Below are 56004 nucleotides of genomic sequence, written 5' to 3'. Positions count from 1 at the left end.
CGCCGTCCCCGGGGACAGGATCTCAGAGGCCCTGGGCAAGGTGACGGGCCTGGAGGGGAAGGTCGCCATCGACGCGACCAACGTCCTCCCCGAGCGGTACGGCGACTTCCCCTCGTACGCCGAGGAAGTGAAGTCCTTCACGAACGGCCCGGTCGCCAAGAGCTTCAACATGAACTTCGCCGCGCTGTACGACCGGGTGCGAGAACAGCGCGTGCGGCCGGGCAACTGGTACGTGGCGGACGACGAGGCCGCCTCCGTCACCGAGCAGCTGATCCGCGACGCCGGTTTCGACCCGGTGCGTGTCGGAGACCTCACCCGGGCCCGCGACTTCGAGAACGCGGTGTGGCTGCTGATGAGCGTCCAGCCGACGGGAGGCGTCGTCTACCGCTTCGCCGCCCCAGGAGAACTCTGAACACTCCCACCGCAGTTGAGGGTTCCTCCCCCGACCAGGGCTCCGCGTCGAACGGTGCGCACCTACTTCTGAGAGCCCGGCCGCCTGGCCGCGTTCTTCCCCGGTGCCACCCGCGTGCAGCTGCTCGACAGCCACCGTGCCGTGCGACCGGGCACCTCATTCGATGCCGACCCTGCCGGTCAGGACGCCACGGCCGCGCCCCCACCACCGACCAGGAATGCGGCATCTGGACGCGAGAGACGAGGCGAGGGGCCCTTCAGGATCGACCTCGCCAAGAAGGTTCCCGACACCTTCTTGGCGCGCTCGCGAGAAGCTGTCCGCCGGCCTCGCCACACGGACCACGGCGCACCCCGCCTCCTCGGGGCAGTCGCTATTCCAACCCGGCGCGCTCCGGCCGCCGACGCCACCCGGGCCGCCGCACGGCGCCCCCGGACCACCCCACGAAGGAGAGACCGACGATGTACGCGAAGGTGACCTGGCCCACACGGTACGACCCGAAGATCTCGGCCATCTACGCCCTCAACGACATCGACGTGAAAGCCCCGCCCGAGACGGTGTGGGGGCTGCTCACCGATGCCGAGAACTGGTCCGGCCATTTTCCTCCCGAGGACCAGGTCAAGATCCTCAGCCCTGGGACGGAGCTGGCCTTGGGGACGAGGTTCAGCAGGGTGACGGTCGGATTCCCCATGAGCCTGAAGGTGACCGAGCTCGAGCCGCACCGCCGGCTCTCGTGGGAGACGGTCGTCGATGGTGACACCACCGGTTCCAGTGCCTACCACGGCTGGGTCATCACCCCCACGGACGAGGGGTGCCACGTCCTGACCGAGGAGACGCAGCAAGGCCCGTTCTTCCTTGAGGAACTCGGGCGCAAGAACCCCGGGGCCCTCTACCGCTACCACCAGGACTGGGTCGAGCGCCTGGCCGAAGCCGCCGAGGCGCAGGCAGCACGTCCACCGCGCTCGGAGAGGTGAAGGCGCCGCGCACAGGGCGACCGACCGCCTCCGCCACACGGCCCGTCAGTGACGGCGCTCCTCCGTCTGCCTGACGGGCCTTGGAACCAGCCGGCATCGCCGTCGTTCAGTGCGCGAAGAGAGAGACGACGCGATGCTGGCGGAGCATCTCCTTCGATGTCGCGAGCCAGGTGCTCCCTTCACGCGGACTGTCCGGTGGGAACTCGGCTCCGACGATCAGCGCCACAGCAAGATCACCTCGTCAGCGGCCCGCGGTTGCGGGACAGCGCTCAACCGCGCCGGGCGTACGCCTCCAGACGGTCGTCGCGCGAAGTGAGGCAGCAACTCGCACACCGGACCGCCTCGGCGCTCGTGTAGAAGAGGCAGCAGGTGGAGCGCAGGTACACCAGCCGCTCGCGCCCGGTCACGGTCGTCACGCGCGCCATTTCGCCCAGCGCGCCGAGACCGCCGGGCGCCGCCTCGGCGAACCGCCGCCAGCGCTCGGCCAGCAGGTCGGTCTTGGCACCGTAGGCACAGAGCGCGGTGGCGCACCCGTGCGCGATCCCGCCGCGCAGTTGGCGCGCCCCTGCCCGGGTCCGCCGGTGCAGGGCTTCTGCCAGTGGCAACAGGTGCCCGTCGAGGACGGTGGCGTACAGCAGCCGCAGGGGGTCCGTTCCGGGAGCTGGGGCGAGCAACCGGGCTTCGCGTACCCGTACTCCGTCGATGCCGTGGGCGCCCGGGCGCAGCAGCACATTGCCGGAGCCGAGGTCGGGGACCTCGTCGTGCAGCGCCCAGTGCAGGAGGGCGGCAGCGGTGACCCGGCCCGCGTACACCGCCATCACGGTCAACGCGGTGGCGTGGGCGGTGCGGTGGCCGCCGCCGACGCGTTCGGCCTCCAGCAGCCGGGTCAGCTCCTCGCTCGACGGGTCCGCGAGACGGTCGGCCGCCAGCCACCGCCCGGCCTCGGCGGCGGGCGGCTCGCCCTCGGTGACCTGCCGGCGCGGCCCGGAGGGGAGCGGCGCCCAGCGGCGCGTACCGCCGCTCACGACAGCGGGTGGTAGAAGACGTGCGGGGCGCCGGTGACCGGATGCGCGCCGATCCGTGACCGTACGCCGTACACCTCGCCCAGCATGTCCTCGGTCAGGACGTCGGCCGGCGCCCCGGAGGCCACGAGCCGTCCCGCGCTCAGGACGAACAGCCGGTCGCAGTACGCGGCGGCCAGGTTGAGATCGTGCAGCACCAGCAGATTGGTGGTGCCGAGCGACCGTACGAGCGCGAGGATCTCCAGCTGGTAGCGGATGTCGAGGTGGTTCGTCGGCTCGTCCAGGGCCAGCAGTCCGGGATCCTGCACCAGGGCACGGGCGATCAGCGCCCGTTGGCGTTCCCCGCCCGACAGCTCGTCGAAGCGCCGCGCGGCGTACGGTCCCGCGCCGACCCGCCGCAGCGCGGCGTCGATCCGGTGGCGGTCGTCGGGGCCGTCCTGCTCCCAGAACCGCTTGTGCGGGCTGCGGCCCATCGCCGCCACCTCACGGACGGTGAGCCCGAAGGAGCCGGGACTGTCCTGCGGTACGACGGCGATCCGCCGGGCCCGCTGCTTCACCGCCAGTTCCGTCGCGTCCGTCCCATCCAGCAGGACCCGCCCGGACGCCGGGCGCAGCGCCCCGTGGACACAGCGCAGGAACGTCGTCTTCCCGCTGCCGTTGGGCCCCACCAGTCCGACCGTCTCACCCGGGCGGGCATCCAGGGTCACCCCCTCCAGCAAGGCGCGGCCGCCGGCCTCGTAGCCGATCGCCTGCGCCGTCAGGGCGGCCGGTGTCACGCTCATCCGGTGATCCCTTCCGTGCGGGAGGAGCGGCGCAGCAGCCACAGAAAGAACGGCCCACCGACCAGTGCCGTGACCACTCCGGCGGGGATCTCCTCGGGCGCGGCCACCGTGCGGGCCAGCAGGTCGGCCAGCAGCAGGAACACCGCCCCGCCCAGCGCCGTCACCGGCAGCAGCCTGCGGTGGCCGGCCCCGACCACGAGCCGGGCGGCGTGCGGGACCATCAGGCCGACGAAGCCGATCGCGCCGCTGAACGCCACCAGCACCCCGATGATCAGGGACACGAGCACGAAGACCCCGCCCCGGAACCGGCCCGGGTCCAGGCCCAGGCTGCGCGCCCCCTCCTCACCGGCCAGCAGCAGGTCCAGCGGCCGGGCCAGCGTGATCAGCAGCACCGCGCCGACGACCAGCACCGCGGCGGGCAGCGCCAGTTCGTCCCAGCGGGCGCCGCCGAGGCCGCCCAGTGTCCAGAACATGATCGCGCGCACGTGCTCGGCCTGCGCGGAGAGCACCAGCACCAGGCTGGTGAACGCGGACAGCACGTACTGGATCGCCACCCCGGCCAGGATCAGCCGCCCCGTCGTCATCGTCCCGCCGCGCCGGGCCATCGCGTACACCGCCACCAGCGCGGCCATCGAGCCGGCGAACGCGGCGATCGGCAGCGCCACCGTCCCGGCCGCCCCCGTGCCCAGACCCAGCACGATGACGAGCACCGCCCCGGCGGAGGCCCCCGAGGAGGCGCCCAGCAGGAACGGGTCGGCCAACGGGTTGCGCACCAGGGCCTGGAGCACCGCGCCGGACAGTGCCAGGCCCGCCCCGACGACGGCTCCGAGCAGCACCCGGGGCAGGCGCACGTCCCACACGATCGTCGCGTAGGCGCCGTCGCGCTCGCCGCCCAGCACCGTGTGCAGCACCTCGCCGGGCGGTACGCGTACCGGGCCGAGCGCCAGGCCCGCCACCGCCGAGGCGCACAACAGCACGGTGAGCACGCCGAGCACGACGGGGGTGGAGCGCAGCAGGTGCACGGCCGAGGGGCGCTGCCGGGTCTTCGGCCGGGGCCTCACGCGGCGTCGGGGTGCAGCTGCGCGGCCAGGTCCTCGACGGCGTCCGCGACGCGTACGCCGAGGACGGCCGAGGACAGCGGCAGCACCGCGAAGCGCTTGTTCCTGATCGCGGGGACGTCCCTCAGCGCCGGATCACTCAGCAGCTGCCTCTTCTTCGCCGCGACGGTGGTCCCGCCGTAGTCGTAGATCACGACGACCTCGGGCCTGCGCTTGATGACCTGTTCCCAGGACACGTCGCCGAAGGTCTTCTTGAGGTCGGCGAAGACGTTGGTGCCGCCGGCCAGTGAGACGATCTCGTTCCCGACGCCGTTGCCGCCTGCCGTGAACGCCGCGTTGTCCCCGGAGTCGTACACGAACACCGAGGGCCGCTTCGTCCCCTTCAGCTCCTTCTCTACGCCGGCGATCTTCTCCTTCTGCTCCGCGATCAGCTTCCGGCCGCGCTCGGGTACGCCGAAGGTGCGGGCGACCTGGGTGATCTCGGTGCTGAGCTGGTCGAGGCCGACCGGGCCCTTGGTGCAGTACTCGATGTCGAGGCGGGTGTTGACGCCCGACTTCTGGAGCCCGGCCCGGTCGCGTCCCTCCGCCTTGTCGAAGGCGCTGGCGTAACCGCCGTAGACGAAGTCCGGGTTCGCGCCGAGGAGGACCTCGCGGGACGGGTACTCCTTCGCGAGCACCTTGGTCTTCTCGTAGGCGGCGCGGTACCGGGGGAGGATCTCGTCGTCGAGGTAGGCGGTCCCGGCGATCCTGTCCTGGAGCCCGAGGGCGAGCAGGACCTCCGTGGCGTGCTGGTTCATCGTGACGGCGCGCTTCGGGGGCGCGTCGAACGTTGTTCTGGTCCCGCAGTTGTCGACCGTGTAGGGGAATCCGGCGGCGGATTTCGCGCCCTTGTCGGTGCCGGCCTCCTTCGCGGAGTCCGTCCCGCAGCCGGCGAGCGGCAGCAGGAGCAGCGGTATGAGCGCCAGCGCGGCGCGGGAGGTGCGGGGATCGCGGGGCATGACCGGGCCTCTCCAGGGGATGTCCTCGTCCCCGGGTCGTACGGAGAAGGCGGCGCGGCAAGTGTCTGACTTCCGGGCCGTGAGGCCCGGTCACAGTGGCGGGACCGTACCGGAATCGCACCGGCTTCCTTGACCACGCTGCCTGGGTTTCGCGCTCAGTGTGCCAGACGCCCCTCCGGGCGGTGCAGGCTGCCGTCGCCCCGGCAGGGCGTGGGTCCGGTCGGCGGGCGCCGGTGCCCGGCCGGCCCCACGGGAGGCGCCACTCCCCGGCTCGGCACCTCGATCGCGACGAGCCGGGAACGCGACTTCTCCCCCGGCGCCGGTCACGCGGGCACGCAGACCTCCTTGCCCTTCAGAGTGCCCTGTCCGACGACCTCGATCAGCGGGTAGACACAGCCGGCCGCGAGGTACGTCGGCCAGGTCTCGGTTCCCGTGCCGGTCCCCGGGACGAGCGGCCCGTGGACGGTGCGGCTGAAGTTGGCGCCGCCACCGGTGGTGTTCTGCCAGCCGAGCCGTACGTGCACGGAGGAGCCCGCACGCTTCCAGTAGCCGACGCCGATGACACCCCGGGTGCCGACCCGGCCGTTGACGTCGACGCAGAGATCGCCGTTGCCGAGATTGGTGCAGCGCTGGACGTAGGCCCGGGCGGAGACGGGCGCGGCACTGGCGGACGTCGTGCTCGCGACGAGCAGCATCGCGCCAAGTGCGCCTACGGGCCAGGACTTTGTGAGCATTCGCATAGTAATGCCCCCTTTCGCCGGCAGCGTATCCGGAGAGGAGCCGGAAACAGTGGAGCGACGGCACGGGGCTCCGGCCGGCCACGCCCCGCCCGGCGTCCGGGCGCTCCGCACCTCGACGGCGGCCTCAGGGCGCGCGGAGCCTCACTGTCCGGGAGGGCTCCGTCGGCCGGCGTCAGGGAGTCGGGGCCGTGTCTCCGAAGGTCTCCCGGCAGTGCGCGAGCAGTTCCCGCAGGGCGGGGCTCTTGGTGGGCGCGCTGACCAGGGCCAGCACCGCGGGAACGTCGGCGTCGGTGAGGGGCACGGACCGCAGCCCCGGCTCCGGGTCGAGCATCGACGCGGAGAGCACGGCGACCCCCAGCCCCCGCTCGGCGAGATGAACGACCGTCCCCGGTGCGCTCGCCTGGAGGGCCACGGTGGGGGTGAGCCCCCGGGCGGCCGACACCTGGTCCAGCACCGCCCGGACACCGGTGCCCCTGGGGAGGCAGATGACGGGGTACGCGCTCAGTTCGGCCAGGGTGACGCCGTCCTGTGCGGCCAGCGGATGTCCGGGCGGCACCGCGGCCACGATCGCCTCGCTGATCAACTGCCTGCTGTCCAGGTCCTGCGGCGCCCGGCCGGCCGCGCCGATCAGCGCGAGGTCCACGGTCCCCCCGCGGACGTACTCGACCAGTTTCGCGGAGTCGTCCTCGACCAGGCTGATCTCCACACCGGGGTGGGCCAGATGGAAGGACGACAGCGCCTCGAACAACGGGGTGACGGTGCACGCCGTCACCATGCCGACGACCAGCCGGCCGCTGATCAGCCCGTTCATCTCGTCCACGGCCTGCCGCAGGGCCTCCACGGCGGCCAGCACGGCACGCGCGTGGCCGGCGGTCACCTCGCCCGCCGCCGTCAGCCTGGCACCGCGGCCGGACCGGTCGACGAGGGTCGCGCCGAGGTCGTTCTCCAGCTGACGGATCTGGGCACTGATCCCGGGCTGGCTCACGTGCACACGCTCGGCCGCCCGCGTGAAGCTGGACTCCTCGGCCACGGCGAGAAAGTACTTCAACTGCCTGAACTCCATAACCTGTGATGATAGTTCTGATCAAAACCATTGATTGGACTGATGCCGCAGCAGGCCGGAACATGGGACCCGTGGGGCCCACGGAACTCATCCGCGGTCCTCAGTTCCCAGCCCTCAGGCCAGGATCCCCAGGAAAGGAACGTCGTGCCCGAGAACGAGAAGGCCTTCAAGCCGGAGGACCTCACCCGCCTCTTCGTGGAACGCGCCAACGCCGGTGACGCGGTCGGCCTCGCGGCCCTGTACGAGGAGGAGGCGGTGATGGCCTATCCCCCGGGCAGCACCACGGTGGGCCGGGAGGCCATTCACCGACTGTGGGAGCAGGTGCTCGCGAACGGGCCGCACTTCGAGGCGGAGGAGCCGCTTCCCACCCTGGTCTGCGGTGACATCGCCCTGACCGCCACGCCGCCGAAGGACGGTGCGGGCGCCCGCGCCCAGGTGGTCAGGAGGCAGGCGGACGGCAGTTGGCAGCGCCTCATCGACCAGCCGGAGTTCCGTCCCCCGGCGACGTGACGACGCCAGGAAATCGGCGCGGTTGACCCTCGACCTGGTGCAGGGGCCAGGGTGGTGCGTGTGGAGAGCGAGATGCGCAGCATTGGTGAGATGGCGCGGGACAGCGGGCTGGGGGTGAGCGCCCTGCGGTTCTACGACCGTGCCGGGGTCCTCGTGCCGGCCCGGGTGGACCCGGCGAGTGGCTATCGCTGGTACGCCCCCGGGCAGTTGGAGGAGGCCCGGCTGCTGGTCCGGCTGCGTCGGGCCGGGATGCCCGTGGCGGACATCCGTCTCGTACTGGCCGGCTGGGCGGGGAAGGACCCCGATCTGGTGCGGCGCCTGCTGACGGCACATCTGCGCCGTCTCGAAGCGGGGCTGCGCGAGGCCCGTGGCCAGTTCTCCGCACTCCTGGCACTACTCGACAACAGGGAGAACCCCATGACGTCCGTCCGCACTGCCGCTGTCCGGCTGTCGGTGTCAGCGACCGAACTGGCCGCCGCACTGGACGCGGTCCGCTTCGCGACCAGTACCGACCCCGAACTGCCCATGCTGGGAGGGGTCCTGTTCGACGTGGAGGGTGACGAACTGCGGCTCGTGGCCACCGACCGGTACCGGCTGGCCCTCGCCCGGACCGGTACGACAGGTCATGGCGGAGCACGTACCCAAGTGATCGTGCCGGGCCCGCTGGCCGACGCCGTACGCGCGCTGACCGGCTCGGAGGACAGCGTCGAGCTCACCGTGGACGGTGACCGGCTGACGCTGGAGGCCGGGGACCGCCAGGCGGCCGGCCGTTGCCTCGACCACGAGTTCCCGGACTACCGCCGGCTCGTCCAGGTGCCGGCCGGGCGCCGGGTCCTGGTCGAGGTGCCGGACTTCCGGGAGAGCTTGAGGAGCGGACCGGTCCGCACGAGTGAGGGGACCGAGCCGGCCGCTCTGAGCGTGCTGCGCGTCCTGGACGACGACACAGTGGTCCTCTGCGAGGAGGGCGACGAGGCCCCGGACGACGTGGCCCTCAACCGGGCGTTCCTCCTGGACGCGCTCGCCGCGGGGGCCCGGGAACGGCTGATCCTGGAGTTCGGTGCGCCGACGACGCCCGTCGCGGTCCGCCGCCCCGACGAGGAGGATGCCTTCTCGCTCCTGATGCCGGTACGGCTGGACTCCTGACCAGTCCGGTCGTACGCGGCCGGGGCCCCGGGCACCGTCCGGTGACCGCAGCGCCGGTTCGGCCACGGTGACCGCCCGAGGCACCACCACCGTGCCGACGGCGAAACGGGTTCGCCGCCGCACGGTGGTGGTGAGGTCTCACGCTGCCGCCGGACTCACCGGACTCAGCTGTAGACCCCGAACTCGTAGAGCGAGTAGCCCCAGGCGGTGCCCCGCTGGGTGAGGCTCAGCTTGACGTAGCGCGCGGTCGCGGCGACGTCGAGGCTGTCGACGTCACCGTTGCCCGAGGTGGTGGAGTACACCGGGCGCCAGTCGCTGCCGTTGTCCGAGACCTGGACCTCGTAGGACTTCGCGAACGCCGGGTCCCACACGAGCTGGAGCTGACGGAAGGACTTCCGCTCCCCCAGGTCCACCTGGATCGACTGCGGATCGCTCCAGTCGCTGGCCCACCGGGTGTCCAGTCTGCCGTCGGTGGCCATGGCCGCCGTGCAGGGGCAGCCGCTGCTGCCGGCCTGGGCCGAGGTGGCCGTGGTCGGCCGGTTCAGCGCCAGGTTGGTGCCGGTCACGGGCGGGGCGAGGACCTTCACGGACTTGGTCTCGATGCCCGCGTTTCCGTGGCCGTCCTCGGCCTGGATGTAGACCTTCCACACCCCGAGCCGCTCGGGCGCCGTCACCGAGAAGGTGCCGTTGCCGGTGGCCCGCCACTTGGCCTCCACCAGGGCCTTGTCGCCGGTGGCGTAGTTGCCGCTGAGGTAGATCTTGTAGGTGATCGCGTCGTTGTCGGGGTCACGGACATTGGCGGAGACGGTGAACTCCCGCCCTGCCGACGCCGCGTTCGCCCCTTGGACGGCCATGTTGCTGATGACCGGAGGGGTGTTGTCCCCCGCGGTGGAGCCGGCGTACGCCTTCTTCAGCGCGTAGTACGACAGCCGCTTCTTGCCGTCCGGTACCACGTTGAACCACACGCCGCCGAAGTCGTGCTCGGTGCCGTAGTGGAAGAAGGTCGCGCCCAGGGCCACGCCCTGGTGCCCGGTGACACAGTTCCAGGCCTTGGTGTAGCCGTCGGCCTTCTGGACGTCGGTGGGCTCGTCGGGTATGCCGTTGGCGTCGTTGGGGACCTCCCACTCCCCTGCCGGGCCGCCCTCCGTGATGATGTAGGGCTTGGTGTAGCCGCCGGCCTCCCAGGCGCCGCGCACCGAGCAGATGTCCCCGTAGGAGTTCATCGAGTACAGGTCGAGGTCGGGTGCGTTGCGCTTGTAGTAGGGCCAGGCGCCCGTCCAGGCGTCGGTGGAGGTGACCGGGTGGTCGGGGTCGATGGAGTGGATCTTCTTCGCCACGTCGTTGACGAAGGAGGTGTAGGCGTCGCGCTGCCGCTCGAGTTCGGCACCGCTGTAGCAGTTCTGCAGACCGAGCACCGACTCGTTGCCGACGTTCCACATCAGGACGCCCGGGTGCTTCTTGTAGGTGTCCACCCACTTGGCGAACTCGGTGAGGGAGGAGGACTTGTACGCGGTGTCCGTGACGTAGTTGACGCAGCCCCCGCTGCCGGGGCCACCGCCCGGCTGCAGCCAGAAGCCGCTGACCACCCGGATACCGTTGGCCGCCGCCTCGTCCAGCAGAGGCTTGCTGGAGCCGTCCGTGCCCCAGGTCCTGATGGTGTTGACGCCCATCGCCTTGAGGTCCGGCATGTAACGGGCGGCGTCCGAGACGGCCGGCCCCCAGGTCAGGCCCTTGACCTGGTACGGCTTTCCGTCCACGGTCAGCTGCCAGTTGCCCTGCGAGCCGGTGACGCGCACCGCTCCGCCGGTGGCCGGGGGCGTCCCGTCGGTCGTCCCGTACACCTGGAACTCCCACAGCGAGTAGCCGTAACCGCCGGCTCGCGCGGTGCCGTACATCCGGACGTACCGGCCCGAGCCGGACACCGCGAGTTCGTCGGTGCCGCCGTCGCCGTTGGTCACGCTCTTGAGGGTGCGCCAGTCCGTGCCGTTGTCGGACGCCTGGATCTCGTACGCCTTTCCGTAGGCGGACTCCCAGGTCAGTACGACCCGGCTCAGCTGCGAGGTCTTGCCGAGGTCGACCTGGATCCACTGCGGGTCGCGCCATTCGCTGGCCCAACGGGTGCCGGTCAGGTTGCCGTCCACCGCGGCGGAGGCCGGGAAGCCGTCGCCCTCGTGGGAGGAGGCGGTGGCTGTCTTGCCCTGGGAGAGCAGGGTCTCCGCAGCGCGTGCGGAGGTGGCGGTCAGCATCACGAGCGATGCCGCGACAAGAGCGAGAAGAGTGATCAGCAACGTGCCTGTCCGTGCCGGGACAGGCATGGCTGAACTGGGTCTGTGCACATTCTCTCCTGAGAGAAGAGGTGGGACTCACGGTCCCGCGACTGGACGAGAGAGCGCTCTCCCAGGAGAGTGACGTGTGCGCAACCCGCTGTCAACGCGCCGGACACAGGCAGTGTGTACGCCTGAGCCGACGCCGCCCCGGGCGCTTGCCCTCAGAGGTCCGCCAAGGCCGTGAGCAGGCCCTCGGCGACGGTGATCTCCTCGGTCAGCGGGTGGTCCTCCCTGATCAGGGGCAGCGTCGACTGAGCCAGTCGCAGCGCCTCGCGCACGGGGGCCGCGGGCAGCCGCGCGCCGCTCATCGTCAGGGCTCGTACCGCGCCGATCAGTTCGCAGGCGAGGACCGTGCGGTACGAGGCGATCGCGGCGGTCGTGGCGTGGGCCGCCTGGGTCGAGAAACTGGCGTGGTCCTCCAGCCCTCGCGAGATGACGGCCGTACCGAGGGTCACTGGCGCCGCCGCGTGCCGCATCTGGCTGAGGGCGTCGTGCGCCGTGTACTCCAGGATCATGATGCCGGAGCTGCCGGCCGGCCCGTCGGCCAGGAAGGGCGGCAGCCCGCTCAGGTCGGGCTCGACGAGATCGCTCAGGCGGGCCGTGGACAGTTCGGCCACGTGGTGGACGGCGGCCCGCAGGTGGTCGAGATCGAGGGCGAGGTGGGAGGTGGCGAAGTGGCCGTGGTGATACACCTCACCCGTCTCGACGTCGATGAAGGGGTTCTCCGCCGCCGCGTTGATGTCCACTTCGAGCGCCGTCTCCAGAGTGTCGGCCGCTTCCAGGGCGGGCCCCTGGACCTGGGGGAAGGCCCGGAGCCCGAAGGGATCCTGGAGACGGCGGCCGGGCGCGGGCGGCTCGTCGGCCCACAGCAGCCGGCGCATCTCGGAGGCGCAGCGCACCGAGCCGGGGTGCGGGCGTTGCGCGTGCACCCGGGCGGCGAACGCCTCGGGTGAACCGCCGAGCGCGCAGTACGACAGGGCGGTGACGACGTGGCTGGCGTGCAGCAGCGTCCGCAGATCGCTCCAGGCCAGGACGGAACGCGCGAGAGTGGCGGCGTTGCTGGAGATGAAGGCGAGGGCGTCTCCCGGGCTGATGGGAATGGGGGCGACCCGCCCCGAGCCCCAGGGTCGCTCGCCGGCGAGGGTCAGCGCGATCTCGGCGAGCTGCCCCAGGTCGCCGGTGCCGATCGAGCCACGCGTGTGCGTGACGGGTACGGCGCCCACCCGCAGCGCCGTGGCCAGGGCCGTCAGCAGACGCGGATGGACGCCACTGCCGGCCGCGGCGAGCTGGTTGAGACGGATGACGAGGGTGGCGCGCACGAGGTCCTCGTCGGAGATCTCGCCCGTGGTGCCCGCGTGGCTGCGCAGGAGGCGCAGTCCGTGCTGGTCGGCGGTGTGCGGGTCGACGACCTCGTGCCGGTTGGCCCCGACGCCGGTAGTGCGACCATAGACAGCGCGCTTCGTCTCGCTGTCGCGGGCCACCTCGTACGCGTGGCCGGCCCGCTCCAGCGCCTTGTGGTCGAGCTCCAGGCCGGCCGTGCGCCGGGCGACGCCCACCACCTCGGCGCACCGCAGTCGGGACCCCTCAATACGGAGACGGATGCTGTCGATCGTCACTCACCCCTTGACATGTTTCTATTCGTCAATGAACCTACATGAAACTTCTTATTCACGACGATGGCAAGGGAGCGCCCGGCAGGAGATACGAACACGCCCCGCCCACCTCGAAACGGACCGCGCCTGGGCGGTGCCGTCGCACGACGGCACTTCTGCACGGATAGGACCTTTTGCGTAACGATGCCTGAAAAACAACTAGCTCCTGCTCCGGCGACGGATTCGGGCCGTGTCTCCTTCGACGACGCACCGCTCAACCGGTTTCACCTCAAGATAACCGCGCTCACTTTCGGCGCTAACTTCTCCGACGGCTATCACCTGGGTGTCATCGGCATCGCGCTGACCCTCATTCAGCCCCAGATGAAATTCGGCTCCGTCTGGGAGGGGCTGATCGGCGCCTCCGCACTCATCGGTATCTTCCTGGGCAGCATCACGCTCGGCTGGCTCGCCGACCGTATCGGCCGGCAGCGCCTCTACATGCTCAACTTCGCGCTGATCACGGTGGCCTCGGTCGCACAGTTCTGGGTCGACGGGCCGGTCGAACTCTTCGTCCTGCGCATTCTGATAGGCATCGGGATCGGCGCCGACTACGCCATCGGCCCGACCCTCGTCGCGGAATTCTGCCCCCGCAGGCACCGCGGTTTCCTCCTGGCCTCACTGACGGCCATGTGGACGGTCGGCTACATCTGTTCCTACTTCTTCGGGAACTACCTCATCGACATGGGGGGAGACTCCTGGAGGTGGCTGCTGGCCACCAGTGCGCTGCCCGCCGTCGTGGTCCTGGTGATGCGGATGGGCACCCCCGAGTCGCCGCGCTGGCTGGTCGGCAAGGGGCGGGTCGAGGAGGCCCGCGCGGTGGTGCACAAGTACATCGGCCCGCACGTCGACTTCGAGTCGATCGTGGTCGACTCGGGCATCTCCGCGAAAGCCGCCTCCTCCTACAGCGGACTCTTCGCCCCCGAGCAGTGGCGGAAGACGGCCTTCGGCATTCTCTATTACAACTGCCAGGTCATCCCGTACTTCGCCATCTACACGTTCCTCCCCATCGTCATGGCCAAGTTCGGATTCGAGAACGGATTTCTCGGGGACGGGCTGCTCAACGTCTTCCTCTTCCTCGGGAGCATCGGCGGCCTCTGGTTCGTGGCCCGGTTCTCCCGGCGAGGATTCGTCATCGGCTCGTTCCTCGTGATGGCGGTGGCCCTCGGCCCGATGGGCGTATGGCCGGGAGCACCGAAGCTGCTGCTCTTCGTGCTGTTCCTGGTCTTCACCTTCACGATGTCGGCCTCCTCCAACCTCGACCAGGTCTATCCGCCCGAACTCTTCTCGACCTCACTGCGCAGTTCGGGGGTCGGTCTCCTCAACGGCCTGAGCCGGATCGGCTCGGCCGCGGGAACTTTCCTGCTCCCCATGAGCATCGACCACCTCGGTTTCTCCCCCTCCATGGCGATTCTCAGCGCCTTTCTCGTACTCGGCGCGGTGTTCTCCTTTATCTGGGCGCCCGAGACGTCCTCAGCGACCCTGGACTGAGAAACGGGACGGCGCCGCGCGGTTTTCGGTCCCTCGGGGGGACGACCTGTCGCGGCGCCGTTTCCTGTGCCCGGACACGGCCGCGGCGGCGGGGAGCGCGCCCTTCGCCTGGGCCGACGGACGGCAGCAGGCACGGCCTGCGGTCTGCCTCCGCCGCCGGGGTCTGGAGCGCTGCCGGGCGACACGGCGGGCCACGGGGAGGGGGTTATCCGCTGTACCACTCCTTCGCGAGGAGTTCGTAGGAGCGCACCCGGTCGGCGTGGTCGTGGGTGATGGTGGTGATGAGCAGTTCGTCCGCCCCGGTGGCCTGGGCGAGTTGTCGGAGCTGGTCGGTGACGGCGCGCGGGGTCCCGACGAACTGGGTGTCGACCCGGTCGGCGACGAGTGCCTGATCGGCCTCGGTCCACGGGTGGGCGCGGGCCTCCTCGGGGCTCGGGAAGGGGATCGCCCCCTCGGCGGTGCGGATGGAGCGCACCCAGGGCCCGTAGCCGGCGGCGAGCTCCCGGGCCCGGTCCTCGTGCTCGGCGACGACGACATCGGCCGAGACGCTGACGTGGGGTGCGGCCAGTTCCTCGGAGGGCGTGAAGGCGGCCCGGTAGCCCTCGACCGCGTCGAGTACGGTCGCGGGGCTGACGTGGTAGTTCGCGGCGAAGCGCAGTCCCAGCCGGCCGGCCACCTGGGCGCTGACGCCGCCGCTGGAGCCGAGTATCCACACCTGCAGCCCGGCGCCCTCGCCGGGTACGACGTGGGCCTCGACGCCCTCCGGTGAGCGGTAGGTGCCGTGCAGCAGGGCGAGGAGTTCGTCGATCTGTTCGCCGTACTCCTGCGGTCTGGCGCCGGGCTGGTGCAAGAGCTTCTGCTGCAGTGCGACGCGCGGGGAGCCGAGCAGGTGGGCGAAGGAGAATCGCTCGGGGATGCGCAGCCCGTTCGGGGCGCGGCCGTCGACGACCGGGGTGCGGGTCGGCGGCGGGTCGGCCTTGGCGGGCGGTGCGCCGCCGGAGCGGCCGAGGCCGAGGTCGAGTCGGCCGGGGTGCAGGGCGTCGAGGAGCCCGAACTCCTCCACGGTGGACAGGGCGGTGCGGTGGCCGAGCTGGACGGCCCCCGAGCCGAGCCGGATGCGCGTGGTGGCCTGGGCGGTCAGGGCGAGCAGCGGGGCCGGGGAGGTTCCGGCGACGCCGGGGTTGAGGTGGTGTTCGGCGAACCAGTACCGGGCGTATCCGAGGCTTTCGGCGTGCTGGGCCAGGTCGATCGAGTGGCGGATCGCCTGTGCGGGGGTTTCACCGGAGGATACGGGGACGAGGTCGAGGACCCCGAGGGGAAGGTTCGGCATGACGGTGCTCCTCAGTGCTCGGCGGCCTCGGGCAGGGCGAGACCGAGGTGGTCGCGCAGGGTGGTTCCGGTGTAGTCGTGACGGAAGACGCCGCGTTCCTGGAGCAGCGGGACGACGGAGTCGGCGAAGGCGTCGAGCCCGCCCGGGGTGAGGTGGGGGACGAGGATGAACCCGTCGGCGGCGTCACGTTGCACGAGGTCGTTGATGGTGGCGGCGACGGTGGCGGGCGAGCCAATGAAGGTCTGGCGCCCGGTGACGTCGATGACCAGTTCTCGGATGGACAGGTTCTTCGCCTCGGCGCGTGCGCGCCACTCCCGTGCGAGGGCCAGTGGATCGCGGTGGTGGCGCACACTGGCGCGTCCGCGTGCGACGGTGTGCTCGCCGGGGTCCGGGTCGATGTCGGGCAGTGGTCCGTCCGGGTCGTGGCCGGACAGGTCACGGTTCCACACGTGTTCCAGGTGGCGCAGCGCGGTATCGCCGCTGACCTGCTGGAGCCGCACCTCGTGGGCGAGTTCGCGGGCTTCGGCGTCGGTGTCGGCGAGCGCGAAGGTCGCGGCGGGCAGGATCAGGAGTTGTCCGGGACCGCGGCCGTGGCGGGCGAGGCGGCCCTTGACGTCGCGGTAGAACTGCTGGCCGTCCTCCAGCGTGCTGTGCCGGCTGAAGATCGCGTCGGCCTGGGCGGCGGCGAACTCGCGGCCCTCCTCGGAGTCGCCGGCCTGGAAGATCACCGGCCGTCCCTGGGGGCTGCGCGGCACGTTGAAGCGGCCCTCGATGTCGAACTGCTCGCCGTGGTGGGCGAAGGCACCGGCGCGCGCGTCGCGCAGGAAGGTTCCGGACTCCTGGTCGGCGACGATCTCCTGTCCCTTCCAGGAGTCGAAGAGTTCGTGCGCGGTGGACAGGAACTCCTCGGCGCGCGCGTACCGCTGGTCCTGCGGGAGGAAGCCGCCGCGCCGGAAGTTCTCCCCGGTGAAGGCGTCCCAGGAGGTGACGACGTTCCAGGCGGCGCGGCCCTCCGAGAGGTGGTCGAGGCTCGCGAACTGCCGGGCGACCTCGTAGGGCTCGTTGAAGGTCGAGTTGATGGTGCCGGTCAGCCCGAGGCGTTCGGTGACGGCGGCGAGGGCGGCGAGCACCGTGAAGGTGTCGGGTCTGCCCACCACGTCGAGTTCGTATATTTTCCCGCCCTGTTCGCGCAGTCGCAGTCCCTCGGCGAGGAACAGGAAGTCGAACTTGGCGCGTTCGGCGGTCTGCGCGAAGTGGGTGAAGGAGCGGAAGTCGATGTGACTGCCGGACCTCGGGTCGCTCCACACGGTGGTGTTGTTGACCCCGGGGAAGTGTGCCGCCAGGTGGATCTGCTTGAGCGGTGTGCTCATGGTGGGTTCCTCCGGGTCAGGTGGTGGCGTAGCGGTTGGCGGGGCGCGCGAGGCCCAGCAGTCCGCGCAGGGTGTCGGCGGTGTAGCTGTCGCGGAAGGCCCCGCGCCTGCGCAACTCCGGCACCAGGCCGCGGGTGATCCCGGTCAGGTCGTGGTCGAGGACGGCGGGGCGCAGCCGGTATCCGGTGAGCCCCGCTTCCTGCCAGTCCTGGAGGTGGTCGGCGAGTTCGGCGGGGGTGCCGGTGAAGATCTCGGCGTCGCTGCGGTAGGTCTGACCGGCGAGGGCGTCGAGGCGGGCGAGGCGTTCGGCGGCACGTCCTGGTTCCTCGTCGAGCAGGACCACCAACTCGCCGAACACGTGCAGGGGTTCGCCCTCCCGTCCGGCGGCCCGTTGCTCCTCGCGGATCTCGTGGACGACGGCCCGGGCGTCCTCGGCGCTGTGCGGGGTGACGTAGCCGAGGTCGGTGGCGCGGGCCACCAGCCGGTAGGGGATGGTCTGGTGGGCGAGTGCGGTGACCAGGGGCTGGCCCTGCGGGGGCCTGGGGGTGATGGAGGGGCCCTTGACGCTGAAGCGCGGTCCGCTGAAGTCGATGTAGTGGAGTCTGTCCCGGTCGATGAAGCGGCCGGTGGCGGCATCGCGGATCTCCGCGTCGTCCTCCCAGCTGTCCCACAGGCGGCGCACCACCTCCACGTAGTCGGCCGCCTCGTCGAAGAACTCCTCGACGAGCGCCTGCCCGGCCGGCTCGTTGAGCTCTTCGAGGGTGAGGCGCGGGATGGTGCGCCGGCCGAAGTGGGCGCTCTCGTAGGGGCGTGCGGAGATCTGGACGCGCAGTCCGGCGCGGCCGCCGCTGACGTGGTCGAGGGTCGCGACGGCTTTGGACAGGTGGAAGGGCTCGGTGTGGGTGACGACGGCGGTGGGGACGAGGCCGATGTGCCGGGTGAGGGGGGCGACGCGGGCCGCGACGAGTACCGCGTCCAGTCGTCCGCGGACCCGGTCGGTGCGGTCGTCGATCCGGTCGAGGTGGTCGGACTGGAGGGCGAGGGAGTCCTCGAAGGTCACGAAGTCGAGCAGGCCCGCCTCCGCCTCGCGCACCAGGTCGCCCCAGTAGCGGGCGGTGAGGAGGTCCCGCGGCCGGGCCCCGGGTTCGCGCCAGGCGGCGGGATGCCAGCCGGCTGCGTCGAGGGCGACGGCCAGGTGCAGGGGCGGTGTCTGGGACACGGAAGGGGCCTTTCTGGTGGGCGGGGCCGTGCTGGGCGGCGGCGGGCCTGCTCCGGGGCGGTGGTGGGTCAGGGGCGGTGGTGTCAGGGGCGGTGGTGTCAGAGGGCGGTGGTGTCCGGCGTACGCACGGCGAGGAAGGTCGTGCGCTTGCGGAGCGTGAAGCCGAGCGACTCGTACAGCCGGATGGCCGTGGTGTTGCTCGCGGCCGTGTGCAGGAAGGGGGTCTCCCCGCGTTCCCTGATCCCGGCGGCCACCGCGCGCACCAGCCGGGTGGCGAGTCCCCGCCCGCGGTGTGCGGGGTCGGTGCAGACGGCGCTGATCTCGGTCCAGCCCGGCGGGTGCAGACGCTCCCCCGCGAGCGCGACGAGGCGGCCCTCGTGCCGGATGCCCAGGTAGGTGCCGAGAGTGACGGTGCGCTGTTTGAAGGGGCCGGGCCGGGTGCGGGCGACGAGGTCGAGGATCTCGTCGGCGTCGGCCTGACCGAGCCGTACGGCCCGCGGGTCGGGTTCGGCGCGCAGCGAGGTGCCGACGAACTGGACTCCGGCGATCTGTTCGACGGCCTGCCATCCGGACGGCGGGTCGGTGCTCGCTCCGGTGACGACGGCCTCGGCGCCGGGGCCCAGGAGTCTCGCGAGGTCGGCCCAGGCGGTGGGGTCCGCGGGGTCGGCGAGCGCCGTGAACGGGGCGACGTCGCTCGGGTAGCGCGCGGCGCGGCCCACCCGCTCGGCGAAGGAGGAGTGCGGTCCGCTCAGCGAGGCCCAGGCGGGGTTGTCGAGCGGGTGCGGGGTCGAGGGGGCGGGAGGCTGGGCCGGCTGGACGCTGGTGGCCATGGTGCGGGGTTCTCCTGGTTCGGGGGTGGGGGTGGCGGCGCCGCGGGGGCGCCGCCCTGAGTCCGCAACGGGTCAGGAGTCGCTGGGCGGGAGCCCCGGCGGGTTGACCAGTGAGCGGCTCACGGCCTCGTCGGAGAGGTTCCAGGTCTTGAGCCAGGTGGCGTACTGGCCGTTCTTGATGAGGTGGTTGATGGCGGCGGCCAGGGGCTCGGCGAGTCCGCTGTCCTTCTTGGCGGTGGCGGCGATGAGTCCCTGGAGGCCGGCGCCCGCGCCGGAGAAGGTGCCGGCACTGCGGGTCGGCTGCGGGGAGGCGGCGTTCTTGTGGACGTGGTAGGCGACCGCCGGGTTGGGACCGAAGTAGGCGTCGATCTTCTTCCCGCGCAGGGCCAGGTAGACGCCGTTGTTGTCGGGGTAGTGCTTGACGGTCAGCTTCTTGCCCTCGTCCTTGAGCTGTCTCTGCCAGGCGAGCAGGATGCGTTCCTGGTTGGTGCCCGCGCCGACGGCGACGGTCTGGCCGGCGAGGACCTTGTAGTCGCCCTTGAAGGTCCAGTCGCTCGTCTTGTTCGTCTCGAAGGCCAGGTTGTCCTGGCGGTAGGAGGCGAACTCGTACGTGCGCTTGCGCTCCTCGGTGTCGGTGACGTTGGAGAAAGCGACGTCGACCTTGCCGCTGTCGATGCCGACGAACAGGTTCTCCCACGTGGAGTTGCGCACGACCGGTGTGAGGCCGAGAACGGAGGCGACGATCCGGCCGAGGTCCACCTCGGAGCCCGTGAGGGTCTTCTGGTCGCTGCCGACGAAGTTCAGCGGCGGGGAGCCCGCGGGCAGCGCGCCCACGCCGACGACCAACTCCCCCTTGTCGCGTACGGCTTGGGGGAGCTTGGCGTGCAGGGAGGCCACCTCGGGGACGCGCAGGGTGGTCTTCTCGGCCGCCCCGTTGGCCAGCGCGCCGATGGTGACCCGGCCGGGCTTCGTACCGGGTGCGGCCACCGAGGCGCTGTCCTCCTCGTCGCTGCCGCAGGCGGTGAGGGCGAGGGTGGTGAGGGCCAGGGCGGCGGTCAGCGAGCGGTGCGCGGCTCTGCGGCGGGTGGGGCTGGTGGGCGGCATGGGTACGGTTCCTTGTCGGTGACGGCGTGGTGGGCCGGTGCGGGAGGAAGTGGCGGGAGCGGGCGGTCAGAGGACCCGGAGGAGGAAGTCCCGGGTGCGGGGGTGCGCGGGCCGGTCGAGGACCTGGGAGGGCGGACCCTGTTCGAGTACGCGGCCGCCGTCGAGGAAGACGATCCGGTCGGCGATCTCGCGGGCGAAGCCGATCTCGTGGGTCACCACGACGAGGGTCGTACCGCTTGTGGCGAGGTCCTTGATGACGTCGAGCACCTCGCCGACGAGTTCCGGGTCGAGCGCGGAGGTCGGTTCGTCGAAGAGGACCACTTCGGGGCGCAGCGCGAGCGCGCGGGCGATGGCGACGCGTTGCTGCTGCCCGCCGGACAGCTGCCGGGGGTAGACGCCGGCGCGGTCGCCGAGGCCGACCCGGTCGAGCAGTGTCCGCGCGAGTTGTGCGGCCTCCTCCTTCGTCGCCCTGCCGGTGGCGACGGGTGCGGCGGCCACGTTGTCGAGGGCGGTGAGGTGCGGGAAGAGGTTGAAGTTCTGGAAGACGAAGCCGATACGGCCGCGCTGGGCGAGGATGGCGCGTTCCGACAGCTCCTTGAGCCGTCCGTTGTGCCGGCGTACCCCGATCAGTTCCCCGCCGAGGCTGACGTGGCCGATCTCCGGTTTCTCCAGGTGGTTGACGACCCTGAGCAGGGTCGACTTCCCGGAGCCGGAGGGGCCGAGGACGACGGTCACCTCGCCCGGGCGCACCGTCAGGTTCACTCCGTCGAGGACCCGGTGGGCGCCGTACCACTTGTGTACGTCGTGGATCTCGATGGCGGCGGCCGGTGCCGTGCTCATATCGCGGCCTCCTTGCGGGCGCGGGCCTTCAGCTCGCGGACGGTGGAGCGCAGCCGTTGCAGCGGGGTCGGTGGCAGGGTGCGCAGGGCCCCGCGGGAGGAGCGCCGCTCGACGTGGAACTGCACGACGGAGACGAGGCTCGTGAGGATCACGTACCAGACGGTGGCGACGAGGAGGAGCGGCACGATGTCGCCCGGGTAGGTGCTGCCCATGCTCTGCACGGTGCCGAACAGGTCGAGGAGCGACACGTAGAACACGAGGGAGGTGCCCTTGACGAGCCCGATGAGCTGGTTGACGTAGGCGGGGGTGATCGCGCGCAGGGCCTGCGGGAGGACGATGCGCAGGAACTGGTAGCGGCGCGGCAGCCCGAGGGCGGAGGCCGCCTCGTGCTGTCCCTGGTCGACGGAGAGGAGCCCGGCGCGCACCACTTCTGCGGCGTAGGCGGCTTCGTTGAGGCTCAGTCCGACGACGGCGACGACGAGGTCGGTGGCGAGCCGCGATTCGTCGAAGCGGAAGAAGGCGGGCCCGAAAGGCACTCCCAGGCTCAGCGTCTGGTACAGGGCGCTGAAGTTGTAGAGGAACAGCAGCACGACGATGAGCGGGACCGAGCGGAACAGCCAGATGTACGTCCAGCTCACCGCGCGCAGGACGGGGCTGCGGGACAGCCGGGCCAGCGCGAGCAGCACCCCGCCGAGCAGCCCGAGCACCGCCGAGAGGGCCGTGACCTCAAGGGTGACGAGCAGGCCGTCGAGGAGGGAGGGCCGCAGGAACCAGTAGGCGAAGCGGTCCCACTGGTAGAAGGGGTTGGTGACGAGGCCGTGCACGATCTGGGCGGCCAGTACCAGGACGAGGGCGGTCAGTATCCAGCGGCCGGGGCGGCGCAGGGGCAGCACGCGCTGGGCCGTCAGCGGCCCGGCGGCCTCGGTTTCGGACGGCGCCGGGGGCTTCGACGGCCGGACGGGAGAGACGGCGGAACCTGGCGGTTCACTCATGGGTGGGCTCCTGCGGAGTGGGCACCTGCGGGCACCCCGGGACGGGACGCGCACGAAGGAGGTCGTACGTCGACAAGGTGGCGGGGACGTACGAAGGGGCGGTGGGAGAGAGGGCCTTGCCGCGTGGAACGGCGGCGGGGCGGGTGAGTACGCGGGCAGGCCGCGCAGGCGCGGGGCCGGGAGGGGGCGTGCTCAGGTGGCCTGTGCCGACAGGGCTGCCCGGCGACCGCGGATCGCTCCGGAAGATCTCCGGGGCGGTGGGCGGTGCGTGGACCCGTCCGCCGCCGGAGCGGCGGTCACCGGGTGCGGTGGGTCAGTCCTGGGGGCGGACGGCGGTGCCCGGGAGGCGCGGACACAGGGCGCTGTTGACGCGCAGGAGATCGACGGGCCGGTTCAGGAAGGGTGCGACGCGGCCGCGGTGCCGGGAGACTGTGAGCGCCGCGGTTTTCTTCATCGCTGCCACCGTCCCCCTTCTGCCCGACCGGGCTCGACACGGCCACTCCTGACCGATCTGCGGCGTAACGTAGACAGTTCCGCGATCCGCTGTCAACGGGGCACCCGCATCATGGACGGTTCGGTGAGGTGCCGGGCCTGTCCGTCGCCCCTCGCGCGGACGGCGAGGAGGCTCCGGACGGCGCCCGCGCAGTGGTGGGGCGGTTCATGGCATCACGTCAGCCGACTGCCGCCAGGCGGTGGTCACCGCCTCGCGTGCGGTGAGTCCGGCCCCGCGGGCGAAGGCCGCCTCCCGCGCGAGACCACGCGCGACAGGGTCCTCGACCACCTCCACGCGGTGTCGCTCAGCTCGCCGCTCAAGCGGCAGATCGACTTCATCAGCGCCCCCGACGCGGTCTCCAGCGACGTCATCGGTTCACGCCACGCCTCGATCGTCGACGCCGGAGCCACCAAGGTCGAGGGCGACAACGCGATCCTCTACCTCTGGTACGACAACGAGTTCGGCTACTCCTGCCAGGTCGTGCGGGTCGTCCAGCACGTCTCGGGCGTCGAGTACCCGACCTGTCCGGCCCCGGCGGCCTGACCTCGTCAGGGCCGGCCGACCCGGGGCCCGGTTCCTCCGGGAAGGCGTAGCCGCGCCTGCGACGTGGGACGTCTCGTGGGAACCCGGTGACGAATGCCTGTCCCCCTGTAGGCCCGGCGTGCGGTGAAACTCCCCCGTATCAGGGGGTTTGCCCCGTCCCTCACCGTTCGCGCGGGGAACGCCCGGGACGGGCGTGTCTAACCTCCCGTAACCGCAGTGCGCGTGAGACGCGTGACGGAAGCGAGGAGGAACGCGATGGCATCGCCGTACGGGCCGGTCCGTCGGGCGGGGCGGGGGCAGGAGGTTCTGGAGGGTGTGCCGGCCGACGAGGGGCTGGCGCTGCTCGCGGAGCGCGTCGAGGACGTCGTGTGGCTGGACCGCTCGGCCTTCCTCTCCGCCTCCTTCGGGCACCGCGTCCCGTGGCTGCGGCACGAGGCGCCGCCGCCGCTCCTGCGCACGGTGCCCGCGCCCCGCTCGGTCGCAGCGCCCCGGCAGCCCGCGCCCCGTGCCTTCGCGGTCGCCCTGGCCCCCGAGTACGGCGGCCCGGCGACGCGTTGGGCGCGGGCGCACGGTCACCGGCTGCTGGCCGCCGACGCGGCGATCGCGGCGCGGGCCGCCGACTCGATCGACTGCCTGGAGCTGTTCCGGATCGCCGGGGTCCCGGTCGCCGATCACGTCGTCGTCCCCGCGCACCGCCGCAGAAGCGCTTCGGCCTACTGGGACGGGCAGTGGGAGCAGGCGGTGCTCGAACGCCGCGAGAGCGGTCCCCCCGAGCGGAGCCCCGTGCCGGTGAGCGGCCCCGAGGCGCTGGAGGAGGCGATGGCCGCCTGGCCGGGCAGGGCGCTCAAGCTCAGCCGGGTCCTGCCGGGCCGTCCGCTCGCGGTGAACGCGTGCGCGGCCGCCGACCGCACGGTCGTCTCGGCCGTCTCGCAACGCCTGGCGGGGCCCGCCGGCCCGGCGGCGGACCGGGGCGCGCCCGAGGGCGATCAGCTCCTCGGCCCGGACGAACTCGCGGCGGGGGTGTACGAACGGGTCCGGGGTGCGGCGCTGCGCGTCGGGGACGTGTTGCGCGAGCGCGGCTACCGCGGCGTGTTCGGGGTGGACCTGCTGGCGGACGGGACCGATGTGGTCGGCGTCGGGATCAGCCCGCGTTTCCGGGCGGTCGCCGCCCTCTCGCAGGCGGCGGAACACGCGGCTGGTCTGCTGCCCGCGCTGGGTCTGCACATCCTCGCGTGCCTGCTGCCCGCGTTGCCCGGGGGGTCCGTGAGCGTGGCGCCGGTACCGAGGCTCAGCCAGTTCGCCGTACGCGCGCGGCGCCGGGCGCACCTGCCCCGGTTGCCGGCCCCGGGCCGCTACCGTCTCGACCCGGACGGCTCCGTCCACGGCCCGCTGCCCGGTCCGCTGCCGTCTCTGCCCGAGCTCGGCGCCGACGAGGCGCTGTGGTGGCCGCAGACCGCGTCCGGGCCCGTCGAGCCGGGGGACGCACTCCTCCTGATGCAGTTCGGGCGGCCTGTGCTGAGCACCGCGTCCCACCTCGCGCTCGGCCCGAGGGCCGAGACGTGGCGGGACGCGGCGGTGCGGGCCTTCGGCGGCAACGTCTGACGCCCGGCCCCCGGGCGACCGGCCCTACAGGTACGGGCGCGTGATCAGTTCGATCGCGTGTCCGGCGGGGTCCTTGAAGTACACCCCCCGGCCGCCGTGTTCGCTGTTGACCTCGCCGGGGCGCCGCATCTGCGGATCGGCCCAGTGCTCGATGCCGCGCTCCCGCAGCCGCCGGTACGCCCGGTCGAACAACTCGTCGTCGACCAGGAACGCGTAGTGCTGCATCTGGATGTCCACCGGCGGCTCGGCGAACTGGAGCAGGACGCCGTCCGCCAGCCGGATGTTGACGAACGGCCCCCAGGAAGGCGCGGGCGGGAGTTCCAGCAGGTCCCGGAAGAACCGGGCGGACTCCTCGCGGTCCACTGCCGCGATGATGGTGTGGTTGAACGTGACTGCCATACGGCTGACCTCGCTGTGTCCGGCACGGGAAGAGGACTCGTGGTGACGTGAGTCCGTGGAGGTCCGCGTGCCGGATGGAGGGGGTGGCTTCCGCGTCCCCTCCGTGCGATCAGCTCTCCACCGGATCGCCGATCCGTGCGTGGCGTCGTGGCGCCGGTCCGGTGTTCACAGCACGTGACCGTACGCGCTGCGGCCGACTGGGGCAACAGGCGGGGAGCGGTGGCCCGGTGCCCCCACTTCCGCGCGGGACCGTGTGGCGCCTCCCCGGGCGGGGCGGGACCGGCCATGGGGCGCGGGGACGGGCCCGCCTACCCGTCCCCGCGCTCACGCGCCTCATGCCTGGGACGGTCCCGTAAGACCCACCGGGGTCGCGAACGCGCCGTCGTGGTGGACGAGGGCCGCGCCCGTGTGGTGACCGCCGCCGGACTCGACCTCGCCCACGACCAGCACGTGGTCGCCGATATGCCGGCGCAGGGTCACGCGTGCCGTGAGCCACGCGGGTACGCCGTCGAGGATCGGCAGCCCGCCACTGTCCGGGGTCCAGGACACGCCCGCGAACCTGTCGGCGCCACTGCGGGCGAATCCGGCCGCCAGGGCCGCGTTCCCGGCGCCGAGGACGTGGACGGCGAACCGGTCCGCCTGTTCCACGGCGTCGAAGGTGGAGGCCGTGGCGCCGAGGCAGAAGGAGACGAGGGCCGGGGCGAGCGAGACCGACGTGAACGAGGTCGCGGTGAATCCGGCGGGTCCGGGGACCGTGATCACGGTGACCCCGGCCGCGTGCCGGCGCAGCGTACGGCGCAGTATCTCGCCCGCGCCCGGGTTCTCGGCGTCCGGTGACACGGCCCGCGCGCGGGCGGTGTGTTCGGTGGATACGGTCATGTCGCGTCCCTTCGGATGCGGTTGCGTGCGGCGGACTCAGGCTTCGGTGAGGGTCAGGAGGGGGCGCGCCGTGTCCGGCTGGGCCCGGAGGCCTTCGAGCCACAGGACCAGGGCCGCCGCCGCTGTCCTGTGGGAGGCGTCGTTGAGGACGTCGTGCACCCCGTCGCGCACCACGCCCAGGGTGGTCCCGGGCAGCAGGGCGGCGCGTTCCCGTGCTTCCTTGACGGGCGTGACCGAGTCGTCCTCGCCGTGCAGGACCAGGGCGGGCACTCCGGGGCGCGGGTCGGTCAGGAGGTGTTCCGGGACGGGTCCGGCGAGCCGTCCGCGGACGAAGTCGGCGTCGCCGCTCAGACGTGCCCGGTGAGTCGGGCACGCGGTCCGCGCGTCGAGCTCCGCTTCCCAGTCGTCCTCGGTCCCGGTGATCCCGGGGCCGTTGACCGGTGCGGCGCCCGCGAGGACGACGCCGTGCACCGTGAGACCGCCCGCGGGCGGTGCGGCCGCGTGCAGCGCCTGGAGCGCCCCGGTGTCGTTGCCGACCAGGACGACGGGGACGGCGGGCTGCGGTCCCGCGGCGCGCGAGGCGGCCTGCCGCACGTCCTCCACCGCGTCGCCCGGGGTGGTGCCGAGCGCGTGCACCACGTATCCGTCCTGGGCCAGACGGCGGCCGAACCGCTCGTAGACGAGGGGGTGTTCACCGCGACCGGGGAGGACGAGCAGCGTGCCACGCGGCGCGATGCCGGCCGGTGGCTGCCAGGCGGGGGCGTCGGTCATCGGGTGCTCCCCGCGGTGAGCGGCACGGCGGTGGCCGCGCGGTGGGCGAGTTCCTGGCGGACGAGGGGGATGAGGTGGCGTCCGTAGTCGATGGCGTCGTCCAGCGGGTCGTAGCCGCGGATGAGGAGGGTGGTGACGCCGATGTCGACATAGTCGAGGAGGGCCTGGGCGACCGTCTCGGGGGTGCCGACCAGGGCGGTGGTGTTGCCGCCGGCTCCGCTGGCCGTGGCGGTGGGGGTCCACAGCGCGCGGTCGTGCAGATCTCCCTTGGCGGCCGCGGCCAGGAGCCGCTGGGAGCCGGTGTTCTGCGGTCCGCTGTCTCCGTGCCTGCGCCGGTGCTGGTCGAGGAAGGGCCGTCCGGCACCGGACTTGATGGTGTCGAGGACGCGGTGCGCGCGCTCCCAGGCGAGTTCCTCGGTGGACGCGAGGATCGGCCGGAACGACACGCTGATGCCGGGCGGCGTGGTGCGGCCCGCGGCCTCGGCGGCGGCCCGGACCGAGGCGATCTGCTCGGCGGTCTCGGCGAGCGGCTCGCCCCACAGCGCGAAGGTGTCGGCGTGGATGCCGCCGACGCGGTAGGCGGCCGGCGAGGAGCCCCCGAAGTAGAGCGGGATGCCGCTGTCGCGGAAGGGCAGCACCTGCGTCCCGTAGTCCTCGAAGCGGTAGTGGCGGCCCTCGTGGCTGAAGCGCTCGGACGAGGACCAGGCACGGCGCAGGATCGACAGGTACTCGTCGGTGCGGTCGTAGCGTTCGTCCTTGCCGAGGTAGTCACCGTCCCTGCGCTGCTCGGTGTCGTTGCCGCCGGTGATGGCGTGCACGGCGACCCGTCCGCCGGTGAACTGGTCGAGGGTCGCGAAGCTGCGGGCGGCCAGTGTGGGGGCGATGACGCCGGGCCGGTGGGCGATGAGCAGGCCGAGGCGTTCGGTGCGCGCGGCGACATGTGCGGCGACCTGGACGCCGTCCGGATGGCCCGCGGCGTAGCCGATCAGGACCCGGTCGAAGCCGGCGTCCTCGTGGGCGCGGGCGAACCGTTCGGTGAACGCGGGGTCGATGACAGGCCCGTCGGCGGCCCGGGTCTCGGAACCGTCGCGGGTGGCGATCATGCCGATGAACTCGACGGACGGGGGTGCCTGGACGGTGGGTGCGCTCATGGGCGGTGGCCTTTCGCTGCTGGTGGTGCGCGGGAACGTGGGAGGGTGTGCGGCGGCTCAGGGGCATGGCCGGGCCCTGGCGAGGGCCGTCCGGCCGGTGGTGAGGAGCACGGAGTCGTCCTGCGGGGTGTGGACCCGGGCGCACAGGACGTCGCGGTAGTGGCGCTGGAGCGGGTTGGCCCGGGTGAGGCCGTGGTTTCCGGTGAGGGAGAGCGCCTGTTCGACGGCGGCGACGGCGGCGCGGGTGCCGAGCACCTTGACGGCTCCGGCCTGTTGTGCCGCCGCCTCGTCCCCCGCGTCCACGCGGGCGGCGAAGGTGTCGACGAGGGTGTCGGCGCCGAGCAGGGCGGTCTCGATCTCTCCGACCGCGCTCTGGAAACGGGGCAGGGTGGCGAGCGGGGCGCCGAGCGCGGTGGGCACGCGTTCGTGGAGGAAACCGGTGAGCCAGTCGCGTGCCGCTCCCGCGACGCCGAGGTACAGGGCGGTGAGCCCGAGGGCGTTCCAGGCTCCGGTGACGACGTCGGGGCGGGCGCCCGGGGTGTCGCCCGCCTCGGTCAAGGCGAGGACGTCGTCCAGCGGAACCCGTACGGAGTCCAGGACCACGTCGTCGCTGCGGCTCGCGCGCAGGCCCACGTGGTCCCAGGTCGGCTCGACGCTCAGCCCCGGGCTGCCCGCCCGGACGACGAACGAGCCGACGCGCACGGGGTCTTCCTCGGTACGGGCGAAGACGAGCATGCGGCTCAGCCCCACGGCGCCCGTGGAGTAGATCTTGCGGCCGGTCAGGAGCCAGTCGCCGCCCGCGCGCCGCGCCGTCGTCGCGGGCAGGCCGCCACGCACCGGGCTGCCCAGCTCCGGCTCCACCCGCAGGGAGTTGACGAGTGCGGGGGCGGTGGCGGACTCGTCGAGGAGAGCCGCGTAGGCGGCGGGCGGCCAGCCGGGGTCGCGTGCTTCGGCGGCGTGCGTGAAGAGCGTCATCGCGGTGACGAGGGCGACAGCCGGGTCTCCGGCACCGAGGGCGCGCAGGATGCCCGTGGTGGTGGCGAGTCCGGCTTCCGGGCCGCCGTGGCGGGCGGCGACGGTGGCGGTGAGCAGGCCGGCCTCCCACGCGAGGGCGAAGCCTTCGGTGGGGAAGGAGGCGTCACGGTCGTGCTCCGCGGCACGGGCGGCGAGCGCCTCGGTGACGGCCGGGAGCCGGTCCGGGTCGAGGGCCGGCAGGGGTGGGGCGGCGCCGGTTGCGCTGCCCTGGGCGGGGGCGGTGCTGGTCACGGGGTTCTCCGGGCGGTCGGGGGCGGGCGAGGCGCGCGGCCGGGGCGGTCTCGCGTGGGAGGGGCGGTCAGTCGAGGCGGGTGCGCCACACCGCCGCGTGGTGGCAGGCCACGGTGTGCGCGGCGGCGGGGCCGGCCTCGGCGGACGGACCGGCCGGGGGTGGGGCCGGTGCCTCGGCCGGCCGGTCGGCGGCCTGCCGCGTCGCCGGTTCCTCGCGGCATTCGGCCGAGGCGAAGCGGCAGCGTGGCGCGAAGACGCAGCCGAGGTCCTCGGGCCAGGGTTCGCCGCCCGGTGCGGGTCGCAACTGGGAGACGGGCAGGCGGTGTTCGCGTACCACGCTGGGTGCCGACGCGGTGAGCAGCGCGGTGTAGGGGTGGCGCGGCCGGTCCAGTACCTCGGCGGCCGGCCCCTGTTCGACGAGGCGTCCGCGGTAGAGCACGGCGATCCGGTCGGCGATGCCCGCGAGGGAGCCGAGGTCGTGGGAGATCACGACGACGGCGAGGCCCAGTTCGCGGCGCAGCCGGTCGAGGAGGCCGAGCACGAGGTTGCGGTTGGAGGCGTCGAGCGCGCTGGCCGGTTCGTCGCTGATGAGCAGACGCGGCCGGGTGACGAGCGCGCGGGCCAGGGAGACGCGCTGGCGCTGGCCGCCGGAGAGCCGCCCGGGGGTCCGGTCTCCGAGCGCCGCCGCGTCGAGGCCGACGAGGGTGAGCGCCTCGTCGGCACGGTCGGCGCGCTCCTGCCGGGTGAGCGTGCCGACGGCGGAGAGGGGTTCGGCCACGATCCTGCGGATGGTCAGGTCCGGGTCCTGGGAACGCATCGGGTCCTGGAACATGTACTGCACACGTCCGGTGCGCCGGAAGGCGCGCAGTTCCCGGCCGCGCAGCCCGCTCAGTTCCCGGCCCTCGAAGCCGATGCGACTGCCGGCCCCGGGACGTACGAGCCCGACCGCGGCCCGGGCCAGGGTGGTCTTGCCCGAGCCGGTCTCGCCGATGACGCCGACGATCTCGCCGGGCCGGACGGCGAGCCGGACGCCGCTCAGGACACGGGTGTGCCCGGCCCGGCGCAGGGCGGTGGCGCGGTGGCCGAAGGAGACCGACAGGTCGCTGATGTCCAGCAGCGGCTCGGCGGCGCTCGCCTGAACGGTTTCGGTGGTGGTCATGCGCGGCCCGCTCCTTCCGTCTCGTGCGGGGCCCCGTTCGCGGTCGGCCGGACCGTCGTACGGGGGTCGTCGATCAGGCCGGCGGGTCGCAGGCAGCGGGCCCGGCGTCCCTCACCGACGGGGAACAGCGCCACGGGCGCGGCGGAGCACTGCGGGGTGGCGACCGGGCACCGTTCGGCGAAGCGGCAGCCGGGCAGTTCGGCGCCGGCCTCGGGGGGGTCTGCCGGGGATGACGTCCAGTGGGCGCCGCCCCCAGGTGCCGAGGGAGGCGACGCGCAGCAGCGCCTCGGTGTAGGGGTGGGCGGGGGCGCCGAGCACCTCCTCGGTGGGGCCCTCCTCGACGATCTCTCCCGCGTACATGACCAGGACCCGGTCACAGCTCTCGGCGACGATCGCGAGGTCGTGGGTGACGTGCAGGAGGGCGAGGCCGTGTGCGGAGCGCAGTCGTCGCAGGAGTTCCAGGATCTCGGCCTGGACGACGACGTCGAGGGCGGTGGTGGCCTCGTCGGCGATGAGCAGTTCGGGCGCGCAGGAGACGGCGACGGCGATGAGGACGCGCTGGAGCATGCCGCCGGAGAGTTCGTGCGGGTACTGGTCGAACACCTCGTGCGGCCGGTGCAGTCCCACCTCGGCGAACAGGTCGACGGAACGGGCGCGGGCGGCGCTCCTGGACAGGCCCTGTTTGACGCGCAGTTGCTCGGCGAGCTGGCGGCCGACGGTGAGCGAGGGGTTGAGGTAGGAGGCGGGGTCCTGGAACACGGCGCCGATGCGGCTGCCGCGGACCGCGTTCCACTGCCTGCGGCCGAAGGAGGTGAGTTCGGCCTCGGGCCGCTCCCGGCCGTCCGTGCTCTCCTCGTCCGGACCGGGACGCCGGGCGCCGAGGGTGATGCGGCCGCGCGCGACCTCGCACCCCTCGGGCAGCACGCCGAGTACGGAGCGGCAGGTCAGGCTCTTTCCGCTGCCGGACTCGCCGACCAGCCCGAGGGATTCGCCGCGGCGCAGGCTCAGGGACACGTCGCGTACGGCGGGCAGTCCGCCGGACACGGTGACGCCGAGGCCGTCCACGGTCAGCACCGTGTCGGTGGGCGCCGGGGCGGTGGTGGTGTCAAGCGGTGGCACGCTGCTCGGCCTCCTTGTCGGGGGTGTGGCGGGACGCGTGGGCCTCTTCGGCCCGACGGGCTCCGGGGGCCCCGGCGCCGGTCCCGGCCGTGGCATCGGCCCCGGCCCCGGCTTCGGTCTGGTGGGGATCGGCCGGCCGCAGGATTCGTCCGTCCGGCCCGGCGTCCCGGGCGGCGGGCCCGGGGACCGCTCGGGTCCGGCGGCCACGTCGCCAGGGCGAGGTGCCACGTGCGAGGGCGCGGTGGTCGGCGGTGCCGCCGTCCCGGATCGCGTCCGCGAGGAGGTTGAGCGCGCCGACGGTGAGCATGATGGCGGCGCCGGGCAGCAGGGGCGCCCACGGCTGTTGCGCGAGGTAGCCGAGATCCGCGGCGAGCATGCCGCCCCAGGTGGGTGCGGGGGGCTGGACACCGAGGCCGAGGAAGGTGAGGGAGGCGACGACGAGGAGGGCCTGCCCCACGGCCTGGGCCGTCGTGACCGCGAGCGTCGGCAGGATCTTGCTCCAGATGTGGGTGCGCAGGATCCACCGTCTGGACGCGCCCATCAGCTCGGCCGCCTCGACGTACTGCGCCTGCTTGAGACCGAGGGCCGCGGCCCGGGTGACGCGGAAGTACAGCGGCGCGAAGAGCAGGCCGAGAGCGAGCATCGCCTGGTGCATGCCGTTGCCGAGCGCCCCGACCACGGCGATGGCGAAGACCGTGAACGGCATCGTCATGAGGGTGTCCGCGGCGCGCTGAGCGGTCCATTCGACGGTCCGGCCGAACCAGACGGAGGCGAGGCCGGGCAGGACGCCGAGCAGGATCGCCGTGCCGACGGCCTCCAGGGCGCCCACGACCGACCGGCCGGTGCCCGCGAGCAGTCTGCTCAGCACGTCCCGGCCCAGGTAGTCCGTACCGAGGAGGTGCCCGGCCCCGGGCCCCTGGAGCAGGTCCTCGGGGCGCTGGGTCAGCGGATCGTGGGGGGCGAGGGCCGCTCCGGCCACGGCCAGCAGGGCGATCACCGCGAGGACGGCGAGGGCCAGGCGCACGGACGGCCGGCGCCACGTGCCGCGAAGGGTCTTCATGACGCGTCTCCCGCGGATTGGGCCGGTCCGCGCCCCGCCCCACGGCGACGGGCCGCCGGGTTGAGGGCGGCGAGCGCGGCGTTGACGGCGATGTTGGCGACGAGCACGACGGCGACGGTGACCAGCAGGGTCCCCTGGATGACGGGGATGTCGTGCTGCTCCGCGCCCTGGAGCGAGAGCTGGGCGATGCCGGGCAGGTTGAAGATCTTCTCCGTGACGACGGCGCCGCCGAGGATGACGGGCACGCTCAGCCCGAGGACGGACAGCGCCGGGCCCGCCGCGTTGCGCAGTACGTGCCCGAACAGCACCCGGCGGGCGGTGAATCCACGCATCTCGGCGCCGGTCACGTAGTTCTCGCGCAGGGCCCCGACGACGGAGGTGCGCAGTTGGCGGGCGATGGACGAGGCGGCGTCCAGGCTGAGCGCGAACGCGGGCAGCAGCGCGTAGCGCAGCCACTCCCCCGGGCTCTGGTCGAGGGGGACGTACCCGCCGGTGGGCAGCGCGCCGGACTTCACCGCGAAGACGACGATCAGCACGATGCCGATGAGGAAGGGCGGCAGGGTCGCGAGGACCGAGCAGACGAGGGTCACCGCACGGTCCAGCCGGCTTCCGCTGTGCAGGGCGGCGAGGAGGCCGGCGCCGCCGCCGAGCAGGACGGCGAGCAGCAGCGCGAGCGAGGCGATGGACAGGTCGACGGGCAGTGCCAGCCTGACGCTGTCGGTGACGGGCACGCCGGTGAACCAGGAGACCCCGAGGTCACCGGTCAGCGCGTTGCCGAGCCAGCTCCCGAACTGGTCGTACAGCGGGCGGTCGAGGCCGAACTGGTGCTGCATGCGGGCGATGTCGGCGGGCGTCGCCTGATCGCCGAGGACGGCCGCCGCCGGGTTCGCCCCGGACAGCGCGCCGAGCGCGAAGGTGAGCAGCGAGGCCAGCAGGAACACGGTGACGCTGACGGCGAGGAGGCGGCCGATCGAACCGGGCGCGCCGGCGAGCCGTCGGCGTACGGCCCGGGAACGTGCCGGGGAGTGCGGGGTGGCGGTCCGACGGAGGGCTGGGGCGGGGGCGGTCATGAGACGGTGACCCCTTCGAAGCGCTGGACGACGGTGTACGAGGGGATCTCGGAGACCTGCGCGTTGCGGGCGAGGATGCGCGGCACGGTGTAGAGGAAGACGTTCGGCATGGTGCGCACCGCGACCCCGGTCGCCTTCTTCAGTACGGCCGGGTAGTCGGGCGAGTCGAGGGGGGTGCGGCTGACGGTCCGCAGGGCGGCGTCGAGTTCCGGGGTGCTGGTGCGGCCGGGGTTCATCAGCCCCTGTTCACCGAAGAGCACCTGGAAGGCCTGGGTGGCGGAGTCCCGGCCGGCGAACTGGTCGACGTAGAGCGCCTTGCTGCGCTGGACGTAGACGAGTTCGGTGGCGCGGGCCTGGGGGATCGTGTCGATCGTGGCCCTGAAGCCGGCCTTCGCGAGTTGCGCCTGGAGGACCTCAGGCACCCCTTCCGGTGTGGCGGTGCTGAGTTTCAGCCGGATCTCGCCCGAGTGACCCGATCTCGTGAGGAGCGCGCGGGCCTTCGCGGGGTCGTGCGGGAAGAGGTCCTCGAGCGCTTCGTCGTGGCCGACGTACCCCTTGGGGAAGAACTGCCGGGTGGCCCGGCCGTGTCCGAAGGAGGCGGTCCTCAGCAGTGCCTCGCGGTCGACGGCGTACTTGAGGGCGAGCGCCACGTCCGGGTCGGTGAAGGGTTCCCGGCCGGTGTGGACGTCGAGGACGGCGACCACCATGGACGGGATGACCTGGACCTTCAGCCCGGCCGCCTCGGCCGCCTCGACCTGGCTGCCGGGGATCTGGGCGACGTTGTACTGACCGGAGGTCAGGGCGGCGACCACGGTGGAGGGTTCGGGCAGCGGGTACACCTCGAAGTCGCGCACCCGGATGTGCGCCCGGTCCCAGTAGTGGTCGTTGCGCCGCAGGACCGCCTTCGAGTTCTGCACGTAGGACAGGAGCCGGTAGGGCCCGGCTCCGGCGGGCCGGGTGGCGAGGGCGGCGGCGTCGGCCTCGAAGGCCCGCGGGTTGACGATCATCCCCGTCTTCCCGGCCAGCAGCGCGGGCATCTGGAAGTCGGGGGCGACGAGGTGCAGCCGCAGAGTGCCCGCGTCGACGGCGACGACGTCCTTGACGCCGGTGAGCTGGGAGGCGATGAGCGACTTCGGGTGGTCCCTGCCGCGTTCGAGGCTCTTCTTCACCGCGCTCGCGTCCAGCGCGGTGCCGTCGCTGAACCTCTGCCCCGGCCGGAGCGTGAAGGTGACGGTTCTTCCGTCGGCCGCGTACGTCCAGGAACGCGCGAGGGCGGGCTGCGGGTCACCTTTCTCGTCCAGCTTGGTGAGTCCGGCGTAGACGAGGGAGAGGACGTGCACGTCCCAGCCGGCCGAGGAGGTGACCGGGTCCCAGGACGTGGGCAGTTGCCAGCCCCATTTGAGGGCGGAGGCGGCGGAGCCGGACGCGGTGGTGGCCTGGCCGCCACAGGCCGACAGCGCGAGCGCGGCGCCGGCGCCGAGGGAGAGCCCGAGGAAGGCACGTCGGCCGGGTAGTCCGGGCGGGGAGGGGGTGCGGAGGGTCGGCATGGAGGCGCCACCTTTCTCGGCCGTGCCGGAGCGCGCGGACTGGCGCGCTCCGGCAGAACGGCATCCGGGCGAACGGGCGGAGCGGAAGGGAGGGGACGGCAGAAGAGGCTCGGCCCCGGTCACCGGACAGGCGAAGCCGTGCGGGGAACGGAAGCGGGCACGGCAGGGCGGGGCCGGGGCCGGGGCCCCGGCCGTGGGGCGAGGCCGGGAGCTGAGCGGTTCTTCGGCGGGGGGCCCGCGACGCTCACCTCGTCGGGAGCGTCACGTACCGCAGGAGGACGAACGGCGTCCGCCGGGCCCGGAGGTGTCCCGCGGCGTCACGGAATACGAGGACGCGAGGGCGGGATGCGTATTCCTCCGGCCGTTCCCACGGCCGGGGCCGGGGCGCGAACGGTCGTGCGGCTCACACGGGGCCGACGCGGACCCACGCCGACGGCGGGTCAGCGACAGAGCGCGCTGGAGGTGCGCAGGTAATCCACGTAGCGGCAGACCACGCCGGGGTGCATCGAATGCATGCCCGTATCCTCACCGCCGCACGAGGCCCTGTCAATGGACACCTCACGGTGTCTCATTGGCCGAGACCTCGTTCACCTGCGGGTTCTTCGCCCGTGTCGCTGTCGAGAGGGTCGGCCGTGCCCGTGAGGCAGTGCTGAGCCTCCTCCGGGTGGGCCCACAGTGGCCCGTTGGCGGTGTCGACGCGGACGCCCGCGGACGGTGGCGTCGCGGCACCGGTGAGCAGCCGCAGTTCGGGCATCGTGAGGGTGCGCCAGCGCTCCAGCGCGGCATCGGGCGCCAGCGTGAGGGGCTGCGGCAGGGGGCCGCCGGCGGCCCGGGCCGCGGCGTCGAGGTAGACCTCCGGGGGCCGCCAGCCGGGTACGCAGACCCGGCCCCCGGGCCCCTCGAACAGCAGGGTGGGCAGGGCGTAACGGCGGCCCGTCTCCAGCTCCTTGGCTCGTCCCGGGTGGGGCCCGGGGCCTTTCAGTCCGAGCACCTCCGGCAGGGGGTCGCGGGTCCGCGCCCAGTCGGCCCGTACCGCCTCACGGACGGCGGGTGTCGCGAGGTCGCGCCGGAGCCGTTCGGGGTCCAGGCCCGGCACCCCGCTCACGGTACGCAGCACGCTGTCGGGCGAGTCGGCGGGCGCGCCGAGCACGAAGGTGCTCTCGCGCAGCCGCCGCAGGACCCGGCCTGCCACCAGCTCGCCCTGCGCCTGTGCCGCTTTGGCGGCCAGGGAGGCGGGCCAGCTGGAGCGGGTGAGCCGGCGCAGACGGTGCGGACGAGGGGCGTCGGTGTGGGCGGTGACCTCACGGATGAAGCCCTCGTACCACCGCGCCTCGGCGTCCGGGTCGGGCGCCGGATCCTCGTCCTCGTCGAAGAGGATGCCGAAGACCTGGCGCCAGTGGCATCGCGCGCCGAGCGTCTGGCGCAGGAGACGACAGGACGGCTCGGTGCCCCAGGCCCACGGGCAGGCGGGGTCGGTGAACTCCGTCACCGTCACTGTCGCCTGCTCGCGGGGGCAGGGCCTTCGGTCCGGCCGCGGGGCGCTCATGCCGGGACGGCCGGGGCGGCGGCCCCCTCGGCACGCACCACCTCCCGCTCATGCGGGGCAGGGGCGGCCGCGGCGGCGAGGGCGCCGATGGTGGTCCGGGCCGCGACCGCCCGCGCCGCGGACTCGACCGACTCCCACAACTCCCGTACCGGGGACGGATCGCCGGAGCCGCCGGCGGGACCCGGCGGCTGCCCGCGCACGCTGAAGAACTCCCCGTCCACCGCGGCCATGACCTCCACCACGGTGATGTCCGCGGGATCGCGACCGATCCAGTAGCCGCCCTCGCAGCCGCGCTGGCTGCGTACGAGACCGGCCTGACGCAGCTCGCGGAAGACGGACTTGAGGAACCTGAAGGGAATGTCCTGCGCGTCGGCGACGGCCTCGCAGTTCATCGGCCTGCCCGCGTCGGCGGCCAGTTCCACCAGTGCCCTCACGGCGTAGTCGGCCTTGGCCGAGATCTGCATGGAACCATCCTCTCCCCGGTGCCGGCCTCGCGACGGCGCGAAGGGATACATCCTGACATCCTTTGACGCCGCTCCTCCAGGCCGGTGCCCCGAGGGCCGGGATCGCCGGGGCGTCAGCGCCTCACCGGCCCCGCTCGGTGAGGGTCCCCGCCCCCGCTCGCGGATCAAGCGCCCGCTCGCGCCTCGGGGGCCGACGGGAACAGGGAGCGCAGGGCGGCGCTGCGGCTGTCGCGGACGTGGAGGAGGGTCGCGGCCGCGGCGGCCGTCTCGTCGCCCTCCACGATGTGGCGGTACATCACGGCGTGCTGGGCCCGCATATGAGCCGGGTCGTGCAGGCGCCCGAAGACGAACTGCAGTTGCCAGCCGAGCTGTTCCATGGTGCGGCTGAGCAGCGGGTTGTCCGCCAGGGCGACGAGGCCGTCGTGGAAGAGCGTGTTGGCCGCGACCTCGGCCGCCTCGTCCCCGGCGGCGGCCGCCCCCTCCGCCTCACCGAGGGCGCGAGCCAAGGAGTCCACTCCGGGGGCACACCCCTCCCGGTCCCGCTCGATGTTGCGGGCGGCGAGTCGCGACACCTGGACGGCGAGCGGCTCCCACACCTCGTAGAGGTGCACGATGTCGGCGCGGCCGAGACTGCGGACCCGCGCGCCGCCGCGCGGCAGTGTGTCGAGGAGGCCGTCGGCGGCCAGGGAGCGCAGCGCCTCCCGCACGGGGACCCGGGACATCCGCAGTTCCGCGGCGACCTCGCGTTCCACGAGCCGGGTTCCGGGCGGATAGCGCCGGTCGACCACGCGCCGGCGCAGCTCCTCGCGCGCCCGGTCGGCGAGCGACGCGTCCGGTGCTCCGCCCACTCCCCCACCACCCACCTCTGCCGTTGCGTCTGCCGTTGCGCGGGGAGACCGAGGCGCCCCCTCCATGCGGCGAGGATACGTGCTCCGCCAGAGCCGCCCGTCCGCCCGTCGGGAGCCGTGGTATACCGCAGAAGGCCCGCCGCACCGACCGACCCACAGGGCAGAGTCTTCCCCCGGGCAACTCGGCGCCCCAGGTGCGTATTACGGGCGTAACGCTGGACACCTCCCTGCGAAACACAGGGAACCTACGGTCCTTTTTCGCGTTGGTATACCTACCGGAAGAGGATGTGGCATGACAGCGAGCACCGATCGGCGCGCCCCGGAAGAGGCCCGGTCCGAGGAGTACGAGGACACTCCGGTCCCCGCCGCCGCACGGCGCGGGCTGCTGTCGGTGTCGGCCGTCTGGTTCGGCTTCCCGATGAACCTGGGGAACGCGGTGTTCGGCGGGGTCATCGTCTACAACCTCGGGCTGCTGCGGGGGCTCGGCGCGATATTGGTCGGCAATCTGGTGCTCCTCGGCTATGTGGGGGTGCTCAGTCACGCGGCGGCGCGCACCGGGGAGAACTTCTCCCTGCAGGCGGCCGGGGCCTTCGGCGCGCGCGGCCGGGTGCCCGCGGCCGCGTTCCTGTCCACCGTGGTCATCGGCTGGTTCTCCTTCCAGATCGGGCTGACGGGAACGACGCTCCAGCAGACGCTCGGCTGGTCGCCGTGGGTGGGGGCCCTGGTCGGCGGGGTGCTGTACACGGCCGTCACGGTGGTCGGCATCCGCGCGCTGTCCCTGCTCGGCCTGATCGCGGCGCCCCTGTTCGTGGTGCTCGCGGTCGTCGCGCTCGGCTTCGGCCTGCGGGACGGTGACACGTCCGTGGGCTCTGCCCTGGCCTACGCCGGTGGAGGGCACGCCCTGTCCTTCGGCGCGGCGGTGAGCATCGTCATCGCGGGCTTCGCCGATTCGGGCACGATGACCGCGGACTTCACGCGGTGGGCCAAGGACGGCAGGTCGGCGGTCTTCGCGACGGTGTGCGCCTTCCCGTTCGCCAACGGCATCGCCTTCGGCGTGGGCGGTCTCGTCGTGGCCGTCGGCGGTGCGGTGAACCCAGCGGTGGACGGCGGCGGCTTCCTCGGACTGCTGACGGGCCACGGCCCGCTCCTGACGGGGGTCGCGGTCCTCTTCGTCCTCGCCAACCTGGGCTCGGTCGCGACGCACTGCCTGTACAACGCGGCGGTGGGCTGGTCCTCCCTCACCCGGGTCCGGATGCGTCCGCTCGCCGTCGTCCTCGGTCTGCTCGGGCTGCTCGCCGCACTGACCGGGGTGTGGGACGCCTTCCTCGACTGGCTGAACCTGCTGGGCGTGTTCGTGCCGCCGATCGGGGCGGTCCTCGTCGTCGACCAGATACGCCGCAGGCGGTCCGCGCGGGCGGTGCCCGCCGGGTTCCGGGCGTCGGCCTTCGCCGCCTGGGCGGCCGGGGCGACCGCGGCGGGGCTCGCCCACTACCTGGTCCCGGGCGCGGTCGACGCCGTCGTGGGCATCGTCGTGGCGGCGGCGGTCCTCGTCGTGATCGACCGCAGCCCGGCTCCCGCCCGCGAGGCGGGTGTACCGCGCGCTTCGGCGGGTGCCCCGCTCGCCTGAGCCTCCCGTCCGCAGTACCCGGACAGCCGCTTCTTCGATACGACTGGAGACGACGTGAACAGTGAAGACCGCGACGAGCTGTGTGCCCTGCCCGCGGCCGAGGTGGCCCGCAGGGTGGGTGAGCGCGAGCTGTCCCCGGTCGAGGTGGTGGAGGCGGTGGTCGAGCGGATGGCCGGGGCCGAGCCGGTCCTGCACGCCTTCTGCACCCCCGACATCGAAGGGGCGCTGGCGGCGGCCCGCGCCCTGGCCGGCCGCATCGCGCGGGGGCACCGCCCGGGGCCGCTCGCCGGGGTGCCCTTCGGGGTGAAGGACCTGATCTCGACGCGCGGGCTGCGCACCACCTCGGGGTCGGTCGCCTACCGCGACTTCGTCCCCGAGGAGGACGACATCGTCGTCGAGCGGATGCGGGCGGCGGACGCCGTCGTCCTCGGCAAGACCAACGCGAGCGAGTTCGGCTACAGCGCGACGGGACACAACCCGCTCTTCCCCACCACCCGCAATCCCTGGAATCCCGCGCTGACGCCCGGGGGTTCGAGCGCCGGGAGCGCCGCCGCGGTGGCCGCGGGCGTCGGGCCACTGGCCCTGGGCAGCGACGGCGGCGGTTCGGTCCGGGTGCCCGCCGCGCTGTGCGGACTCGTCGGGTTCAAGGCGTCGATGGGCCGGGTGCCGGTCTATCCGGGATGCCGGGACGAGCGCCTGCCGGGGGTGTCGGGCTGGGAGACGCTGGAACACATCGGCCCGCTCAGCCGCACCGTGGAGGACACGGCCCTCGCCCTGTCGGTCCTGGCCGGGCCCGACCCCCGGGACCGGCACTCCATCCCCTGCTCCGACGTGGACTGGCGCGCCGCGGCGCGCGCGGGGGCGGTCTCCGGAGTGGCGGGGCTGCGCGTCGCCTTCAGCGCCGACCTCGGATACCTCGCCGTGGACCCGGAGGTGCGCCACGTGGTGGCCCGGGCCGCGGCCGTCTTCGCGGGCGAACTGGGCTGCGAGGTGGACGAGGCCGCCCCCGGCTGGGAGGACCCCGCGGACCACTTCACCGCGCTGATCATGGCGGACACGGACCTCACCGGGATGCGCGAACTGCTGAGCGTCCACGGGGCGGCGATCTCCCCGCACCTGTGCGCCCTGCTGGAGAGGGGCTGGACCGCGGCCGAGTTCACCGACGCGCAGATGGCACGCAAGCGGCTCGTCAACCAGTCGGCCCGCTTCATGACGCGCTACGACCTGCTGCTGACCCCCACCACCTGCGTGCCCGCCTTCCCGGTCGACATCGAGGGGCCCGGCCGGATCGACGGGAAGGAGGTCTCCCCGACCGCCTGGACCGGTTTCACCTCCCCCGCGAACCTGACGGGGCAGCCGGCGGTCAGCGTCCCGGCCGGGTGGACGTCCGACGGCAGGCCGGTCGGTCTCCAGATCGTCGGACGGCACCTCGCGGACTCCACGGTCCTGCGCGCCGCGGCCGCCTTCGAACGGGCCGCTCCCTGGGCGCGGCGCCGCCCGCCGCTGCACACCATGGCCGCAGCACAAGGGAGTTGAGAGGAACGAGAGGCGCCCCCTCTCTTGTGCCGGTGGCCGGCTGATCGTCAGCGGCCGTCCTTCCCCGCGACACCGGACACCTCTAGCGTGATCGACGTCATGGCATGAGCATGTCGTTTCTGCGGAGGTGGCGGATGAAGACGCGAGGCACATACGCACGGTACGGGGCGGTGCTCGCAGCGGCGGTGCTGTGGGGCACGGCGGGCGCTCCGGCCTCGGGTGCGGAGCCCGGGGCCTACTCCTCGACGACGGGCGTCGGCGTCCACAACGCGTACGAGAAGGACAAGTACCCGTACTTCGCGGACGCGCTGGACTCGGGTGCGGGGATGCTGGAACTCGATGTCTGGACCAACGCGCTGGGCTCGTCCTGGCGGGTCTCGCACAGCAACCCGCTGGGCAACGACAACAACTGCGAGAACGCGCGCGGCGCCGGGGAACTGCGCTCGAAGTCCCGTGACCAGAACCTCGCGGGCTGCCTCTCGGACATCAGGAGCTGGCACGACGCCCACCCCGGGCACCGGCCCGTCCTGCTGAAGATGGAGCTGAAGGACGGTTTCCTCGCGACCAGGCAGCGCGGTCCTGCGGAGCTGGACGCCCTGCTGCGCGAACGGCTCGGCGACGCGCTCTACACCCCCGGACAGCTCACCGGCTCCTCCCCCGACCTGGACACCGCAGTACGGGACCGGGGCTGGCCCGCCCGCACGGCGCTCGCCGGAAAGTTCGTGGTCGAGCTGATCCCGGGCACGGTGGAGGAGGGCAACCCGCTCGACACCCTGTGGACGGACGAGGAGTACGCGCGGCACCTGCGCGATCTGTCCGCCGCCGGCCGTCTGAACGAGGCGGCGGCCTTCCCGGCCGTGCACCGGGCCGCGGCCGGTGATCCGCGCGGGCGGTACGCCGACGCCTCACTGCGCCCGTGGTTCGTCGTCTTCGACGGGGACGCGGCCGGCTACACCGACGGCACGATCGATCCGCGCTGGTACGTGGACCGCAACTACCTGCTCGTCATGACCGACGCGCAGAACGTCGCCCCCGCCATCGACGGGGTGCGGCCCACCGAGGCGCAGGCCAGGGACCGGGTCGCGCTGCTCGCGCGCAGTGGGGCCAGCGTGGTCTCCGCCGACTGGTACCCGCTGCCCGCCGTCCTGTCGACGGTCCTGCCGCGCGGTTGAGCCGGGGGGCGGCGACTCGAACAGCCCCGCTCAGCGCGCCGCCGCCCCGGGCCGTCACGGATCATGCGAGGACGATCACCTCTCCCGGGCAGGTTCGACGGAGGTTCCCCGCATGTATCCGGACGGCTATGAACTGGTCTTCGAAGACCCCGACGTGAAGGACGCGATCGTCGTCCTGCGCACCGACCGCACCGGCGCCGGCGGTGCCCCCGTGTACGAGGACGAGACCGGCATCGTACGGGCCGAGATCAACGACCAGGGAGAGATCCGCATGCTGGCCAGCGGCGGGCAGCAGTCGCACGACGCGCCGTCCGAGGTCAGGCCCCTGCAGACCTGAGCCCGGTGGCGGGTCAGGGGCGGGGACGCCCGCCGCGTCCCTGACCCGTTCCGCGTCCACCGGCCCGGTCATTGCCGCGGTGGCGCGGTCGGGTCCGGGTCCTGCGGTGGGCGGGGCGAGATGCGCAGGTGGGCCAGTTCCGGCGGGGGCGGGCTGCTGAAGGACCACAGCGGGGGTGCCTCCTCGGCCGCCGGGGCGTCGGTGAGCCGCAGCCGGCTGCGCAGCCGGCCGTAGAAGTCGGGGGTGCGCATGCGGACGACGCGCAGCCGGCGCCGGGCCGCGTAGACGCCGATCCAGTCGCCCGGTTCGAGCACCCCGCGCAGTTGTCCGTCGATGCTCACGGCGGCGCGCCCCGAGTGCGGCAGGACGCGCAGCGCGACGGGCTCGTCGGGGGCGACGACCACCGAGCGGTCGAAGGTCATGTGGGGGGCGACCGCCGTGAAGACGACCGCCTCGGTGTGCGGGGACAGGACGGGACCGCCCGCCGCGAAGCTGTAGGCGGTCGACCCCGTGGGGGTCGCGGTCAGCAGGGCGTCCGCCGAGTAGGACGCGAGCAGCCGTCCGGAGATGTACACGCCCGCGGCCACCTGCCGGTCCCTGGCGAGCTTCTCCAGCACGACGTCGTTGACGGCGTGGACGTCGAGGGCGGTGCCCCAGCCCCCGCCCTCGGCTTCTTGTGTCGTCTCGCGCGGCTGTGGTGGCGGCAGCAGGGAACCGCGCCCGTAGTGCAGCAGCGCCTCCATGTCCGTGGGGATCTCCAGCGGCCGGGAGGCGCGCACGGTGAGCAGCATGCGCTCCTCGATCGTGGCCCGGCCCTCGTGGACGTCGTCGAGGGCGGGACGGACCCCGGCGGCGGGCACTTCGGTGAGGAAGCCGAGGGTGCCGAGGTCGACGCCGAGGACCGCGGCTCCGTCGCACGCGGCGATGCGCGCGCCCCGCAGGAAGGTGCCGTCCCCGCCGGTCGTGACGACGAGGTCCGGGCGGCCCGCGGCCCGCGCCTCGTCCTTCGCGCTGCGCCGCTCCTCGCCGTCCCGCCAGACGTCGATGTCGTGGCAGCCGACGCCGCGGTCCGCGCACCACGCGCGGATCGCGCGGGCCGCCTCGACGGCGGCGGGCCGTCCCTGGTGCACCACGAGTCCTACCCGGCTGACGGACACGACGGCTCCTCCTGGTGGGTCACGGCGGCCGGGGCCGCGTGCGCGCGGCTCCCCGCCGGCTTCGACGGGAGCCGATTGTCCACCGCGCGCCGGTGCGCGCCGCGCAGGACGCGGCGGGTGTCGGGGCGGCGGACGTCCGCCCGCGCCCCGGACGTGTCGGCGATCACCAGGCCGGGTGTCGCACTCTCGCCGTCCTCACCTTCAGTGGTCCCCCGCTGGTCTCCGGTCGCCTCCGGTCGTCCACGGCCGGGACAGCAGGGCCGTCAGGGCGTCGGCGGGCAGGGCGTGGCGGGTGTGTCCGCGGGGTCCGGTCGTCGTGGTCGCGGTGAGCAGCGAGTTGAGGACGGCCTCCTCCACGCTGTCGAGCACGGCGGTGAACACGGGGTTCAGCGCGTCGTCCGCGACCGCGGCGGGGCCGGCCTGGGTGCCCACCGGGCGGGTGCCGAAGGCCAGTCCGTAGTCACCGCTGCCGTGTCCGTAGGCGGCTCCGGAACGGGCCAGCGCGTACACGGCGCGGCGGGCCAGCCGGGTGAGCTGACGGGCGTCGAGCGGGGCGTCGGTCGCGACGAGGACCATGCAGGAGCCGTTCTCCGGCTCGGGGTCCCCGTCCGGAAGACCGAGGCTCGCCGGGGTGACGGCACGTCCGCCCACCCGCAGGGTCCCGCCGAAGTTGGCCTGTACGAGGACGCCGACCGTGATCTGGGCCCCGGCCAGGGGCAGCACCCGGGAGGACGTGCCGATCCCCGCCTTGAAGCCGAGGGCGGTCATCCCGGTACCGGCTCCCACGCAGCCCTCGGCGACGGGTCCCCCGACCGCCCCGTCGAGGGCCGCCCGGACGTGTTCCTCGCGCACGGGGCGGGTCCTGATGTCGGAGAGCAGTCCGTCATTGCACTCCCCCACGACCGGGTTGAGGCTCTGTGCCCGGGCCGCCTCCGGCCGCTCCAGGAGCCAGCCGACGAGGGCGTCGGCGACGCGGAAGGCGGAGAGCGTCGAGGTCAGGAGCACGGGTGTCTCGATCGCACCGAGTTCGGCGATCTGGGTGCTGCCGAGCAGCTTTCCGTAGCCGTTGCCCGCGAAGACCCCGGCGGGCAGCGGCCGCTCGGGGCCCACCCCGGCGGGCACGATCGCCGTGACTCCGCTGTGCACGTGCGGGGGCAACACGAGTGTCGTGTGCCCGACGCGCACCCCGGGGACGTCGGTCAGGGCGTTGCTCGGGCCGGTGGGCAGGGCGCCGACGCCGAGCCCGAGCGCACGGGAGCGGGGCGGCTGCTGCGGGGAGGGGGCCGGTTCGGCTGCGGCTACGTGCATGGCGGGGAGGCTACCGCGCCGGGTGGTCTCCCGGCCGAGGGGGCCTGCGGGCCCCGGCCTCGGGCGGGTCCGGGGGCGCTCCCGTGAAGTCCGCGTGTTCGAGGCTCACGTTTCGGGTCGCCGGGGCGTTTACCTGGTGTGAGTGCTGCGAGCGTCGTGAAACCGCCCTTCGAGGAGATCGTCTCCGCGTACGGCCCGGTCGTCCTGCGCGTCGTACGGGCCGTAGTGGGCCCCGACGACGCGGAGGACGCCTGGTCCGAGACCTTCCTGTCGGCGATGCGGGCCTACCCCGAGCTGCCGGCCGGGGCTCGTGTGGAGGCGTGGCTCGTGACGATCGCGCACCGCAAGGCTCTCGACGTGGCGCGGGGGAACGCCCGCCGGGCGCTGCCCGTCGAGCACCTCCCGGACCGGCCGGGGCGGGCCGGGCGGCCCGAGGACGCGGAGCCGGATCTGTGGAGGGCCTTGCGCGCCCTGCCGCCGCGCCAGCGGCAGGCGGTCGCCTACCACTACCTGGCGGGACTGCCGTACAAGGAGATCGCGGCGCTCACCGGCGGCAGCGCGCAGGCCGCCCGGCGGGCGGCGGCGGACGGGATCGGCAATTTGCGCCGGGCCGGCCTGGACGGCGAGAGGGGCGCACCACGACCGGCGGAGAAGAGGGGTCACGAACCACCGTGCACGAGAAGCACTCGCACTCGCGCGAGCACACGAGAAGCCCGGCAGGGACGGAAGGAAGGACCGACGCTATGAAGGACATCGCGGGGAGCGACGCGCGCGACGAGCACCGGGTGGCGGAGGCCGCCGCGGACACGTCCCCCGCCGGTCGGGCCGAGGTGGATCGGCTGATCGCCGGACTGGCCACGCACGAGGCACCCGCGCTCGGCCGGCTGCACGCGCGACTGGCGGAACGGGCCGAGGAGGCGGGCCTCCTGGACATCGCGTACCGCACGCTCGACACCCCGGCCGGAAGTCTGCTGCTGGCCGCGACCGGGGAGGGGCTGATCCGGGTCGCCTTCGCCGTGCAGGACCACGCCGCGGTTCTCCAGGACCTCGCCGACACGGTGAGCCCCCGGGTGCTGCGTGCCCCCGCCCGGCTCGACGCGACGGCACGGCAGTTGGACGAGTACTTCGCGGGGACCCGGAGGCGTTTCGAACTGCCGCTGGACCGGCGGCTGTCGAAAGGCTTCCGGCGCACGGTCCTGGACCGTCTCGGCGACATCGGCTACGGGCGCACCGAGAGCTACGCGCAGGTGGCCGCGGCGGCCGGCAGTCCCCGGGCGGTACGCGCCGTGGGCACCGCCTGCGCGACCAACCCGCTGCCTCTGGTGGTGCCGTGCCACCGGGTGGTGCGCTCGGACGGGACGAGCGGCGGATACGCGGGCGGCCCGGAGGCCAAGCGGCTGTTGCTGACGATGGAGCGCGCCGCCTGAGTGGCGGCGTGCGGCGGCGCCGTGGCGGACGGCGCGGCGCCGCCACGCCCGGCGCCGTCCCCCTCGGAGGGGGAACATGTCACCTCAGGGGGAACGGAACAGCAGGGCCGCGACCGCTCTGGCCACGCCCTCCACGTCCTCGCCCGACGCCTCCTCGGGCAGCGCCCCCGCGAGGTGCAGAGAGGCGTAGCCGTGGACGAGGGACCAGGCGGCCACCCCGGCGAGTTCCGGCCGCAACGTGGCGCTGTCGCCGACGACCCGCTCCACTCCCCCGGTGAGCAGGGCGCGGGCCCGCTGCCGCGCGGCGCACAGGTCCGGGTCCTCGGGGTGCAGCAGGTCGAGCCGGAACATCACCGCGAAGTGCGCGGGGTGCCGCACGGCGAACCGTACGTAGGAGACGCCCAGTTCGACGAGTTCCGAGTCTCCGTCCGGGCTTGCTTCGAGCGCGTCGGCGAGCAGCCCGTATCCCTCGGTCGCCAGCGCGGTGAGCACCCCGGCCTTGTCGCCGAAGTGGTGCACGGGGCCGGCGTGGGAGACCCCGGCCCGCCGCGCGAGATCCCGCAGGCTGAGACGGGCGGGGCCGTCACGCTCGATGACCTCGACGGCGGCGGCCAGGACGGCACGGCGCAGATCGCCGTGGTGGTAGGTGTGCCGAGTCGTCACAGGAGCAGCATAGGCCAGAACCTGTCATCGACAAGTTCCGCTTCCCGGGCTCCCTCTGCCGCCGCTTCCCGCCTCCCCGGGCGTCGTTCGTGCCGCCCGGGGCGCGGCCGGGGACGGGTGTTGGCCGACGGCCGGCCGGTCCCCGGCCGCGCCCGCCCTGTCACCAGATCGACTCGACCCACTCGGGGTGGTCGACGAACGGGTTCCTGTTGTGCTGGTAGCTCGTGTAGATGACGTCGTTGCGGTGTTCCTCGAAGCTGTCCGGCGGGTCCTGCTCGCTCCACTCCTTGAGGACCGAGAGCTTGCCGATGGCGGGGGCGGAACCGTTGCTGACCTTGTCGTTGGGCTCCAGGTCGGGGAAGCCGTCCTCGCCCTCGTAGCGGACGGCCATGTACAGGATCATCCGGGCCACGTCGCCCTTGACCGCGTCCCTGGGCTCGAAGCTGTCGCTGTCGGTGTAGTTGCCGGGGGCTCCGGAGACGGCACCTCCCCCGTCGTCGAAGTCCTTGTTGCCGCGGGCCCCGTTGACGGCGACGTCCTCGGGGCGCAGGTGGTGCAGGTCGGTGCCGGGGCCGGTGGCGGTGCCGAAGTCGCCGTGGCTCTTGGCCCACACGTGCTCGCGGTTCCAGTCGCCCGGGTTGCCTCCGCTGCGGGACTTGGCGATGGAGGTGCCGGTGTACAGCTCGATGACGTGGGTGGGGTCGGCCGGGTCCTCGTCGGTGTCGCCGAGCGCGTCCCACACCGCGGCGTAGGAGACCGAGGTCTGGTCCTTGATGATGTCGTGCAGGGCGTCCTTGAGGGCCGTGCCGCTCTTGCCCTCGGCGGCGGCGTAGTAGTCGGCGGCGGCGGCCGCCCTCGGCAGGGTGGGCGTGGCCGGTTGCGCGGCTGCCTGCGGGGCCACGGCCGCGCCGAGCGCGAGGAGCGCGGCGCAGCCCAGGGCGAGCAAGGGCCCTGAGCGCGGGACGGAAGCGGGTCGGGACGGGTGGGGGGTCGGCATGGTGGCCTCCTCGCTGGCGGCAGCCGCCTCGTGAGCGCTGCCGGTCCGTCAGGTCCCCGGCACTGTGGCACGGGCCCGATCGCCGGCGGGCCGGTCTCACACGACTCTTACGCACTCGCCACAGACCCCCGGCCGCCCGGAGTGAGCACGCGCACCAGTTGCTCGAAACATGCTTGTTACTGCTCTCAATGAGCTTTTTCTGATCAACTCTTGTCATCTACTGGTCATCAGTGCAGGATCAAGGCATCTCGCAGCCACACCTCGTGAGCGCGCCCCTGCGCTGCGCGGGCCGTCCCTGGCCGCCCTCTTCCTGTTCCTCTACGCGGAGGTGAAAGTGCCCACCGCTGTGCCCACGTCGCCCTCTCCGGGCGCACCGCCGTCCGCAGCGCCCGCCCCGGCCGCTGCGGACCCCGGCCACGGGGCGGGCCGCAAGACGCCGCTTCGGCAACGTTTCCGGCGCGACCGGATGCTCCTGTTGCTGTGTGTGCCGGGAATCCTGTACTTCGCGCTGTTCTTCTATCTGCCGCTCGCGGGCAATGTCGTCGCCTTCCAGGACTACCAGCCCTTCCTCGGTTTCAAGGGCAGCCCGTTCGTGGGCCTGCACAACTTCACGGCGCTGTTCGGACAGCCCGCCTTCTGGACCGCGCTGACCAACACGCTGGAGATCACGGTCCTCCAGCTGGTGCTCTACTTCCCGGCCCCCATCGCCCTGGCGCTGCTGCTCAACTCGCTGATCGGCGAGCGGATCAGGCGGCTGGTGCAGACGGTGGTGTACCTCCCGCACTTCCTGTCCTGGGTCGTGGTAGTGGCGATGTTCCAGCAGGTGCTCGGCGGCACCGGGACCGTGACGAGCCTGCTCCAGGACCACGGGCTCGCGGTCGGCAACATCATGAGCAACCCGGACACCTTCAAGGTGCTCGTCACCTCGGAGATGATCTGGAAGGACTGCGGCTACGGGGCGATCATCTTCCTCGCCGCGATGGCCTCGATCGACACCACGCTGTACGAGTCGGCGGCCATGGACGGGGCGGGCGGCCGGCGCCGCATGTGGCACGTGACCCTGCCGGGCATCCGCCCGGTGATCATCATGATGCTCATCCTGCGGCTCGGCGACATCCTGTCGGTCGGATTCGAGCAGATGCTCCTGCAACGCGACGCCGTGGGCCCCGACGCCTCGGAAGTGCTGGACACCTACGTCTACTACCACGGCGTCATCGACGGGGACTGGGGCATGAGCACGGCCGCCGGACTCATGAAGGGCGTGATCGGACTCCTTCTGATCATCGTCGCGAACAAAGTGGCCCACCGCTTCGGTGAGCAGGGGATCTACCGATGACCACAGCAGTCCGCCGCCCCCGCGAGAACTTCCTGGCCCGGCTGCGCTCCGGCGCCGAGCGGCCCCCCTGGATGGAACGTCCCAGCTGGTGGGGGCAGGGGGCCAAGGCCCTCGCGATCGTCCTCATCATCGTGCTCGTCACCTACCCCTTCCTCCTCGCGCTCGGCACGAGCCTGGCCGGGCAGAAGGAACTGGAGCAGCACGGCGGGTACGTCCTGCTGCCGCACCACCCCACCTTCGAGGCCTACCACGTGCTGCTCCAGGGCGGGGTGGTGACCCGGGCGACGCTCGTGAGCATCGCCGTCACCGTCATCGGCACCGCGCTGAGCCTGCTGTGCACGGTGACGCTCGCCTACGGCCTCTCCCGGCCCGGCATGCTGTTCGGCAAACCCCTGCTGATGCTGGTCCTCGGCACCTTCCTCTTCGCTCCCGGCATCATCCCGACGTACCTCGTGGTGCAGCAGCTGGGGCTGCTCGACAGCTACGCCTCGCTGATCCTGCCGGTGCTGCTCAACGTCTTCAACGTCATCGTGGTGCGCGCCTTCTTCCAGGGCATACCCACCGAGCTGTACGAGGCCGCCCGGCTGGACGGCGCGGGTGAACTGACGATCCTGGTACGCATCGTGCTGCCGCTGTCCAAGGCGGTCATCGCCGTGGCCGGCATGTTCTACGCGGTGAGCTACTGGAACAGCTTCTTCAACGCGCTGCTGTTCCTGAACGACTCGGGCAAGTACCCGCTGCAGGTGGTGCTGCGCTCCTACGTGGTGCAGGGCGAGACGATCAACTCGCACGCCATGGGGGTGAACGTGCTGCCGCCCTCCATCTCCTTGCAGATGGCCGTGCTGATCCTCGCGCTGATCCCGATCCTGTGCGTCTACCCCTTCCTGCAGAAGCACTTCGCCAAGGGCGTCCTCACCGGCGCCGTCAAGGGCTGAGCCCCGCCCTCACCGGCCTGAATTCCCCCGAACCCTCTCTCCCTGGGAGAACCATGTCCGCACACCTCAACAGAAGGTCCTTCCTCGGCGCCGCGGGAGCCGCCTCGCTGACCGCGGCCGGGCTGACCACGCTGAGCGCCTGTTCCTCCGGGAGCGCCGCCACCGCGGGGAAGGGCGCCGAGGCCTTCAGCAAGGTCAAGCTCCCCGCGTACGTGGCGGCCAAGGTGGCCGCGCCCGATCTGCCGGGCGATGCGAACGGCCTCGACGCGGGGTATCTGCGGTACCCGAAGGACCTCGTCCGCTCGGTGGCCCGTCCGCCGGGCGACGGCTCGCCCATCACGGCGCTCACCGAGACCTTCACGACGCCGACCCCGGCCATGGGCAGGAACAGCTACTGGAAGGAGCTCAACAAGCGGCTGGGCTCCGAGTTCCGCATGAACATCGTCGTCGACACCACCGACGACAGCTACTCCTCCAAGTTCAACGCGGCCGTCGCCGGCGGGGAGATCCCCGACCTCGTGTGGATCCCGCCGAACCAGGGTCTGCGCCGCATCCCGGAGCTGCTGGAGGCCAAGTTCCGCGACCTCACCCCGCATCTGTCGGGCAACGCGGTCAAGAAGTACCCCAACCTCGCGAACCTTCCCGAGTACGCCTGGAAGACCGCCGTGATCAACGGCAAGATCTTCGGCGTGCCCGTGGCCTACGGCCGTATGGGACAGGTCTACGTCGTCAACGAGGACTTCTGGAAGCCGGTCGGCGGCGCGCGGTTCGACAGCGCCGAGGACTTCCTCGCCAAGGGCAAGGAGCTGCTCGACACCCGGCGCAAGAAGTACGTGCTGGAGCCGGCCTACGTCAACCACATCAACATGTTCGCCCAGTGGTTCGGGGCCCCCTCCACCTGGCGGGAGAAGAACGGAAAGCTCGTCAGCCAGTACGAGACGGACGAGTTCCGGGCCGCCCTGGAGTTCGGCGTCAAGGTGGCGAAGGCCGGACTGTTCTGGCCCGACCCGAACCTCACCACGCACCGCGAGAAGGTGGCGCAGGGCAAGCTCGGCGCCTACGTGCAGTCCTACCCCTCGTTCCTGGTGGACGTGAAGACGTACGAGTTCCCCTTCGGGCTGATCCTCCCCTTCGCGGCGGAGAAGGGGGCCACTCCGCACTACTTCTTCGGTCTCGGCTCGGTCGGCTACACCGCGATCAACAAGAACGCGGACGACAAGCGCCTGCGGATGCTGCTGGGGGTGCTCGACTACCTCGCCGCGCCCTTCGGGACCGAGGAGCGGCTCTTCCTCGACAACGGCATCGAGGGCACGCACTTCACGCGCAGCGACAAGGGCGGGATCAAGCTGACCGAGAAGGGCAACGCGGAGGCCGTCACCACGGCCATGCCGGTGAGCTTCCTCGCCAACGCGCCCGAGTACCTGTACCTGCCGGGGCAGCCGGACCTGACGCGGCGTATCCACGAGTGGCAGCAGAAGCTCATCGGCATGGCCACGCTCAACCCCACCATCGGCCACTACTCGGACACCAACGCGAGCAAGGGCTCCTCGCTCAGCACCACGCTGAACGACGGCATCAAGGACATCATGGCGGGCCGCAAGTCCCTGTCGGAGTACGACGGCATGGTGCGCGCGTGGAAGTCGGGCGGCGGCGACCAGATCCGGCACGAGTTCGAGGAATCGCTCGCCAAGAGCGGCAAGTGAAGGCGAAGGCAAGGAACATCATGGACGACCTCCGTATCGGCGTGGCCGGCTTCGGCCTGCGCGGAAACCTGGCCACGGCGGCCCACCGGCCCGGCGAGGGCTCCGTCGTGACGGCTGTCGCGGACCCGGACCCGGCCGTCGCCCCCAAGCTCGCCGAGCGGCTGCCCGGCGTGCGACTGGTCGAGGACCACCGGCGGCTGCTGGACGACGACACCGTGGACGCGGTGATCGTGGCGACGCCCGACGACACCCACGAGGAACTGGCCTGCGCGGCCCTGCGGGCCGGGAAACCGGTCTACGTGGAGAAGCCGCTCGCCATCACCGTGGAGAGCTGCGACGCGATCCTGCGCACCGCGTACGAGACGGGCACCCGGCTCTACGTCGGCCACAACATGCGCCACATGGGCTTCGTCCGCACCATGCGGGAGCTGATCGCGCGCGGCGACATCGGTGAGCCGAAGACGGTGTGGGTGCGTCACTTCGTCTCCTACGGCGGCGACTACTACTTCAAGGACTGGCACGCCGACCGCCGCCGCACCACCGGTCTGCTGCTGCAGAAGGCCGCCCACGACATCGACGTCGTGCACTGGCTGGCCGGCGGGTACACACAGCGGGTCAACGCGCTCGGCGACCTGATGGTCTACGGCGACCTGCCGCGTCGCGCCCCGGGCACCCCGCGGCCGGAGGGCTGGCTGCGGGACTTCGACTGGCCGCCGACCGCCCGCAAGGACCTGCACGACGTGGTCGACGTCGAGGACGTCTCGGTGATGAACATGCGCCTGGACAACGGGGTGATCGCCGCCTACCAGCAGTGTCACTTCAGCCCCGACTACTTCCGCAACTACACGGTCATCGGCACCGAGGGGCGCCTGGAGAACTTCGGCGACCGGCCCGGCGACGAGATCCGGGTGTGGAACACCGGGCCGAGCAGCTACCGTTCGGACGCCGACGCCGTGCACCGGGTCCCCGAGTCCGAGGGCTCCCACGGGGGCTCCGACCTCAGGATCGTCGAGGAGTTCTGCCGCTTCGCCCGCGAGGGCGGCGCGACGGACACCTCGCCGGTCGCCGCGCGCATGAGTGTGGCCGCCGGGTACCTGGCGACCCGTTCGCTGCGCGAGGGCGGCACCCCGCAGGACGTGCCGCCGCTCGACCCGGAGCTGATCGCCTACTTCGCGGCCGGCCAGGAACGCCCGGCGCCCCGGCCCTAGCCCAGGCCCTGGGCAGCCGCCGGGAGGCGGGCGTCGCGGCCCTCACACCGTGAGGACCTCGATGCCCGCGTCCCGGAACGGGGCGAGGATCTCGGGTGCCGCGCTGTTGTCGGTGACCAGGATGTCGACCTGGTCGGCGGTGCAGATCCGGGCGAAGGCCCGGACCCCGAGCTTGCTCGCGTCGGCGGCCACGACGACGCGCTGGGCCCGCTCGCACAGCAGGCGGTTGACGCCCGCCTCGTCCTCGTGGTGGGCGGCTGCGCCGTGCATGACGTCGAAGGCGTTGACGCCGAGCACGGCGGTGTCCACGGTGATCTGGTCGAGGACGCCGTCCGCGAGGGGCCCGGTGAGCTCGTAGGACTGGGGGCGGGCCACCCCTCCGGTCAGAACGATCTTGAACTGGGGGCGGATGGACAGCTCGTAGGCGATGTTCAGCGCGTTGGTGACGACGGTGAGGGCGGGTGTCCCGTCGGACAGGTCGGGCCGGGCCGCGAGCGCCCCCGCCACCTCGGTGGTCGTGGTGCCACCGGTCAGTCCCACCGCCTCTCCCGCGCTGATCAGCCCGGCGACGGCCCGCGCGATCCGCTGCTTCTCCGAGGCGCGGCGTGCGGCCTTGTACCGCAGGGGCAGGTCGTAGCTCACTCCGTGGGCCACGGCCCCGCCCCGGGTCCGCACCAGCATGCGCTGCTTCGCGAGCTGGTCGAAGTCGCGCCGGATGGTGGCGGCGGAGACGTCGAGTTCACCGGCGGCCCGGTCGACATCGAGCCGGCCCTCGTCGGCGAGGAGCTCCAGCAGTGCCCTCCAGCGTGCGTCGCGGGACATGTCTCGCTCTCTTTCTACGGTCCGGCCTCCCGGGGGCGGACGGCCTGACCCGGTGCGGGTGCGCGCAACCTCCACCAGCCGTTCGACCAGTGCGTTCGCGCACTGCAACTATTCCTTCAACTTATGGGATTTCGCAATGAGTCACGTACACGAAGAGCTTTTCTCGCAGCCGGAGTGCTGGGAGCGGGCGGCCGGGATCGCGGCGGGCGGCAGCGCCGCGCTGCCCGAGCGGGGGGAGCGGGTGGCCGTCGTGGGCTGCGGAACCTCCCTCTTCATGGCCGAGGCCGTCGCCGCACTGCGCGAGGGCTCGGGCCAGGGCGAGACGGACGCCTTCGCGGCCTCCGAGTTCCCGGCCGCCCGCACCTACGACCGGGTCCTGGCGCTGACCCGGTCCGGCACCACGACGGAGGTCCTGGAGCTGCTGGGAAAGCTGCGCGGCACGGTGCGCACCGCCGCGATCACGGGTGACCCGGACACGCCCGTGATGAGCGCCGCCGACGACGTCGTCGTCCTCGACTTCGCCGACGAGCGCTCCGTGGTGCAGACCCGGTTCGCGACGACGGCGCTGACGCTGCTGCGCGCGCACCTCGGGCTGCACACCGAGGAGGTGGTGGCGCAGGCACGGGCCGTGCTGGAGGCCCCGCTGCCGCACGGGCTCCTGGAATGCCGCCAGTTCACCTTCCTCGGCCGGGGCTGGAGTGTCGGGATCGCGCGGGAGGCGGCGCTCAAGATGCGCGAGGCCTCGCTGTCCTGGACCGAGGCGTACCCCGCGATGGAGTACCGCCACGGGCCCATCAGCATCACGACGGCGGGTACCGCGACCTGGATGTTCGGCGAGGCGCCCGACGGGCTGGCGCAGCAGGTGCGCGAGACCGGCGGGCTGTGGGTGAACGGCCGTCTCGACCCGCTCGCCGACCTGCTGCGGGCCCAGCGCCTCGCGGTGGCCCTGGCCGAGGCCGGCGGCCTGGACCCGGACTCCCCGCGCCACCTCACCCGCTCCGTCGTGCTCGACGAGGTGTAGGCGATGCCGCTCGTGGGGACCGGTGAACTCGTCGCGCGGGCGCGTGCGGCGGGGACGGGGATAGCCGCCTTCAACGTCATCACGCTGGAGCACGTCGAGGCCGTGGTGGCGGGCGCGGAGGCGGCGGGTGTCCCCGTCATCCTCCAGGTGAGCGAGAACGCGGTGAAGTACCACGGTGGCCGGCTCGCCCCGCTCGCCCACGCCGCCGTCGCCGAGGCGCGGGCCGGCGCGGTGCCGGCCGCCCTGCACCTCGACCACGTCAAGAGCGAGGAGTTGCTGCGGCAGGCCGCCGACGCGGGCTTCGGTTCCGTCATGTTCGACGGGGCGCACCTGCCGTACGAGGACAACCTCGCGGCGACGCGTGCGGCGACCCGCTGGGCGCACGCGCACGGCCTGTGGATCGAGGCGGAGCTCGGCGAGGTGGGCGGGAAGGACGGCGCTCCCCCGCTCGACGCGCACGCCCCGGGCGCCAGGACCGATCCGGCCGAGGCCCGTGCCTTCGTCTCCGCCTCGGGGGTGGACGGTCTCGCGGTCGCCGTGGGCAGCAGTCACGCCATGACCTCGCGCACCGCCGTACTGGACCACGCGCTGCTGGCGGGGTTGCGCGCGTCGGTGGACGTGCCGCTCGTCCTGCACGGCTCCTCCGGGGTGCCGGACGAGGAGCTGCGGCGGGCGGTGCGCGGCGGGATCACGAAGGTCAACGTGGGCACCGCGCTCAACATCGCGATGACCGGCGCGGTGCGCGCGGTGCTCGACGCCCAGCCGCAGGCCGTCGACCCGAGGCGGTACCTGAGCGCGGGGCGCGACGAGATGACCCGGACCGTGACGGAGCTGGCGCGGCTCGTACGGGTGGTGGCGAACGCGGAGCGGCCGTGACACCGGTGGGCCCCGGCTCGTTGGTGACGGCATGAGGGGGCGCCGCCACCGGGCGCACGGACGACACCACCTTTCCCCGGGCCTCGTACCGCCATCTGCGGATGCTCGGGG

Annotated in this window: 52 protein-coding genes, 1 pseudogene and 1 riboswitch (1 of these 54 only partly in view); of the genes and pseudogenes, 19 read left to right on the top strand and 34 right to left on the bottom strand. The window is 72.6% G+C overall.

Features of this window, described 5'->3' with window-relative positions; all coding sequences use genetic code 11:
* Both AB0J21_RS22525 and AB0J21_RS22520 read left to right on the top strand, forming a co-directional pair.
* Positions 1 to 412 carry the 3' portion of a dinucleotide-binding protein gene (locus tag AB0J21_RS22525; protein WP_363147857.1) on the top strand. It extends 131 nt beyond the left edge of the window, so 412 of the gene's 543 nt are visible here — the last part of the coding sequence; its start codon lies beyond the left edge, outside the window; the stop codon is at positions 410 to 412.
* A 458-nt stretch (positions 413 to 870) separates the two neighbouring features.
* Positions 871 to 1383 carry an SRPBCC domain-containing protein gene (locus AB0J21_RS22520; protein ID WP_363147856.1) on the top strand — a complete coding sequence of 171 codons (513 nt, stop codon included), beginning with the start codon at positions 871 to 873 and terminating at the stop codon, positions 1381 to 1383.
* A 269-nt stretch (positions 1384 to 1652) separates the two neighbouring features.
* Here AB0J21_RS22520 and AB0J21_RS22515 read toward each other — a convergent pair whose 3' ends face one another.
* From AB0J21_RS22515 to AB0J21_RS22490, 6 genes are all read right to left on the bottom strand, one after another.
* Positions 1653 to 2408 (bottom strand): (2Fe-2S)-binding protein, encoded by a 756-nt coding sequence (locus AB0J21_RS22515; protein WP_363147855.1) that lies wholly within the window; start codon positions 2406 to 2408, stop codon positions 1653 to 1655.
* The gene (locus tag AB0J21_RS22510; protein ID WP_363147854.1) at positions 2405 to 3187 is read right to left on the bottom strand and encodes an ABC transporter ATP-binding protein; all 783 of its coding nucleotides are present in this window, start codon (positions 3185 to 3187) and stop codon (positions 2405 to 2407) included. Before AB0J21_RS22510 ends, AB0J21_RS22515 begins: the two co-directional genes overlap by 4 nt.
* Positions 3184 to 4203, bottom strand: a complete 1020-nt coding sequence (locus AB0J21_RS22505) for an iron ABC transporter permease (RefSeq protein WP_363147951.1) — start codon at positions 4201 to 4203, stop codon at positions 3184 to 3186. Before AB0J21_RS22505 ends, AB0J21_RS22510 begins: the two co-directional genes overlap by 4 nt.
* A 41-nt stretch (positions 4204 to 4244) precedes the next feature.
* Positions 4245 to 5243 (bottom strand): ABC transporter substrate-binding protein, encoded by a 999-nt coding sequence (locus AB0J21_RS22500; RefSeq protein ID WP_363147853.1) that lies wholly within the window; start codon positions 5241 to 5243, stop codon positions 4245 to 4247.
* 38 nt (positions 5244 to 5281) lie between these two features.
* Positions 5282 to 5396: riboswitch (cobalamin riboswitch) on the bottom strand.
* A 170-nt stretch (positions 5397 to 5566) separates the two neighbouring features.
* The gene (locus AB0J21_RS22495; RefSeq protein WP_363147852.1) at positions 5567 to 5983 is read right to left on the bottom strand and encodes a hypothetical protein; all 417 of its coding nucleotides are present in this window, start codon (positions 5981 to 5983) and stop codon (positions 5567 to 5569) included.
* A gap of 172 nt (positions 5984 to 6155) precedes the next feature.
* Complete coding sequence (locus tag AB0J21_RS22490) at positions 6156 to 7046, bottom strand: LysR family transcriptional regulator (protein ID WP_363147851.1); 891 nt, start codon at positions 7044 to 7046, stop codon at positions 6156 to 6158.
* A gap of 144 nt (positions 7047 to 7190) precedes the next feature.
* Here AB0J21_RS22490 and AB0J21_RS22485 point away from each other — a divergent pair, with 144 nt between their 5' ends.
* A complete protein-coding gene (locus tag AB0J21_RS22485; RefSeq protein WP_363147850.1) occupies positions 7191 to 7556 on the top strand; it encodes a nuclear transport factor 2 family protein in 366 nt (121 codons plus the stop codon).
* A 72-nt stretch (positions 7557 to 7628) separates the two neighbouring features.
* Complete coding sequence (locus AB0J21_RS22480) at positions 7629 to 8699, top strand: MerR family transcriptional regulator (protein WP_363147849.1); 1071 nt, start codon at positions 7629 to 7631, stop codon at positions 8697 to 8699.
* Positions 8700 to 8863: 164 nt separating this feature from the next.
* On the opposite strand, the gene AB0J21_RS22475 is transcribed toward AB0J21_RS22480, so the two are convergent.
* Positions 8864 to 11014, bottom strand: coding sequence for a discoidin domain-containing protein (locus AB0J21_RS22475; protein ID WP_363147848.1), 2151 nt, complete (start codon positions 11012 to 11014; stop codon positions 8864 to 8866).
* Positions 11015 to 11187: 173 nt separating this feature from the next.
* Positions 11188 to 12642, bottom strand: coding sequence for an aromatic amino acid ammonia-lyase (locus AB0J21_RS22470; RefSeq protein WP_363147847.1), 1455 nt, complete (start codon positions 12640 to 12642; stop codon positions 11188 to 11190).
* A gap of 180 nt (positions 12643 to 12822) precedes the next feature.
* On the opposite strand from AB0J21_RS22470, the gene AB0J21_RS22465 reads away from it, so the two are divergent.
* Positions 12823 to 14166: an MFS transporter gene (locus AB0J21_RS22465; protein ID WP_363147846.1), complete on the top strand. Its 1344-nt coding sequence runs from the start codon at positions 12823 to 12825 to the stop codon at positions 14164 to 14166.
* Between the two features lie 205 nt (positions 14167 to 14371).
* On the opposite strand, the gene AB0J21_RS22460 is transcribed toward AB0J21_RS22465, so the two are convergent.
* The 8 genes from AB0J21_RS22460 to AB0J21_RS22425 form a co-directional block, all read right to left on the bottom strand.
* Positions 14372 to 15496, bottom strand: coding sequence for an LLM class flavin-dependent oxidoreductase (locus AB0J21_RS22460; protein WP_363147845.1), 1125 nt, complete (start codon positions 15494 to 15496; stop codon positions 14372 to 14374).
* Between the two features lie 11 nt (positions 15497 to 15507).
* The gene (locus tag AB0J21_RS22455; protein ID WP_363147844.1) at positions 15508 to 16866 is read right to left on the bottom strand and encodes an NtaA/DmoA family FMN-dependent monooxygenase; all 1359 of its coding nucleotides are present in this window, start codon (positions 16864 to 16866) and stop codon (positions 15508 to 15510) included.
* Positions 16867 to 16882: 16 nt separating this feature from the next.
* The gene (locus AB0J21_RS22450; RefSeq protein WP_363147843.1) at positions 16883 to 18085 is read right to left on the bottom strand and encodes an LLM class flavin-dependent oxidoreductase; all 1203 of its coding nucleotides are present in this window, start codon (positions 18083 to 18085) and stop codon (positions 16883 to 16885) included.
* 98 nt (positions 18086 to 18183) lie between these two features.
* Positions 18184 to 18915: a GNAT family N-acetyltransferase gene (locus AB0J21_RS22445; RefSeq protein ID WP_363147842.1), complete on the bottom strand. Its 732-nt coding sequence runs from the start codon at positions 18913 to 18915 to the stop codon at positions 18184 to 18186.
* 72 nt (positions 18916 to 18987) lie between these two features.
* Complete coding sequence (locus AB0J21_RS22440) at positions 18988 to 20019, bottom strand: ABC transporter substrate-binding protein (protein ID WP_363147841.1); 1032 nt, start codon at positions 20017 to 20019, stop codon at positions 18988 to 18990.
* A gap of 66 nt (positions 20020 to 20085) precedes the next feature.
* A complete protein-coding gene (locus AB0J21_RS22435; protein ID WP_363147840.1) occupies positions 20086 to 20859 on the bottom strand; it encodes an amino acid ABC transporter ATP-binding protein in 774 nt (257 codons plus the stop codon).
* The gene (locus AB0J21_RS22430) at positions 20856 to 21851 is read right to left on the bottom strand and encodes an amino acid ABC transporter permease (RefSeq protein ID WP_363147839.1); all 996 of its coding nucleotides are present in this window, start codon (positions 21849 to 21851) and stop codon (positions 20856 to 20858) included. The genes AB0J21_RS22435 and AB0J21_RS22430 overlap by 4 nt, the downstream gene beginning before the upstream one ends.
* Positions 21852 to 22164: 313 nt before the next feature.
* Positions 22165 to 22305 carry a hypothetical protein gene (locus AB0J21_RS22425; RefSeq protein ID WP_363147838.1) on the bottom strand — a complete coding sequence of 47 codons (141 nt, stop codon included), beginning with the start codon at positions 22303 to 22305 and terminating at the stop codon, positions 22165 to 22167.
* 285 nt (positions 22306 to 22590) lie between these two features.
* Here AB0J21_RS22425 and AB0J21_RS22420 point away from each other — a divergent pair.
* A pseudogene (locus AB0J21_RS22420) lies at positions 22591 to 22887 on the top strand (glyceraldehyde-3-phosphate dehydrogenase); the annotation flags it as partial.
* A gap of 255 nt (positions 22888 to 23142) precedes the next feature.
* The gene (locus tag AB0J21_RS22415) at positions 23143 to 24489 is read left to right on the top strand and encodes a hypothetical protein (RefSeq protein ID WP_363147836.1); all 1347 of its coding nucleotides are present in this window, start codon (positions 23143 to 23145) and stop codon (positions 24487 to 24489) included.
* 24 nt (positions 24490 to 24513) lie between these two features.
* On the opposite strand, the gene AB0J21_RS22410 is transcribed toward AB0J21_RS22415, so the two are convergent.
* The 13 genes from AB0J21_RS22410 to AB0J21_RS22350 all read right to left on the bottom strand — a co-directional run bounded on the left by AB0J21_RS22410 (position 24514) and on the right by AB0J21_RS22350 (position 37768).
* Complete coding sequence (locus AB0J21_RS22410) at positions 24514 to 24888, bottom strand: VOC family protein (RefSeq protein WP_363147835.1); 375 nt, start codon at positions 24886 to 24888, stop codon at positions 24514 to 24516.
* A 333-nt stretch (positions 24889 to 25221) separates the two neighbouring features.
* Positions 25222 to 25767, bottom strand: a complete 546-nt coding sequence (locus tag AB0J21_RS22405; RefSeq protein ID WP_363147834.1) for a flavin reductase family protein — start codon at positions 25765 to 25767, stop codon at positions 25222 to 25224.
* Positions 25768 to 25803: 36 nt separating this feature from the next.
* Entirely contained in the window at positions 25804 to 26538 is a 735-nt protein-coding gene (locus AB0J21_RS22400; RefSeq protein ID WP_363147833.1) for an alpha/beta hydrolase, read from the bottom strand.
* The gene (locus AB0J21_RS22395; RefSeq protein WP_363147832.1) at positions 26535 to 27689 is read right to left on the bottom strand and encodes an LLM class flavin-dependent oxidoreductase; all 1155 of its coding nucleotides are present in this window, start codon (positions 27687 to 27689) and stop codon (positions 26535 to 26537) included. The genes AB0J21_RS22400 and AB0J21_RS22395 overlap by 4 nt, the downstream gene beginning before the upstream one ends.
* A gap of 57 nt (positions 27690 to 27746) precedes the next feature.
* A complete protein-coding gene (locus AB0J21_RS22390) occupies positions 27747 to 28955 on the bottom strand; it encodes an acyl-CoA dehydrogenase family protein (protein ID WP_363147831.1) in 1209 nt (402 codons plus the stop codon).
* Between the two features lie 67 nt (positions 28956 to 29022).
* Positions 29023 to 30114, bottom strand: a complete 1092-nt coding sequence (locus AB0J21_RS22385; RefSeq protein ID WP_363147830.1) for an ABC transporter ATP-binding protein — start codon at positions 30112 to 30114, stop codon at positions 29023 to 29025.
* A 111-nt stretch (positions 30115 to 30225) separates the two neighbouring features.
* Complete coding sequence (locus AB0J21_RS22380; RefSeq protein ID WP_363147829.1) at positions 30226 to 31233, bottom strand: ABC transporter ATP-binding protein; 1008 nt, start codon at positions 31231 to 31233, stop codon at positions 30226 to 30228.
* Positions 31220 to 32293, bottom strand: coding sequence for an ABC transporter permease (locus tag AB0J21_RS22375; RefSeq protein WP_363147828.1), 1074 nt, complete (start codon positions 32291 to 32293; stop codon positions 31220 to 31222). The genes AB0J21_RS22380 and AB0J21_RS22375 overlap by 14 nt, the downstream gene beginning before the upstream one ends.
* A complete protein-coding gene (locus AB0J21_RS22370; RefSeq protein WP_363147827.1) occupies positions 32290 to 33363 on the bottom strand; it encodes an ABC transporter permease in 1074 nt (357 codons plus the stop codon). The genes AB0J21_RS22375 and AB0J21_RS22370 overlap by 4 nt, the downstream gene beginning before the upstream one ends.
* Positions 33360 to 34910: an ABC transporter substrate-binding protein gene (locus AB0J21_RS22365; RefSeq protein ID WP_363147826.1), complete on the bottom strand. Its 1551-nt coding sequence runs from the start codon at positions 34908 to 34910 to the stop codon at positions 33360 to 33362. Before AB0J21_RS22365 ends, AB0J21_RS22370 begins: the two co-directional genes overlap by 4 nt.
* A gap of 568 nt (positions 34911 to 35478) precedes the next feature.
* The gene (locus AB0J21_RS22360; protein ID WP_363147825.1) at positions 35479 to 36405 is read right to left on the bottom strand and encodes a DsbA family protein; all 927 of its coding nucleotides are present in this window, start codon (positions 36403 to 36405) and stop codon (positions 35479 to 35481) included.
* A 47-nt stretch (positions 36406 to 36452) separates the two neighbouring features.
* Entirely contained in the window at positions 36453 to 36920 is a 468-nt protein-coding gene (locus tag AB0J21_RS22355; protein ID WP_363147824.1) for an Rrf2 family transcriptional regulator, read from the bottom strand.
* Positions 36921 to 37084: 164 nt separating this feature from the next.
* The gene (locus tag AB0J21_RS22350) at positions 37085 to 37768 is read right to left on the bottom strand and encodes a GntR family transcriptional regulator (RefSeq protein WP_363147823.1); all 684 of its coding nucleotides are present in this window, start codon (positions 37766 to 37768) and stop codon (positions 37085 to 37087) included.
* A gap of 292 nt (positions 37769 to 38060) precedes the next feature.
* On the opposite strand from AB0J21_RS22350, the gene AB0J21_RS22345 reads away from it, so the two are divergent.
* The 4 genes from AB0J21_RS22345 to AB0J21_RS22330 all read left to right on the top strand — a co-directional run bounded on the left by AB0J21_RS22345 (position 38061) and on the right by AB0J21_RS22330 (position 42440).
* The gene (locus tag AB0J21_RS22345) at positions 38061 to 39395 is read left to right on the top strand and encodes a cytosine permease (protein ID WP_363147822.1); all 1335 of its coding nucleotides are present in this window, start codon (positions 38061 to 38063) and stop codon (positions 39393 to 39395) included.
* A gap of 54 nt (positions 39396 to 39449) precedes the next feature.
* Complete coding sequence (locus AB0J21_RS22340) at positions 39450 to 40931, top strand: amidase family protein (RefSeq protein WP_363147821.1); 1482 nt, start codon at positions 39450 to 39452, stop codon at positions 40929 to 40931.
* 134 nt (positions 40932 to 41065) lie between these two features.
* Complete coding sequence (locus AB0J21_RS22335) at positions 41066 to 42103, top strand: phosphatidylinositol-specific phospholipase C domain-containing protein (RefSeq protein ID WP_363147820.1); 1038 nt, start codon at positions 41066 to 41068, stop codon at positions 42101 to 42103.
* A gap of 112 nt (positions 42104 to 42215) precedes the next feature.
* On the top strand, positions 42216 to 42440 hold the full coding sequence (locus AB0J21_RS22330; RefSeq protein WP_363147819.1) for a DUF6296 family protein: 225 nt from the start codon (positions 42216 to 42218) through the stop codon (positions 42438 to 42440).
* Between the two features lie 68 nt (positions 42441 to 42508).
* Here the strand turns inward: AB0J21_RS22330 and AB0J21_RS22325 are convergent, their stop codons facing one another.
* Together AB0J21_RS22325 and AB0J21_RS22320 are read right to left on the bottom strand one after the other, a co-directional pair.
* Positions 42509 to 43597, bottom strand: a complete 1089-nt coding sequence (locus AB0J21_RS22325; protein WP_363147818.1) for an NAD(+)/NADH kinase — start codon at positions 43595 to 43597, stop codon at positions 42509 to 42511.
* A gap of 201 nt (positions 43598 to 43798) precedes the next feature.
* A complete protein-coding gene (locus tag AB0J21_RS22320; protein ID WP_363147817.1) occupies positions 43799 to 44905 on the bottom strand; it encodes a P1 family peptidase in 1107 nt (368 codons plus the stop codon).
* Between the two features lie 138 nt (positions 44906 to 45043).
* Between AB0J21_RS22320 and AB0J21_RS22315 the strand changes: the two genes are divergently transcribed.
* Together AB0J21_RS22315 and AB0J21_RS22310 are read left to right on the top strand one after the other, a co-directional pair.
* Positions 45044 to 45652 (top strand): sigma-70 family RNA polymerase sigma factor, encoded by a 609-nt coding sequence (locus tag AB0J21_RS22315; RefSeq protein WP_363147816.1) that lies wholly within the window; start codon positions 45044 to 45046, stop codon positions 45650 to 45652.
* A complete protein-coding gene (locus AB0J21_RS22310; RefSeq protein WP_363147815.1) occupies positions 45649 to 46332 on the top strand; it encodes a methylated-DNA--[protein]-cysteine S-methyltransferase in 684 nt (227 codons plus the stop codon). The genes AB0J21_RS22315 and AB0J21_RS22310 overlap by 4 nt, the downstream gene beginning before the upstream one ends.
* Before the next feature lie 84 nt (positions 46333 to 46416).
* On the opposite strand, the gene AB0J21_RS22305 is transcribed toward AB0J21_RS22310, so the two are convergent.
* Both AB0J21_RS22305 and AB0J21_RS22300 read right to left on the bottom strand, forming a co-directional pair.
* Entirely contained in the window at positions 46417 to 46995 is a 579-nt protein-coding gene (locus AB0J21_RS22305; protein ID WP_363147814.1) for a TetR/AcrR family transcriptional regulator, read from the bottom strand.
* A 160-nt stretch (positions 46996 to 47155) separates the two neighbouring features.
* The gene (locus AB0J21_RS22300) at positions 47156 to 47992 is read right to left on the bottom strand and encodes an endonuclease (RefSeq protein WP_363147813.1); all 837 of its coding nucleotides are present in this window, start codon (positions 47990 to 47992) and stop codon (positions 47156 to 47158) included.
* A 310-nt stretch (positions 47993 to 48302) separates the two neighbouring features.
* Here AB0J21_RS22300 and AB0J21_RS22295 point away from each other — a divergent pair, with 310 nt between their 5' ends.
* From AB0J21_RS22295 to AB0J21_RS22280, 4 genes are read left to right on the top strand one after another with little or no spacing between them, the layout of a single operon-like run.
* Entirely contained in the window at positions 48303 to 49328 is a 1026-nt protein-coding gene (locus AB0J21_RS22295) for an ABC transporter permease subunit (RefSeq protein WP_363147950.1), read from the top strand.
* Positions 49325 to 50263, top strand: a complete 939-nt coding sequence (locus AB0J21_RS22290; protein ID WP_363147812.1) for a carbohydrate ABC transporter permease — start codon at positions 49325 to 49327, stop codon at positions 50261 to 50263. The genes AB0J21_RS22295 and AB0J21_RS22290 overlap by 4 nt, the downstream gene beginning before the upstream one ends.
* Positions 50264 to 50316: 53 nt before the next feature.
* Entirely contained in the window at positions 50317 to 51966 is a 1650-nt protein-coding gene (locus AB0J21_RS22285; RefSeq protein WP_363147811.1) for an extracellular solute-binding protein, read from the top strand.
* A 20-nt stretch (positions 51967 to 51986) separates the two neighbouring features.
* Positions 51987 to 53174, top strand: a complete 1188-nt coding sequence (locus AB0J21_RS22280; protein WP_363147810.1) for a Gfo/Idh/MocA family oxidoreductase — start codon at positions 51987 to 51989, stop codon at positions 53172 to 53174.
* 42 nt (positions 53175 to 53216) lie between these two features.
* Here AB0J21_RS22280 and AB0J21_RS22275 read toward each other — a convergent pair whose 3' ends face one another.
* Complete coding sequence (locus AB0J21_RS22275; RefSeq protein WP_363147809.1) at positions 53217 to 53996, bottom strand: DeoR/GlpR family DNA-binding transcription regulator; 780 nt, start codon at positions 53994 to 53996, stop codon at positions 53217 to 53219.
* Between the two features lie 136 nt (positions 53997 to 54132).
* Here AB0J21_RS22275 and AB0J21_RS22270 point away from each other — a divergent pair, with 136 nt between their 5' ends.
* Together AB0J21_RS22270 and AB0J21_RS22265 are read left to right on the top strand one after the other, a co-directional pair.
* The gene (locus AB0J21_RS22270) at positions 54133 to 55017 is read left to right on the top strand and encodes a sugar isomerase (RefSeq protein ID WP_363147808.1); all 885 of its coding nucleotides are present in this window, start codon (positions 54133 to 54135) and stop codon (positions 55015 to 55017) included.
* A gap of 3 nt (positions 55018 to 55020) precedes the next feature.
* On the top strand, positions 55021 to 55893 hold the full coding sequence (locus AB0J21_RS22265; protein WP_363147807.1) for a class II fructose-bisphosphate aldolase: 873 nt from the start codon (positions 55021 to 55023) through the stop codon (positions 55891 to 55893).
* Positions 55894 to 56004 lie beyond the last annotated feature (111 nt).

It is taken from the genome of Streptomyces sp. NPDC049954, from assembly GCF_040656295.1.
Classification (GTDB): Bacteria; Actinomycetota; Actinomycetes; order Streptomycetales; family Streptomycetaceae; genus Streptomyces.
The sequence above is the reverse complement of the archived record's forward strand: the minus strand, read 5'-3'. Positions and strand labels throughout refer to the sequence as shown.

Coding starts and splice junctions, on each gene's coding strand:
- AB0J21_RS22320 (WP_363147817.1), bottom strand. CDS start 44,905: ATGCACGTAGCCGCAGCCGAACCGGCCCCCTCCCCGCAGCAGCCGCCC.
- AB0J21_RS22330 (WP_363147819.1), top strand. CDS start 42,216: ATGTATCCGGACGGCTATGAACTGGTCTTCGAAGACCCCGACGTGAAG.
- AB0J21_RS22370 (WP_363147827.1), bottom strand. CDS start 33,363: ATGACCGCCCCCGCCCCAGCCCTCCGTCGGACCGCCACCCCGCACTCC.
- AB0J21_RS22495 (WP_363147852.1), bottom strand. CDS start 5,983: ATGCGAATGCTCACAAAGTCCTGGCCCGTAGGCGCACTTGGCGCGATG.
- AB0J21_RS22275 (WP_363147809.1), bottom strand. CDS start 53,996: ATGTCCCGCGACGCACGCTGGAGGGCACTGCTGGAGCTCCTCGCCGAC.
- AB0J21_RS22435 (WP_363147840.1), bottom strand. CDS start 20,859: ATGAGCACGGCACCGGCCGCCGCCATCGAGATCCACGACGTACACAAG.
- AB0J21_RS22440 (WP_363147841.1), bottom strand. CDS start 20,019: ATGCCGCCCACCAGCCCCACCCGCCGCAGAGCCGCGCACCGCTCGCTG.
- AB0J21_RS22445 (WP_363147842.1), bottom strand. CDS start 18,915: ATGGCCACCAGCGTCCAGCCGGCCCAGCCTCCCGCCCCCTCGACCCCG.
- AB0J21_RS22415 (WP_363147836.1), top strand. CDS start 23,143: ATGGCATCGCCGTACGGGCCGGTCCGTCGGGCGGGGCGGGGGCAGGAG.
- AB0J21_RS22500 (WP_363147853.1), bottom strand. CDS start 5,243: ATGCCCCGCGATCCCCGCACCTCCCGCGCCGCGCTGGCGCTCATACCG.
- AB0J21_RS22395 (WP_363147832.1), bottom strand. CDS start 27,689: ATGAGCGCACCCACCGTCCAGGCACCCCCGTCCGTCGAGTTCATCGGC.
- AB0J21_RS22425 (WP_363147838.1), bottom strand. CDS start 22,305: ATGAAGAAAACCGCGGCGCTCACAGTCTCCCGGCACCGCGGCCGCGTC.
- AB0J21_RS22285 (WP_363147811.1), top strand. CDS start 50,317: ATGTCCGCACACCTCAACAGAAGGTCCTTCCTCGGCGCCGCGGGAGCC.
- AB0J21_RS22520 (WP_363147856.1), top strand. CDS start 871: ATGTACGCGAAGGTGACCTGGCCCACACGGTACGACCCGAAGATCTCG.
- AB0J21_RS22345 (WP_363147822.1), top strand. CDS start 38,061: ATGACAGCGAGCACCGATCGGCGCGCCCCGGAAGAGGCCCGGTCCGAG.
- AB0J21_RS22265 (WP_363147807.1), top strand. CDS start 55,021: ATGCCGCTCGTGGGGACCGGTGAACTCGTCGCGCGGGCGCGTGCGGCG.
- AB0J21_RS22405 (WP_363147834.1), bottom strand. CDS start 25,767: ATGACCGTATCCACCGAACACACCGCCCGCGCGCGGGCCGTGTCACCG.
- AB0J21_RS22400 (WP_363147833.1), bottom strand. CDS start 26,538: ATGACCGACGCCCCCGCCTGGCAGCCACCGGCCGGCATCGCGCCGCGT.
- AB0J21_RS22280 (WP_363147810.1), top strand. CDS start 51,987: ATGGACGACCTCCGTATCGGCGTGGCCGGCTTCGGCCTGCGCGGAAAC.
- AB0J21_RS22385 (WP_363147830.1), bottom strand. CDS start 30,114: ATGACCACCACCGAAACCGTTCAGGCGAGCGCCGCCGAGCCGCTGCTG.
- AB0J21_RS22430 (WP_363147839.1), bottom strand. CDS start 21,851: ATGAGTGAACCGCCAGGTTCCGCCGTCTCTCCCGTCCGGCCGTCGAAG.
- AB0J21_RS22355 (WP_363147824.1), bottom strand. CDS start 36,920: ATGCAGATCTCGGCCAAGGCCGACTACGCCGTGAGGGCACTGGTGGAA.
- AB0J21_RS22300 (WP_363147813.1), bottom strand. CDS start 47,992: ATGCCGACCCCCCACCCGTCCCGACCCGCTTCCGTCCCGCGCTCAGGG.
- AB0J21_RS22510 (WP_363147854.1), bottom strand. CDS start 3,187: ATGAGCGTGACACCGGCCGCCCTGACGGCGCAGGCGATCGGCTACGAG.
- AB0J21_RS22480 (WP_363147849.1), top strand. CDS start 7,629: ATGCGCAGCATTGGTGAGATGGCGCGGGACAGCGGGCTGGGGGTGAGC.
- AB0J21_RS22310 (WP_363147815.1), top strand. CDS start 45,649: ATGAAGGACATCGCGGGGAGCGACGCGCGCGACGAGCACCGGGTGGCG.
- AB0J21_RS22475 (WP_363147848.1), bottom strand. CDS start 11,014: ATGCCTGTCCCGGCACGGACAGGCACGTTGCTGATCACTCTTCTCGCT.
- AB0J21_RS22335 (WP_363147820.1), top strand. CDS start 41,066: ATGAAGACGCGAGGCACATACGCACGGTACGGGGCGGTGCTCGCAGCG.
- AB0J21_RS22375 (WP_363147828.1), bottom strand. CDS start 32,293: ATGAAGACCCTTCGCGGCACGTGGCGCCGGCCGTCCGTGCGCCTGGCC.
- AB0J21_RS22410 (WP_363147835.1), bottom strand. CDS start 24,888: ATGGCAGTCACGTTCAACCACACCATCATCGCGGCAGTGGACCGCGAG.
- AB0J21_RS22455 (WP_363147844.1), bottom strand. CDS start 16,866: ATGAGCACACCGCTCAAGCAGATCCACCTGGCGGCACACTTCCCCGGG.
- AB0J21_RS22270 (WP_363147808.1), top strand. CDS start 54,133: ATGAGTCACGTACACGAAGAGCTTTTCTCGCAGCCGGAGTGCTGGGAG.
- AB0J21_RS22365 (WP_363147826.1), bottom strand. CDS start 34,910: ATGCCGACCCTCCGCACCCCCTCCCCGCCCGGACTACCCGGCCGACGT.
- AB0J21_RS22460 (WP_363147845.1), bottom strand. CDS start 15,496: ATGCCGAACCTTCCCCTCGGGGTCCTCGACCTCGTCCCCGTATCCTCC.
- AB0J21_RS22290 (WP_363147812.1), top strand. CDS start 49,325: ATGACCACAGCAGTCCGCCGCCCCCGCGAGAACTTCCTGGCCCGGCTG.
- AB0J21_RS22490 (WP_363147851.1), bottom strand. CDS start 7,046: ATGGAGTTCAGGCAGTTGAAGTACTTTCTCGCCGTGGCCGAGGAGTCC.
- AB0J21_RS22465 (WP_363147846.1), top strand. CDS start 12,823: ATGCCTGAAAAACAACTAGCTCCTGCTCCGGCGACGGATTCGGGCCGT.